This window comes from Pseudomonas sp. NPDC089752 (assembly GCF_044748725.1).
GTDB lineage: Bacteria > Pseudomonadota > Gammaproteobacteria > Pseudomonadales > Pseudomonadaceae > Aquipseudomonas.
The window spans coordinates 1-57,322 of record NZ_JBIVGP010000022.1; the positions used below are offsets into that span (position 1 = coordinate 1).

The window sequence follows — 57,322 nt, forward strand, 5'->3', positions numbered from 1 at the left end:
GAATGGTTTCGGATAAGAGCTTCGTTGGCGCATGGAAATCCTGGCGATAAGGGTGATCGCGTCCGCTTAAAAATACGCGGACACCATCGCCCTTAATGCTGGAGTTCGGAAGGTGAGTTCGCCGGACGCTTACCTTCCTTCTACATTTCAGGAAGGAGAGGAGAGGGCGCCTCGGCAGGAATTTCAGGCAAAAAAAAGCCCGCAAAGGCGGGCTTGATGGTGACCGGCTGGGACCAGGCATGGAGCCCGGCCGGTCAACTATTTGTGAAACCGTGCAGCTATTCTGTGAACCTACACCGGATCAGAAGTCCAGGTTCGATACCGACAGGGCATTGCTCTCGATGAACTCACGACGAGGTTCAACTGCATCACCCATCAGGGTGTTGAAGATCTGGTCGGCTGCAATCGCGTCCTCGATGGTGACCTTGAGCATGCGACGCACGGTCGGGTCCATGGTGGTTTCCCACAGCTGGTCCGGGTTCATCTCACCCAGCCCTTTGTATCGCTGGATGGTGTGACGCTTGGTGGTCTCATTCATCAGCCAGTCCAGGCCTTCCTTGAACTCGACGATCGCCTTGCGACGCTCCCCACGCTGCACATAGGCACCTTCGCCCAGCAGGCTGGACAGCTTGGCACCGATGTTTACCACTGTGCGGTAGTCGTTGCTGCCGAAGAAGTCGCGGTTGAAGGTGATGTAGCTGGCCAGGCCGTGGGAGGTGATTTCCACTTCCGGCAGCCAGACATTGCGCTCCTTGTCTTCGCGCAGGCTGGCCTTGTACACCAGGCCCGACTTCTGGCTGCTGTTCAGGCGTTCCTGGAACTTGCCCAACCAGCTTTCCATGACGGCGTGGTCGCCCAGTTGCTCAAGCGTGACTTCCGGCAGGTAGATGAAGTGCTCGGTCAGCTCTTCCGGGTACAGACGCGACAGGCGCTTGAGCGTCTTCATCACGCTGCGGAATTCGTTGACCAGGGCCTCCAGCTGTACACCGGAAACGGCTGGCGCCGATTCATCCAGGTGCAGGCTGGCATCTTCGAGGGCCGACTGGGTCATGTATTCTTCCATGGCCTCGTCGTCCTTGATGTACTGCTCCTGCTTGCCTTTCTTCACCTTGTACAGCGGCGGCTGGGCAATGTAGATGTAGCCACGCTCGACCAGCTCAGGCAACTGACGGAAGAAGAAGGTCAGCAGCAGGGTGCGGATGTGCGAACCGTCAACGTCAGCATCGGTCATGATGATGATGTTGTGATAACGCAGCTTGTCGATGTTGTACTCTTCGCGGCCAATGCCACAGCCCAGCGCGGTGATCAGCGTGCCAACTTCCTGGGACGAGATCATCTTGTCGAAGCGAGCTTTCTCGACGTTGAGGATCTTGCCCTTCAGCGGCAGGATCGCCTGGGTGCGACGGTTACGGCCTTGCTTGGCCGAACCGCCTGCGGAGTCACCCTCCACCAGGTACAGTTCGGAAAGGGCAGGGTCCTTCTCCTGGCAGTCCGCCAGTTTGCCCGGCAAGCCAGCGATGTCCAATGCGCCTTTACGGCGGGTCATCTCACGCGCCTTGCGCGCCGCTTCACGGGCACGGGCGGCGTCGATCATCTTGCCGACCACGGCCTTGGCTTCGTTGGGGTTCTCCAACAGGAAGTCGGCGAAGTACTTGTTCATCTCCTGTTCCACGGCAGTTTTCACTTCCGAGGAGACCAGCTTGTCCTTGGTCTGCGAGCTGAACTTGGGGTCTGGCACCTTGACCGAAATGATCGCGGTCAGGCCTTCACGGGCGTCGTCACCGGTGGTGGCGACCTTGTTCTTCTTGGCCAGGCCTTCCTGCTCGATGTAGCTGTTCAAGCTGCGGGTCAGCGAGGAACGGAAGCCGACCAGGTGAGTACCACCGTCGCGCTGCGGAATGTTGTTGGTGAAGCACAGCAGGTTTTCGTTGAAGCTGTCGTTCCACTGCAGGGCGACTTCGACACCTACGCCGTCGTCACGTTGCACGTTGAAGTGGAACACTTGCGAGTTGACTGGCGTCTTGTTGGTGTTCAGGTACTCAACGAACGCACGCAGGCCGCCTTCATACTTGAAGAACTCTTCCTTACCCGAGCGCTCGTCCTTCAGCAGGATGCCAACACCAGAGTTGAGGAACGATAGTTCGCGAATACGCTTGGCCAGGATGTCCCAGCTGAAGTGGATATTCTTGAAGGTCTCCGCCGAAGGCTTGAAGTGAATGTGAGTACCGGTGGTTTCACTTTCGCCCACAACAGCCATCGGCGCTTGTGGAACACCGTGTACGTAGGTCTGCTCCCAAATCTTGCCGCTACGGCGAACGGTGAGTACCAGCTTTTCGGACAGGGCGTTAACTACGGAAACACCTACACCGTGCAGACCACCGGAAACTTTGTAGGAGTTGTCGTCGAACTTACCGCCGGCGTGCAGCACGGTCATGATGACCTCGGCTGCGGAAACGCCTTCTTCTTTATGCACGTCGACCGGAATGCCGCGACCGTTGTCGCGCACACTGATGGATTCGTCCGTGTGGATGATGACGGTGATGTCATCGCAATGCCCGGCGAGGGCTTCGTCGATCGAGTTGTCGACCACTTCGAAGACCATGTGGTGCAGGCCGCTACCGTCATCGGTGTCGCCAATGTACATGCCGGGACGCTTGCGCACGGCATCCAAACCTTTCAGCACCTTGATACTGGAGGAATCGTACGTTTGATTTTCGCTCATGCCTTCACTCCCGATGGTCGTGGGTCTGGGTGATACAGCCCTGTTCCACGTGGAACAAAGCAACTGGCGTTTCCGTCTGCCAGCCTTCCCTCAGTAATTCTTGATCTACACAGGTGATAAATACCTGGCAGCGTAATTCTTCAAGCAAGCGGCACAGTGCGCGGCGATGCTTGTCGTCCAACTCGGACGGCAAGTCATCCACGAGATAAATACAGTGACCGCGGCGAGCCTGGTTAACGAGGTGACCTTGGGCAATGCGCAATGCGCAGACCACCAGCTTTTGCTGACCCCGCGACAAAATGTCGGCCGCGTTATTGGCAGCCAACCGTAGACGCAGATCAGCGCGTTGCGGGCCGGCCTGGGTGTGGCCCATTTGCTGGTCGCGAAGGAGAGATGAGGCGAGTACTTCGTTGAGTTCCCGGTCCTTGTCCCAGCCTCGATAGTAGCTAAGGGTCAACCCGTCCAGCTCGACCAGTTCGCTCAGGGTTTGCTCGAAGACGGGCTTCAAGGCCTTGATATAGTTGCGACGGTATTCATCTATTTCCGCGCTGGCCAGACACAATTCCCGGTCCCAGGCGGCTTGCGAAGCTGGGTCAAGTGTACCATGACGCAACCATGAGTTCCGCTGCCGCAACGCCTTCTGCAGCCGTTGCCAGGCTGGCATGAAGCGAGGTTCCACGTGGAACACTCCCCAATCCAGAAACTGTCGCCGTATCTTAGGAGCACCTTCCAACAGGCGGAAACTGTCTGGGTTGATCAGCTGCAGCGGTAACAGTTCCGCCAACTGCGCGGCGCTCTTGGCATTCTGGCCGTCGATGCGAATGGTGAAATCACCCGCCCGCTCACGGGAAACGCCGAGATTGCTGGTGCCACCTTCAGTCAATTGGACTTCGCCAAAAACCGTACATGCCGCTTGGTCGTATTGGATAACCGGATTCAGGCGAGTACTGCGAAATGATCTGGCCAGGCCAAGCAGATGCACGGCTTCAAGCAGGCTAGTCTTGCCGCTGCCGTTGGCGCCGTAAAGAATATTGATGCGGGGGGAGGGTGAAAGTGTCACCGGGTGCAGGTTGCGCACCGCGGTGACCATGATCCGTCGAAGGGACATTTGACCTGCTACGGTTACAAGCGCATCGGCATGACGACGTAGGACGAGTCGTCATTGCCGGCTTCCTGCAACAGCGCACTGCTGTTGGAGTCGGACAAGATCAGACGCACCTGCTCCGTGGTCATCACGCCCAGCACGTCGAGCAGGTAGCTGACGTTGAAGCCAATCTCCAGCGATGTGCCTTCGTAATCGACGCTAATCTCTTCTTCCGCTTCTTCCTGCTCGGGGTTGTTCGCCTGAATTTTCAACTGACCAGCAGCCAGTTGCAGGCGAATACCGCGATACTTCTCGTTGGACAAGATCGCAGTGCGGCTGAACGCTTCCCGCAATGCCTGACGATCACCGATCACCAGCTTGTCGCCCCCTTTCGGCAGCACGCGCTCGTAGTCCGGGAATTTGCCATCGACCAGTTTGGACGTGAAGGTGAACTCGCCAGTAGTCGCACGGATGTGGTGCTGGCCCAGAACGATGCTGACCATGCCTTCCGGGTCGGTCAGCAGGCGCGCCAGTTCGAGAATACCTTTACGTGGCACGATGACCTGATGACGCTCATCCTGCTCAATGGCCGCACTCATGGAACACATGGCGAGGCGGTGGCCATCGGTGGAAACCGCACGCAGCGTATTGCGCGACACTTCCAGCAGCATGCCGTTGAGGTAGTAACGCACGTCCTGCTGGGCCATGGCGAAGCTGGTGCGTTCGATCAAGCGACGCAGTTTGCTCTGCTCCAGGTTGCAGGTCAGCGAACCCGGGCCTTCCTCCACAGTAGGGAAGTCGTTGGCAGGCAGGGTCGACAGGGTGAAACGGCTACGGCCAGCCTTGACCAACAGCTTCTGCTCATCGACTTTGATATCGATCAGGACGTCGTTCGGCAGGCTCTTGCAGATATCCATCAGCTTGCGCGCAGGAACAGTAATCTCGCCCGGCTCAGCCGGCTCTTCCAACTGCACGCGGCCTACCAGCTCGACTTCCAGGTCGGTACCGGTCAACGACAGCTGCTGGCCTTGCACGACCAGCAGTACGTTGGACAGGACCGGCAAGGTCTGGCGGCGCTCGACGACACCGGCGACCAGTTGCAGGGGTTTCAACAGGGCTTCGCGTTGAATGGTGAAATGCATGGTCTAGTCCCTTGCCTTCAATTAACTGCGCTGGCGGCCATCAGGTGGTCAGTGTCCGCAGCAGGTTCTTGTAGTCCTCGCGGATGTCCGCGTCGGATTCCTTCAATTCGTTGATCTTGCGGCAGGCGTGCAGCACGGTGGTGTGGTCACGGCCACCAAACATGTCGCCGATCTCCGGCAAGCTGTGGTTGGTCAGCTCTTTGGACAAAGCCATGGCTACCTGGCGCGGACGCGCAACGGAACGCGAACGACGCTTGGACAAAAGATCGGAGATCTTGATCTTGTAGTACTCGGCGACCGTGCGCTGAATGTTATCCACACTTACCAGCTTGTCTTGCAGCGCCAGCAGGTCTTTCAGCGATTCGCGAATCAGCTCGATGGTGATGTCGCGGCCCATGAAGTGCGAGTGGGCGATGACCCGCTTCAATGCACCTTCGAGCTCACGCACGTTGGAGCGAATCCGCTGGGCGATGAAGAACGCGGCATCGTGCGGCAGTTCGACCTTGGCCTGGTCGGCCTTTTTCATCAGGATCGCTACGCGGGTTTCCAGCTCTGGCGGCTCCACGGCCACCGTCAAGCCCCAGCCGAAGCGCGACTTCAGGCGCTCTTCCAGGCCCTCGATCTCTTTCGGGTAGCGGTCGCTGGTAAGAATTACCTGTTGCCCACCTTCAAGCAAGGCGTTGAAGGTGTGGAAAAACTCTTCCTGCGAACGCTCCTTGCGGGCGAAGAACTGGATGTCATCGATCAGCAAAGCGTCGACCGAACGGTAGAAGCGCTTGAATTCGTTGATGGCGTTGAGCTGCAGCGCCTTGACCATGTCCGCGACGAAACGCTCGGAATGCAGGTAAACAACCTTGGCATTCGGGTTCTTCTTCAGCAGGTGGTTACCCACAGCATGCATCAAGTGGGTCTTGCCCAGGCCCACGCCCCCATACAGGAAAAGCGGGTTGTAGCCATGCTTGGGATTGTCGGCCACCTGCCAGGCAGCGGCCCGGGCCAATTGGTTAGACTTACCTTCAACGAACGTTTCAAAGGTAAATGTGCGGTTCAGGTAGCTGGTGTGCTTGAGCGCGCCCTCTACCTGCACGTTGCGCTGTTCGTTACGACCAGGAGCCACCGGGGCCGGTGCGCTATCTGCCAGCGAATCGTAGCCGTCTTGCGAGGAGGCTTGAGCCATCTCATTGGCCTGCACCGGCTCTGCAACCGACGAGACGACAGGATCTACGACCGCCGAAACCTGCACAGCGGCTGGCTGCGCATGATTTTGAGCGAGGGAAGCGGCGACCGCTGCGCTGACCGGCGCATTGGGTGCAGCCCGCGGCGCGGAGCTGCGACGGCTGCCTATTAATAAGGAAAGGGCAGGCGCAATGCCGCTGCCGTGCTCACCCAACAGTTCGAGCAGACGGCCAAGGTACTTTTCATTTACCCAATCGAGAACGAATCGGTTAGGCGCATACACGCGCAACTCGTCGCCTTCGGCTTCGACCTGTAGCGGACGGATCCAGGTGTTGAATTGCTGGGCAGGCAGTTCATCGCGCAGAAGCTCCACGCACTGCTGCCAAAGTTCCACTGACACGGATATCCCCTGAGTTTGAAAGCCGGATGAGGCAAAAACAAACCGCCATTGTACCGGTCGAGCGATCAGTTATCCACATGTGGAAACATTTCGTCCCATGCCAAAACAGCCATTTAGCGACCAAAAAGCCCCTCAGGTGGTGTGAATAAGCTCTGTGGATAACCGCACATAAGGGCTATGCACAACCCTGGGTTCAGCCCTGTTGATAACCCCCCTGTGGATAATATGCCCTTTAATCCACAGGCTATGTTCACGAACGACACAAGCGCAGCACCGCTTGTGGACAAGGTTTCTGATCGCTGTACACACCGTGGATAAAGGGCTGTGCGATGTTATCCACAGAAGGTTATCCACTTAAGAGTTATAAGTTCTTCAGAAAAGCTTTTTATATGTCTCTTCTTTTTTTTCATTTTGTCGTCCGTATGCCTGCACCCTCAAGCTCCGTCCATTCGAACGCCAATGCACCTCCACTGGGATGCCATCCATAAGGAAAGGCTGGTTGGAAATTGACCTATCGGCTTGCTTTCTCTAGAATCGCCGATCTCTTAAAAAGGGGGCCATTCCGGCCCGTTGTCGACAAACCCAGGTAACAACGCCATGAAACGTACTTTCCAACCAAGCACCATCAAGCGCGCTCGCACCCACGGCTTCCGTGCCCGTATGGCTACCAAGAACGGCCGCGCTGTTCTGTCGCGTCGTCGTGCCAAAGGCCGTAAGCGTCTGGCCATTTGATTTTTCGGCACAGGTGGTGAGTCAGGACTTCAGTCGGGAAAAGCGACTGCTTACACCCCGGCACTTCAAAGCGGTCTTCGACTCCCCAACCGGCAAGGTTCCAGGGAAAAACCTGCTGATCCTTGCTCGCGAGAACGGACTCGACCATCCACGCCTCGGCTTGGTGATCGGCAAGAAGAGCGTCAAGCTCGCCGTTCAACGCAATCGCCTCAAGCGCTTGATGCGCGATTCCTTCCGTCTGCACCAGCAAATGCTCGCTGGCCTGGACATAGTGATCGTCGCGCGCAAGGGATTGGGTGAGATAGAAAACCCGGAATTGCACCAACATTTTGGCAAGCTCTGGAAACGCCTGGCGCGCAGCCGGCCCACCCCAGTGGCAAACGCCGATTCCGCAGGGGTAGACAGTCAAAATGCGTAAACTGGCCCTCGTTCCGATCCAGTTTTACCGTTACGCCATCAGTCCCCTGATGGCCAACCACTGTCGTTTCTACCCCAGTTGCTCCTGTTATGCGTTGGAAGCCATCGAAACACATGGCCTCTTGCGTGGCGGGTGGCTAACCGTTCGTCGCCTGGGGCGTTGTCATCCGTGGAACGACGGCGGTTTCGATCCCGTTCCCCCCACGCCTTCCTCCCGAACTTCTTCGATAGCCGAGTAATCATGGATATTAAACGCACGATCCTGATCGCCGCGCTGGCAATCGTGTCCTACGTCATGGTCCTGAAGTGGAACGATGACTACGGCCAGGCTGCCCTGCCGACTCAGAATACTGCTGCCAGCACCGTTGCTCCGGGCCTGCCCGATGGCGTACCGGCCGCGAACAACGGCGCCAGCGCCGATGTACCTAGCGCCAACGCCGAGTCGAACGCTGCCGAACTGGCACCCGTTGCACTCAGCAAGGATCTGATCCGGGTCAAGACCGATGTCCTGGAACTGGCTATCGACCCTGTCGGTGGTGACATCGTCCAGTTGAACCTGCCGAAGTACCCACGCCGTCAGGACCACCCGGACATTCCGTTCCAGCTGTTCGACAATGGCGGTGAGCGCGTTTACCTGGCCCAGAGCGGCCTGACCGGCGCCAACGGCCCGGATGCACGTTCCACCGGCCGCCCGCTGTACGCCGCCGAGCAGAAGTCCTACCAGCTGGCCGATGGCCAGGAACAACTGGTCGTCGACCTGAAGTTCAGCGACAACGGTGTCAACTACATCAAGCGCTTCAGCTTCAAGCGCGGTGAGTACGACCTGACCGTCAGCTACCTGATCGACAACCAGAGCGCACAAGCCTGGAGCGGCAACATGTTTGCCCAGCTCAAGCGTGACGCCAGCGGCGATCCATCCTCGAGCACGGCTACCGGCACCGCCACTTACCTGGGCGCAGCCCTGTGGACAGCTGGCGAGCCGTACAAGAAAGTGTCGATGAAGGACATCGACAAGGGTAGTTTGAAAGAAAATGTGTCCGGTGGCTGGGTTGCCTGGCTGCAGCATTACTTCGTGACCGCCTGGATCCCTGCAAAATCGGACAACAACGTCGTCCAGACCCGCAAGGACAGCCAGGGTAACTACATCATCGGCTACACCGGCCCAGCCATCAGCGTGCCTGCTGGCGGCAAGGTCGAAACCAGCGCGATGCTTTACGCCGGTCCGAAAATTCAGTCCAAGCTCAAAGAGTTGTCCCCAGGCCTGGAACTGACGGTCGACTACGGCTTCCTGTGGTTCATTGCCCAGCCGATCTTCTGGCTGCTGCAACATATCCACAGCCTGCTGGGTAACTGGGGCTGGTCGATCATCGTCCTGACCATGCTCATCAAAGGCCTGTTCTTCCCGCTGTCGGCCGCCAGCTACCGCTCGATGGCGCGTATGCGTGCCGTTGCGCCGAAGCTTGCCGCACTGAAGGAACGCTTCGGTGACGATCGCCAGAAGATGTCCCAGGCGATGATGGAGCTGTACAAGAAAGAGAAGATCAACCCGCTGGGTGGCTGCCTGCCGATCCTGGTGCAGATGCCGGTGTTCCTGGCCCTGTACTGGGTACTGCTGGAAAGCGTGGAAATGCGCCAGGCCCCATGGATGCTGTGGATCACCGACCTGTCGATCAAGGATCCGTTCTTCATCCTGCCGATCATCATGGGCGCCACCATGTTCATCCAGCAGCGCCTGAACCCGACGCCACCGGATCCGATGCAGGCCAAGGTGATGAAAATGATGCCGATCATCTTCACCTTCTTCTTCCTGTGGTTCCCGGCTGGTCTGGTGCTGTACTGGGTTGTGAACAACTGCCTGTCGATTTCGCAGCAGTGGTACATCACCCGCCGCATCGAAGCAGCGACCAAAAAAGCTGCTGCTTGACGGGCTAGTGCGCTAGCCTGTGAATAAAAACGCCCCCTCGGGGGCGTTTTTGCTATCTGTCGTTTTTGTCGTAGAGGCTTTCGAGCATGAACACTGTGCGTGAAACCATTGCCGCCATCGCCACCGCCCAAGGCCGCGGCGGCGTCGGCATCGTCAGGCTGTCCGGGCCATTGGCGGCCGAGGCTGGCCAGCTCATCACCGGCCGCACGCTGACGCCGCGCCATGCCCATTACGGCCCGTTCCGCGACCAGGAAGGGCTGGTGCTGGATGAAGGCATCGCGCTGTTCTTCCCTGGGCCGAACTCGTTCACCGGCGAAGATGTGCTCGAGCTGCAGGGGCATGGCGGCCCGGTGGTGCTGGACATGCTGCTGCAGCGCTGCGTGCAGGTCGGCTGTCGCCTGGCACGCCCGGGCGAATTCAGCGAGCGGGCATTCCTCAATGACAAGCTCGACCTGGCCCAGGCCGAAGCCATCGCCGACCTGATCGAGGCCAGCTCCAGCCAGGCCGCGCGTAACGCCTTGCGTTCGTTGCAGGGCGAATTCTCCAAACGTGTGCACTTCCTCACCGAAGCGTTGATTGCATTACGCATTTTCGTCGAGGCAGCCATCGACTTCCCGGAGGAAGAGATCGACTTCCTCAACGATGGCCATGTGTTGTCGATGCTCGATACTGTTCGTGCCGAGTTAGCCAATGTGCAGCGCGAAGCCGGTCAGGGTGCATTGCTGCGCGACGGTATGACAGTGGTAATCGCCGGCAGACCGAATGCTGGTAAATCAAGCCTGCTGAATACGCTGGCCGGGCGTGAAGCAGCCATCGTTACCGATATCGCCGGCACCACGCGGGACATCTTGCGTGAACATATCCACATCGATGGCATGCCGCTGCATGTGGTCGATACGGCCGGTTTGCGCGATACCGACGACCATGTGGAAAAGATCGGCGTAGAACGCGCGCTCAAGGCCATTGGCGAAGCCGACCGGGTATTGCTGGTGGTCGACTCCACGGCGCCGGAGGCAAGCGACCCATTCGCCCTCTGGCCCGAGTTTCTCGACCAACGGCCGGACGCGGCCAAGGTCACGCTGATTCGCAACAAAGCCGATCTCAGTGGCGAGCAAGTTGCGCTGGAGCAGTGTGATGACGGCCATGTGACGATCACCCTGAGCGCCAAGGGCGACGATCAGGGCCTGCAGCTGCTGCGCGATCATCTCAAGGCCTGCATGGGCTATGAACAGACCGCCGAGAGTGGTTTCAGCGCCCGCAGACGCCATCTGGATGCGCTGCGCCAGGCCAGCACGCACCTGGAACACGGGCGCGCGCAACTGACCATGGCAGGCGCCGGCGAGCTGTTGGCCGAGGACCTGCGCCAGGCGCAGCAGGCATTGGGTGAGATCACCGGGGCCTTCAGCTCTGATGACCTGCTGGGGCGAATCTTCTCCAGTTTCTGCATCGGCAAGTAGCTTAACGGTAAACCATCCACAGCCGCTCCCTTTGGGGGCGGCTTTTTTTTGCCTGAAATTTGAGTGGCCTGCGTAAATCTGCACTCAGGAGTCCTGTGGAAAACTCACCCTAGGCTCCGTTGATAACCGTGCTTTTTTTCTGAGGAAAAACCGGCCTGTGGGTAAACAGGCATTTCATCCACAGGCTAAATCACGTTATCCAGAGCCCTCATGGTACTCCAGACACAGGGTTTAATTTTTCTCTACGCAGCGCCAATAGCGGGATACAGAACCTTATCCACAGAAGAAGTTGTGCATAAGAATAAACATAAAAACAAAGCTTTTTTAAATTTCTTCTCTCTGATTTCTGTTGTCAGCCACTCATCCACAGCCTGGTCAAAATTTGCGCAAAAGGTTTCTTTAGAGGGGGTGAAGTCCCTATACTTATCGGCTTACCTTCTCTATTCGCAAAAACAGGCACGAGGTGCGTGGTGGATTTCCCTTCCCGTTTTGAAGTGATCGTCATCGGCGGCGGCCATGCCGGTACCGAGGCTGCGCTTGCGTCTGCACGCATGGGTGTGAAAACCCTGCTGCTGACCCACAACGTGGAAACCCTCGGTCACATGAGTTGCAACCCCGCCATCGGCGGCATCGGCAAAAGCCATCTGGTCAAAGAGATCGATGCGCTCGGCGGTGCGATGGCACTGGCCACCGACAAGAGCGGCATCCAGTTCCGCGTGTTGAACAACCGCAAGGGCCCGGCCGTGCGCGCCACCCGTGCGCAGGCAGACCGCGCCATCTACAAGGCGGTGGTGCGCGAAATCCTGGAAAACCAGCCCAACCTGTGGATATTCCAGCAGTCCTGCGACGACCTGATCGTCGAGCAGGACCAGGTCAAAGGCGTGGTTACGCAAATGGGTCTGCGCTTTTTCGCCGATTCCGTGGTGCTGACCACCGGCACGTTCCTCGGTGGCCTTATCCACATTGGTCTGCAGAATCATTCCGGCGGTCGCGCCGGCGATCCGCCATCGATTGCCCTGGCCCACCGCATGCGTGAACTGCCGCTGCGCGTCGGCCGCCTGAAAACCGGTACTCCGCCACGGATCGACGGGCGCTCGGTGGACTTCTCGGTGATGACCGAACAACCAGGCGACACGCCGATCCCGGTGATGTCGTTCATGGGCAACGCGGCAATGCATCCGCGTCAGGTCAGCTGCTGGATCACCCACACCAACGCGCGCACCCACGAAATCATTGCCTCCAACCTCGACCGCTCGCCGATGTACTCAGGCGTGATCGAAGGTGTCGGCCCGCGCTATTGCCCGTCGATCGAAGACAAGATCCATCGTTTCGCCGACAAGGAAAGCCACCAGGTGTTCATCGAGCCGGAAGGCCTGAATACCCACGAGCTGTACCCCAACGGCATTTCCACTTCGCTGCCGTTCGATGTGCAGCTGGAACTGGTTCGCTCGATCCGCGGCATGGAAAACGCCCACATCGTGCGCCCGGGCTATGCCATCGAGTACGACTACTTCGACCCGCGTGACCTCAAGTACAGCCTCGAGACCAAAGTCATCGGCGGCCTGTTCTTCGCTGGCCAGATCAACGGCACCACCGGCTACGAAGAAGCCGGCGCCCAGGGCCTGCTGGCCGGGACCAACGCCGCGCTGCGCGCGCAGGGCCGCGAAAGCTGGTGCCCGCGCCGCGATGAGGCGTATATCGGCGTACTGGTCGACGACCTGATTACCCTGGGTACCCAGGAGCCGTACCGCATGTTCACCTCGCGCGCCGAATACCGTTTGATCCTGCGCGAAGACAACGCCGACCTGCGCCTGACCGAAAAAGGCCGCGAGCTAGGCTTGATCGACGATGAGCGCTGGGCAGCGTTCTGCGCCAAGCGCGACGGTATCGAGCGTGAAGAACAACGCCTGAAGTCGACCTGGGTTCGCCCGAACACTCCGCAAGGCCAAGCCGTTGTGGATAAGTTTGGTACCCCGCTGAGCCACGAATACAGCCTGCTTAACCTGCTGGCACGCCCGGAAATCGATTATGCCGGGCTGATCGAGGCGACAGGCGGGGAAGAAATCGATCCACAGGTCGCCGAGCAGGTCGAAATCAAGACCAAGTACGCCGGTTACATCGACCGCCAGCAGGATGAGATCGCTCGCCTGCGTGCCAGCGAAGACACTCGCCTGCCTGTGGATATCGACTACACGACGATTTCCGGCCTGTCCAAGGAGATCCAGGGCAAGCTCGGCCAGACCCGCCCGGAAACCTTGGGCCAGGCTTCGCGCATCCCAGGCGTGACGCCAGCGGCGATTTCCCTGTTGCTGATTCATCTGAAAAAACGCGGCGCTGGCCGCGAATTGGAGCAAAGCGCTTGAGTTCCCTGGTCACCCCGCAACACGCAGAAGAGTTGTCCACAGGTGCGCGTCAGCTCGGTGTCGAGCTAACCGCCGAGCAGCACGAACGGCTGCTGGGTTACCTGGCCCTGTTGATCAAATGGAACAAAGCCTACAACCTGACCGCCGTGCGCGATCCGGACGAGATGGTTTCGCGCCATCTGCTCGACAGCCTCAGCGTCATGGAATTTATCCACAGCGAGCGTGACAGCTGGCTGGATGTCGGCAGCGGTGGTGGCATGCCAGGCGTTCCCTTGGCTATCCTGCATCCGCACAAGCAGGTGACAGTGCTGGACGCCAACGGCAAGAAGACGCGCTTCCTGACACAGGTGAAGATGGAGCTGAAACTGGACAACCTCACGGTTATCCACAGCCGGGTCGAAGCCTTCCAGCCAGCGCAGCCGTTCAGCGGCATCATCTCCCGCGCCTTCAGCAGCATGGAGAACTTCACCAACTGGACCCGCCACTTGGGCGACACCGGGACGCAATGGCTTGCAATGAAGGGGCTGCATCCTGCCGATGAACTGGTAGCATTGCCCGCAGACTTCACAGTGGAAAGCGAGCAGGCCCTGACCGTTCCGGGTTGCCAGGGCCAGCGCCATCTGCTGATACTGCGCCGCAAGGCATGACTGGGAACACACGCAACAATGGCTAAGGTATTCGCAATCGCGAACCAGAAAGGTGGCGTGGGTAAAACCACCACCTGTATCAATCTCGCCGCATCGCTGGCTGCGACCAAGCGTCGTGTGCTGCTGATCGACCTCGATCCGCAGGGCAACGCCACCATGGGCAGCGGTGTCGACAAACATGAACTCGAGCACTCGGTCTACGACCTGCTGATCGGCGAATGCGACCTTGCCCAGGCCATGCACTACTCCGAGCACGGTGGCTTCCAGCTGCTGCCGGCCAACCGCGACCTGACCGCTGCGGAAGTGGTGCTGCTGGAAATGCAGGTCAAGGAGAGCCGCCTGCGCAATGCCCTGGCGCCGATCCGCGACAACTACGACTACATCCTCATCGACTGCCCACCGTCGCTGTCGATGCTGACGCTCAACGCGCTGGTTGCCTCCGATGGCGTGATCATCCCGATGCAGTGCGAGTACTACGCGCTGGAAGGTCTCAGTGACCTTGTGGATAACATCAAGCGGATTGCCGCTCGTCTGAATCCCGAGTTGAAGATCGAAGGCCTGCTGCGGACCATGTACGACCCGCGCCTGAGCCTGAACAACGATGTTTCGGCGCAGCTCAAGGAACATTTCGGCGAGCAGCTGTACGACACGGTGATTCCACGCAACATCCGCCTGGCCGAGGCGCCGAGCTTCGGCATGCCGGCGCTGGCGTACGACAAGCAATCGCGTGGCGCGCTCGCCTACCTGGCCCTGGCCGGGGAACTGGTGCGCCGTCAGCGCCGTCCATCACGCACTGCACAAACAACTTAAGGAATCCGTATGGCCGTCAAGAAACGGGGTCTCGGACGTGGGTTGGATGCACTGCTCAGTGGTCCTTCCGTCAGCGCGCTCGAAGAGCAGGCTGTGAAGATCGACCAGAAAGAACTGCAACACCTGCCGGTCGAGCTGATCCAGCGTGGTAAATACCAACCACGCCGCGACATGGATCCGGAAGCCCTGGAAGAACTCGCGCACTCGATCCGCACCCATGGCGTGATGCAACCGATCGTGGTCCGCCCGATCGATGGCAACCGCTACGAGATCATCGCCGGTGAGCGCCGCTGGCGCGCCACTCAGCAGGCTGGCCTGGACACTGTACCGGCGATGGTCCGCGAAGTGCCGGACGAAGCCGCCATCGCCATGGCGCTGATCGAAAACATCCAGCGCGAGGACCTCAACCCGCTGGAAGAGGCCCTGGCCCTGCAGCGCCTGCAGCAGGAGTTCGAGCTGACCCAGCAACAGGTGGCCGACGCCGTGGGCAAGTCGCGGGTGACCGTGGCCAATTTGCTGCGCCTGATCTCGCTGCCTGAAGCGATCAAGACCATGCTCGCCCACGGCGATCTGGAAATGGGCCACGCCCGTGCTTTGCTCGGCCTGGAAGAAAATCGTCAGGAAGAGGGGGCGCGTCATGTTGTCGCACGCGGCCTCACCGTGCGCCAAACCGAGGCACTGGTACGTCAGTGGCTCAGTGGCAAACCTGAGCCGGTCGAACCGAGCAAACCTGATCCGGATATCGAGCGCCTTGAACAGCGGCTCGCAGAGCGCCTGGGCTCCCCGGTGCAGATCCGCCACGGCAACAAGGGAAAAGGCCAGTTGGTTATTCGCTACAACTCGCTCGATGAGTTGCAAGGCGTGCTTGCTCACATCCGCTGAAACAATTCCCGTTGTAGCGCGCAGTCGGAAATCACTACCGAAGAGTTGAATAGGGGTTAATCCACCCCTATACTCTGCGCGCATTTTGTCGGCACAAATTATGCCAAGTCGATACTGACTTGTTGGTCGACTTCCGAGGAGCAGTTTTGATGGAAATCCGCACGCCAAACCGCCTGCCTTTCCATCGCTGGGCAGTTTTTCCGGTACTGTTGGCTCAATTTGTCGTACTGCTGCTGGCAACATTGGTGTTGTGGCAGTGGAAAGGTGCGGTCAGTGGATATTCAGGTCTCTGCGGAGGTTTGATTGCCTGGCTGCCCAATATGTATTTCGCCTGGAAGGCTTTTCGCTTCAGCGGAGCCCGGGCGGCGCAAGCCATCGTCAAGTCGTTCTACGCAGGCGAGGCTGGCAAGATGATTTTGACGGCAGTGCTGTTTGCACTGACCTTTGCAGGAGTGAAGCCATTGGCGCCGTTGGCAGTATTCGGCGTCTTCGTGCTGACCCTTATGGTCAGCTGGTTTGCGCCCCTGCTGATGAATAAAAGACATTCGAGACCTTAGGGCGTTTGAGGCAACCATGGCAGAAGAAACCGCTTCGGGTTATATCCAGCACCACTTGCAGAACCTGACCTATGGTCAATTACCAGACGGCAGCTGGGGCTTTGCCCATTCGGCTGCAGAAGCCAAGGCAATGGGCTTCTGGGCGTTCCACGTGGACACCCTGGGTTGGTCCGTCGCGCTGGGTCTGATCTTCCTGTTGATCTTCCGCATGGCGGCGAAGAAGGCGACTTCCGGCCAGCCTGGCGGCCTGCAGAACTTCGTCGAAGTGATGGTCGATTTCGTCAACGGCAGCGTGAAGGACTCCTTCCACGGCCGCAGCCCGGTGATCGCTCCGCTGGCGCTGACCATCTTCGTCTGGGTCTTCCTGATGAACGCCGTCGACCTGGTACCGGTCGACTGGATTCCTCAGCTGGCCATCCTGATCTCCGGTGACCCGCACATTCCGTTCCGCGCCGTGTCGACCACCGACCCGAACGCGACCCTGGCCATGGCCTTCTGCGTGTTCGCCCTGATCATCTTCTACAGCATCAAGGTCAAGGGCCTGGGCGGCTTCATCGGTGAGCTGACCCTGCACCCGTTCGGCAGCAAGAACATCTTCGTGCAGATCCTGCTGATCCCGGTGAACTTCCTGCTGGAATTCGTCACCCTGATCGCCAAGCCGATCTCGCTGGCACTGCGTCTGTTCGGCAACATGTACGCCGGCGAGCTGGTGTTCATCCTGATCGCCGTCATGTTCGGCTCCGGCCTGCTGTGGCTCAGCGGCCTGGGTGTGGTGCTGCAATGGGCGTGGGCTGTGTTCCACATCCTGATCATCACCCTGCAAGCTTTCATCTTCATGATGCTGACCATCGTCTACCTGTCGATGGCTCACGAAGATAACCATTAAGACCGCCTGGCGTGTCTGATAGCCTTCCCCGCTCGTTTGGGGGGAGGGCTTAAAAAGTCCGCAAGGGCAGCTGTTCCAAACGATTTGTTTTACCGCTTCAAACTAAAAACCTAACCAATACGACGTAAAAGTCGGGAGGAAAGATGGAAACTGTAGTTGGTCTGACCGCTATCGCTGTTGCTCTGCTGATCGGCCTGGGTGCTCTGGGTACCGCCATTGGTTTCGGCCTGCTGGGCGGCAAATTCCTGGAAGGTGCTGCTCGTCAGCCTGAGATGGTTCCAATGCTGCAGGTGAAAATGTTCATCGTTGCCGGTCTGCTCGACGCCGTAACCATGATCGGTGTTGGTATCGCTCTGTTCTTCACCTTCGCGAATCCGTTCGTTGGTCAGATCGCCGGCTAATCACTCGTCACCACGAGTTGATGGCTGTATGAATTAAGACCGAGCGAGGTGTTGGCGTGAACATTAATGCAACCCTGATTGGCCAATCCGTTGCTTTTCTGATTTTTGTACTCTTCTGCATGAAGTACGTATGGCCTCCGGTCATCACTGCTCTGCAAGAGCGTCAAAAGAAGATTGCCGACGGCTTGGACGCTGCCAACCGCGCAGCTCGCGACCTGGAGCTGGCCCAAGAGAAAGCGGGTCAGCAACTGCGTGAAGCTAAAGCACAGGCAGCCGAAATCATTGAGCAAAGCAAGAAACGCGCTGCTCAGCTTGTCGACGAAGCCCGTGAACAGGCCCGCGTCGAAGCTGACCGTGTGAAGGCTCAGGCTCTGGCCGAGATCGAACAGGAACTGAACAGCGCTAAAGACGCCCTGCGTGCCCAAGTGGGTGCCCTGGCCGTTGGCGGTGCTGAAAAGATCCTTGGCGCCACAATCGATCAAAACGCGCATGCGGAGCTGGTTAACAAACTGGCCGCTGAAATTTAAGCGAGGGCGATCATGGCAGAACTGACCACGTTGGCCCGACCTTACGCTAAGGCTGCCTTCGAGCATGCCCAGGCCCATCAGCAACTGGCCAATTGGTCAGCCATGCTCGGCCTGGCTGCTGCGGTGTCGCAAGACGACACCATGCAGCGCCTGCTCAAGGCCCCGCGACTGACGAGCGCAGAAAAGGCCGCCACGTTCATTGACGTGTGCGGTGACAAGTTCAATGCACAGGCACAGAATTTCATTCATGTTGCCGCGGAAAACGACCGTCTCCTGCTGTTGCCGGAGATCGCCGCTCTGTTCGACCTGTACAAGGCCGAGCAAGAGAAATCCGTGGACGTGGAAGTCACCAGTGCTTTTGCGTTGAACCAAGAACAGCAAGACAAACTCGCCAAGGTTCTCAGTGCACGGTTAGGCCAGGAAGTGCGCCTGCACGCGTCGGAGGATGCCAGCCTGATTGGCGGCGTCGTCATCCGCGCAGGTGACCTGGTTATCGATGGCTCTGTTCGCGGCAAAATCGCGAAACTGGCCGAAGCATTGAAATCTTGAGTTTGAAGGGGCAGCAGAGCAATGCAGCAACTCAATCCTTCCGAAATTAGTGAAATCATCAAGGGCCGCATCGACAACCTCGATGTGAGCTCCCAAGCCCGTAACGAAGGTACCGTTGTTTCGGTATCCGACGGTATCGTGCGGATCCACGGTCTGGCCGACGTCATGTACGGCGAAATGATCGAGTTCCCAGGCGGCGTCTACGGCATGGCCCTGAACCTGGAGCAAGACTCCGTAGGTGCAGTGATTCTGGGTGCCTATGACACCCTCGCCGAAGGCATGAGCGCCAAGTGCACCGGCCGCATCCTGGAGGTTCCGGTTGGTAAGGAACTGCTGGGCCGCGTCGTCGACGCGCTGGGCAACCCGATCGACGGCAAAGGTCCTCTGGGCAACACCCAGACCGACGCGGTCGAGAAAGTAGCTCCAGGCGTGATCTGGCGTAAGTCGGTAGACCAGCCTGTACAGACTGGCTACAAGTCCGTCGACGCCATGATCCCTGTCGGCCGTGGCCAGCGTGAGCTGATCATCGGTGACCGTCAGATCGGCAAGACCGCCATGGCCATCGACGCCATCATCAACCAGAAAGACTCCGGTATTTTCTGTGTTTATGTTGCTGTCGGCCAGAAGCGTTCGACCGTTGCCAACATCGTTCGCAAGCTGGAAGAAAACGGCGCCCTGGCCAACACCATCGTGGTGGTTGCCAGTGCTTCGGAATCCGCCGCACTGCAATTCCTGGCGCCATACGCCGGTTGCACCATGGGCGAGTTCTTCCGTGACCGCGGTGAAGACGCACTGATCGTTTACGATGACCTGTCCAAGCAGGCCGTTGCCTACCGTCAGATCTCCCTGCTGCTGCGCCGTCCACCAGGACGTGAAGCGTACCCAGGCGACGTGTTCTATCTCCACTCCCGTCTGCTGGAGCGTGCATCGCGCGTTTCCGAAGAGTACGTCGAGAAGTTCACCAACGGTGCTGTAACTGGCAAAACCGGTTCCCTGACCGCGCTGCCGATCATCGAAACCCAGGCTGGCGACGTTTCCGCGTTCGTTCCGACCAACGTGATCTCGATCACCGACGGTCAGATCTTCCTGGAATCGGCCATGTTCAACTCGGGCATCCGCCCTGCAGTGAACGCCGGTGTTTCGGTATCCCGCGTAGGTGGTGCCGCTCAGACCAAGATCATCAAGAAGCTGTCCGGTGGTATTCGTACCGCTCTGGCTCAGTACCGTGAACTGGCTGCATTCGCCCAGTTCGCTTCCGATCTGGACGAAGCGACCCGCAAGCAGCTGGAGCATGGTCAGCGCGTAACCGAGCTGATGAAGCAGAAGCAGTACGCGCCGATGTCCATCGCGGACATGGCTCTGTCGCTGTACGCCGCTGAGCGTGGTTTCCTGACTGACGTGGAAGTCTCCAAGGTCGGCAGCTTCGAACAAGCGCTGATCGCCTACTTCAACCGTGATCACGCCGAATTGCTGGCGAAGATCAACGTGAAGGGTGACTTCAACGACGAAATCGACGCAGGCCTGAAAGCCGGTATCGAGAAGTTCAAGGCCACCCAGACCTGGTAAGCCGCAGCGGGGGCCCTGGCCCCCGCTTGCTAACCTGATAGGTGATACATGGCAGGCGCAAAAGAGATTCGCAGTAAGATTGCGAGCATCAAAAGCACGCAAAAAATTACCAGCGCCATGGAGAAAGTGGCGGTCAGCAAGATGCGCAGAGCACAAATGCGCATGGCTGCTAGCCGTCCTTACGCGGAGCGTATCCGCCAGGTGATCGGTCATCTGGCCAACGCCAACCCGGAATACCGCCACCCGTTCATGATCGAGCGCCCTGTAAAGCGCGCCGGTTATATCGTGGTGAGCAGTGACCGTGGTCTGTGCGGTGGCTTGAATACCAACCTGTTCAAGGCCCTGGTCAAGGACATGAGCGCAAACCGCGAACAGGGCGTGGAAATCGACCTGTGCGTGATCGGCAGCAAGGGTGCGACTTTCTTCCGCATCTTTGGCGGCAACGTCGTAGCCGCGATCAGCCACTTGGGCGAAGAGCCATCGATCAACGATCTGATCGGCTCCGTCAAAGTGATGCTGGACGCCTACCTGGACGGCCGTATCGATCGCCTTTCGGTGGTTTCGAACAAGTTCATCAACACCATGACCCAACAACCGACGGTCGAGCAATTGGTACCGTTGGTGGCAACCCCGGATCAGGATCTCAAGCATCACTGGGACTACCTGTACGAACCCGACGCAAAAGAGCTGCTGGACGGCTTGATGGTGCGTTACGTGGAGTCGCAGGTATACCAGGCGGTGGTCGAGAACAACGCTGCTGAACAAGCGGCCCGGATGATCGCCATGAAGAACGCCACAGACAACGCCGGTGATTTGATCAAAGAGCTTCAGTTGATCTACAACAAGGCGCGTCAGGCTGCGATCACCCAGGAGATCTCGGAAATCGTCGGCGGCGCTGCCGCGGTTTAACGGTTCAAAAATTCAGAGGATCCAGCTATGAGTAGCGGACGTATCGTTCAAATCATCGGCGCCGTCATCGACGTGGAATTCCCACGTGACGTCGTGCCGAGTGTATACAACGCGCTGAAAGTACAAGGCGCGGAAACCACTCTGGAAGTTCAGCAGCAGCTGGGCGACGGCGTGGTTCGTACCATTGCGATGGGCTCGACCGAAGGCCTGAAGCGCGGTCTGGATGTTGTCGACACCGGTGCTGCCATTTCCGTTCCTGTTGGTAAGGCCACTCTGGGCCGTATCATGGACGTACTGGGCAACCCGATCGACGAAGCCGGCCCGATCGGTGAAGAAGAGCGTCGCGGTATCCACCAGCCAGCGCCTTCGTTCGCTGACCAGGCAGGCGGCAACGACCTGCTGGAAACCGGCATCAAGGTTATCGACCTGGTTTGCCCGTTCGCCAAGGGTGGTAAGGTTGGTCTGTTCGGTGGTGCCGGTGTCGGCAAGACCGTTAACATGATGGAACTGATCCGTAACATCGCCATGGAACACAGCGGTTACTCCGTGTTCGCTGGTGTGGGTGAGCGTACTCGTGAGGGTAACGACTTCTACCACGAGATGAAGGACTCCAACGTTCTCGACAAAGTAGCGCTGGTCTACGGTCAGATGAACGAGCCACCAGGAAACCGTCTGCGCGTAGCGCTGACCGGCCTGACCATGGCTGAGAAGTTCCGTGACGAAGGTAACGACGTTCTGCTGTTCGTCGACAACATCTATCGTTACACCCTGGCCGGTACCGAAGTATCCGCACTGCTGGGCCGTATGCCTTCGGCAGTAGGTTACCAGCCGACCCTGGCTGAAGAGATGGGCGTTCTGCAAGAGCGCATCACCTCCACCAAGGAAGGTTCGATCACCTCCGTTCAGGCCGTATACGTACCTGCGGACGACTTGACCGACCCGTCGCCAGCGACCACCTTCGCCCACTTGGACGCCACCGTCGTTCTGTCCCGTGACATCGCCTCCCTGGGTATCTACCCAGCGGTCGACCCACTGGACTCGACTTCGCGCCAGCTGGACCCGAACGTGATCGGCAACGAGCACTACGAGACTGCTCGTGGCGTTCAGTATGTTCTGCAGCGCTACAAAGAGCTGAAGGACATCATCGCGATTCTGGGTATGGACGAACTGTCCGAAAGCGACAAGCAACTGGTAGCCCGCGCTCGTAAGATCCAGCGCTTCCTGTCGCAGCCGTTCTTCGTGGCCGAAGTCTTCACCGGTTCGCCAGGCAAGTACGTTTCCCTGAAAGACACCATCGCTGGCTTCAGCGGCATCCTCAAAGGTGACTACGACCACCTGCCAGAACAAGCGTTCTACATGGTCGGCAGCATCGACGAAGCGATCGAGAAAGCCAAGAAACTGTAATTCCTGCGCCCCGCAAGGGGCGCTATCAGGTTGAGGCAAGCAGATGGCTATGACAGTCCATTGCGATATCGTCAGCGCGGAAGGAGAAATTTTCTCCGGTCTGGTCGAGATGGTGGTTGCGCACGGTAACCTGGGTGATCTTGGTATCGCTCCAGGCCACGCGCCGCTGATCACCAATCTGAAGCCAGGTCCGATCACGCTGACCAAGCAGGGTGGCGCACAAGAGGTGTTCTACATCTCTGGTGGTTTCCTCGAGGTTCAGCCGAACATGGTCAAGGTGCTTGCCGATACCGTGCAACGTGCTGCAGACCTGGATGAAGCGCAAGCTCAGGAAGCCCTCAAGGCTGCTGAGAACGCCCTGAATCTGAAAGGCGCGGACTTCGATTACGGCGCCGCCGCCGCACGTCTGGCCGAGGCCGCAGCTCAGCTGCGTACCGTCCAGCAAATGCGCAAAGGCAAGTAATCGGCCCGGCTGATCACTGCTGTTGCGATTGAGAAAAAGGGTAGCCTCGGCTACCCTTTTTCTTTTTCAAAATTCCCCTCGGTCATCTCACTGACCGCTCAGGATTGGTAGCCAGTCAATGTCGCTCGATATCGTAATTCTCGCCGCCGGCCAAGGTACGCGCATGCGCTCGGCGCTGCCCAAGGTGCTGCACCCGGTTGCCGGCAATTCCATGCTTGGCCATGTTATCCACAGCGCGCGCCAGCTCCAGCCGCAAGGGATCCATGTGGTGATCGGGCATGGCGCGGAGCAGGTGCGTGAGCGCCTGGCGGCCGACGACCTGAATTTCGTGATGCAGGATAAGCAACTCGGTACCGGTCATGCGGTTGCCCAGGCGCTGCCGGCCATTACCGGCGACACCGTGCTGGTACTGTATGGCGATGTTCCGTTGATCGAAGTGCAAACCCTGCAGCGTCTGCTGACCAAGGTCAGCGAACGGCAACTTGGCCTGCTTACCGTTAACCTGCAAGACCCAACCGGCTACGGCCGCATCGTGCGTGACGCCGAGGGCCAGGTGACCGCGATCGTCGAGCATAAGGATGCCAGTGAAGCGCAGAAGGCCATCAAGGAAGGCAATACCGGAATTTTGGCCCTGCCGGCCGCACGCCTGGCCGACTGGATGGGCCGGTTGTCGAACAACAACGCCCAAGGCGAGTATTACCTGACCGACGTCATCGCCATGGCTGTGGCCGATGGCCTGGTGGTTGCCACCGAGCAACCGCACGATCCGATGGAAGTGCAGGGCGCCAACGACCGTCGCCAGCTGTCTGAACTCGAACGCCACTACCAGCTGCGCGAAGGCCGTCGTCTGATGGCCCTGGGCGTGACGCTGCGTGACCCGGCGCGCTTCGACGTGCGCGGCGAGGTGACCGTTGGTCGCGATGTGCTGATCGATATCAACGTGGTCCTCGAAGGCAAGGTGGTTATCGAAGACGACGTGCAGATCGGCCCTAACTGCGTGATCAAGGACAGTACCCTGCGCAAGGGCGTTGTGATCAAGGCCAACAGCCATATCGAAGGCGCGGTGATGGGCGAGGGTAGCGATGCCGGCCCATTTGCTCGCTTGCGCCCGGGCAGCGTGCTCGACGCCAAGGCCCATGTGGGTAACTTCGTCGAACTGAAGAACGCCCACCTGGGCGAAGGCGCCAAGGCCGGTCACCTGACCTACCTGGGTGACGCCGAGATCGGCGCCCGCAGCAACATCGGTGCTGGCACCATCACCTGCAACTACGATGGCGCCAACAAGTTCAAGACCGTGATGGGCGAGGACGTATTCATCGGCTCGAACAACTCGCTGGTCGCGCCTGTGGAAATCAAGGCCGGTGCCACGACGGCTGCTGGTTCTACCATTACCCAAGTGGTCGATGCGGGTGATCTGGCCGTGGCTCGAGCCCGCCAACGCAATATTTCGGGCTGGAAGAGGCCTGAGAAAATCAAGAAGAGCTGAGTTATACACAGCTGTCGCAGCCGAAGCCGACTTGTGTGAATAAGTCGGCTTTTTTGTGGTTATGAATTATCCACAGGCCAATTTTCCGATTTGCGATCTTGACGCAATGTCCATCTTAGGTTTTGATTGCAATCATTATCTTTCGAATCGAAACTTATAAGCTCATGTCGAAACGTAACACGCCTCAACGTCGCCACAATATCCTGGCTTTGCTTAGCGAGCAGGGTGAAGTGAGTGTGGACGCCCTGGCCAAACGCTTCGAGACATCGGAAGTCACCATTCGCAAAGACCTTGCCGCACTTGAGGCCAATGGCCTGTTGTTGCGTCGCTACGGTGGTGCGGTGCCGGTGCCGCAGGAGATGTTGGGTGAACCTGCGGTACTGGTTTCCTCTTACAAGAAAGCCATCGCCCGCGCAGCGGTAGGCCGCATTCGCGAGCACGCCCGGATCATCATCGACAGCGGCAGCACCACTGCGGCCATGATCCCCGAGCTGGGCCGACAGCCGGGGCTGGTGGTGATGACCAATTCGCTGAATGTGGCCCGCGCCATCAGTGAGCTGGAGCATGAGCCGGTGCTGTTGATGACGGGTGGTACCTGGGATCCGCACTCCGAATCGTTCCAGGGCCAGGTGGCCGAGCAGGTACTACGCTCATACGATTTCGACCAGCTGTTCATTGGCGCAGATGGCATCGACCTCGACCGCGGCACCACCACCTTCAATGAATTGCTGGGCCTGAGCCGGGTCATGGCCGAGGTGGCCCGCGAAGTGATCGTGATGGTCGAGTCCGACAAGGTCGGGCGCAAGATCCCCAATCTTGAGCTGCCCTGGGGCAGTGTCACCACCCTTATTACCGACGAACGCCTGCCCAAGGCGGCACGCGAACATATTCAAGCCCGCGGCATCAATCTGATCTGTGCCGCGATCAGCCAGGAGCAATAACCATGTGTGGAATCGTAGGCGCCGTCGCCGAGCGCAACATCACCGCCATCCTGATCGAAGGCCTTAAACGTCTTGAGTACCGCGGCTACGACAGTGCAGGCCTGGCTGTTTACACCCAGCAGGGTGAACTGCAGCGCCGCCGCCGTATCGGCAAGGTTGCCGAACTGGAAGCCGCCAATGCCGCCGACCCGCTGGTCGGCCAACTGGGTATTGCCCACACCCGCTGGGCTACCCATGGCGCACCGACCGAAGGCAATGCACACCCGCATTTCTCCGGCAACGAAGTGGCAGTGGTGCACAACGGCATCATCGAAAACCACGAAGCGCTGCGTGACGAACTCAAAGGTCTGGGTTACGTGTTTGCCTCGCAGACCGACACCGAAGTCATCGTCCACCTGATCCACCACACCCTCAAGACCCTCCCGGATCTGGCCGAAGCCCTCAAGGCTGCGGTCAAGCGCCTGCACGGCGCCTATGGCCTGGCGCTGATCAGCGTGAAACAGCCGGATCGCCTGGTTGCCGCGCGCAGTGGCAGCCCGCTGGTGATCGGCCTTGGCCATGGCGAAAACTTCCTGGCGTCCGATCAATTGGCACTGCGCCAGGTCACCGACCGCTTCATGTACCTGGAGGAGGGCGACATCGCCGAAATCCGCCGGGACCAGGTGAAGATCTGGGACCAGGCCGGCAACCCTGTTCAGCGCGAGACCGTGCAGTACCACGAAGGTGCCGAGGCGGCTGACAAGGGCAACTATCGCCACTTCATGCTCAAGGAGATCCATGAGCAACCGTCGGTAGTGCAGCGCACCCTGGAAGGTCGTCTGGGCAAGGACCATGTGCTGGTGCAGGCTTTCGGCCCACAGGCCGCCGACCTGTTCGCCAAAGTCCGTAATGTGCAGATCGTCGCGTGCGGAACCAGCTACCACGCCGGCATGGTCGCCCGTTACTGGCTGGAGAGCCTGGCCGGCATCCCATGCCAGGTCGAAGTAGCCAGCGAGTTCCGCTACCGCAAGGTGGTGGTGCAGCCGGACACCTTGTTCGTCTCGATCTCCCAGTCCGGCGAGACCGCCGATACCCTGGCGGCCCTGCGCAACGCCAAGGAGCTGGGCTTCCTTGGCAGCCTGGCGATCTGCAACGTGGGTATCAGCTCGCTGGTGCGCGAGTCCGACCTGACCCTGTTGACCCTGGCCGGTCCGGAAATCGGCGTGGCCTCGACCAAGGCGTTCACCACCCAGCTGGTGTCGCTGATGCTGCTGACCCTGGCGCTGGGCCAGGTACGCGGCACCCTCGAGGCGGGCGTGGAAGCGGAGCTGGTCGAAGAGCTGCGCCGCCTGCCGGCTCGCCTAGGTGAAGCGCTGGCCATGGACCGTACCGTCGAGAAGGTCGCCGAGCTGTTCGCCGACAAGCACCACACCCTGTTCCTCGGCCGCGGCGCGCAGTACCCGGTGGCAATGGAAGGTGCGCTCAAGCTCAAGGAGATTTCCTACATCCACGCCGAAGCCTACCCGGCAGGTGAGCTCAAGCATGGCCCGCTGGCGCTTGTGGATAACGACATGCCAGTGGTGACCGTGGCGCCGAACAATGAGCTGCTGGAAAAGCTCAAGTCCAACCTGCAGGAAGTCCGCGCCCGTGGTGGTGAGTTGGTGGTGTTCGCCGATGAGCATGCCGGCATGAGCAACGGCGAAGGCACGCATGTGATCAAAGTGCCGCATATCGCCGATGCGCTGGCGCCGATTCTGTACACCGTTCCGCTGCAGTTGCTGTCGTATTACGTGGCAGTGCTCAAAGGTACGGATGTTGATCAGCCGCGTAACCTGGCGAAGTCGGTGACTGTGGAATAAAACACCGGCGTGTGCGGTTAACTATGGTTTCTGAGAATTAAAACTGTCGCACCGTGATAAAAACTTTCGCTGACGAAGGGAGCCTCAATCGGCTCCCTTCGTCATTGCGTTCCTCTTTCAGCTTGTTGCGCCCACTGCAACCCAGCGTCGACCCTCATTCATGCCTCTTCAAATTCAAACCGATGAATCGCTCGCCTCGTATGTCAGACGTAACCTGCACCTCAACTGGCCTGCGAGTAACATGGGGATCTTCGAGAGGCTTGCGACCCGTCACGTGCTCAAAACGATTGAGCTAAAGGGCATCGCTAAGGCGCTTGGGTGGCCTGGCTGCTACGGCTTCAACCGGCTGCTTCAAGGCCATACGATGATGGCCGCGACGCATGTCTTCAAAGGCTCTTGGGACCACTCATACTCGGGTAGGCAATATGTCTCTGAGACCTTTTGCGTTCGCGCATTGAATTCCTGAAATGCCCTCTCGAACTCAGTGATCACATCAGCGTGCGGACGCTTTGCCAGGGTCGCCTGGGTGGCGCGCATGTGCCTACCTACAGCAAATCATGACCGATTGGAAGCCTTATTCATCGAGGGCGTTTCACAATGCGTTTGGCTCATATTTAGACACCGTTTAACTTTGTTGCATCAAGATGTCATTGTTAGATTACGCCACTGAGGCAGTGTCCAAGGCGTATGCGGATGAGTTTCTTCTCGATGATTTAGCATGAGAAATTATTCGGTACCTACCGAGTCGAACCGAAAAAGGAGATTTTTACTCAAGTATGGATGCTCTATGTCGAGTTTCACCCCTAACTCAACGTGACAGGTTGCGCCTGTATGCGTGTTGCTTCCTGGTGCTCGTTTTCGACGGGATTGATGTTGCAGTTGTGCCATTTCTGGCACCGTGGATGAAAAGTGACAGCGGCTTCGACAATAGCCTGCTGACACAGGTATTCCTAGCGACAACAGTAGGCTTCGCTTTGGGGGGCATCTGCATTGGTCATTTGGCCGACAGATACGGGAGGCGGCCCGCCTTGATCGGCTCCGTAGCAATTTTTGCCGTGGGCTCGTTACTTAGTCCATTGTCGTCTGCACCTGACCAGTTTGCTGCTTTACGCCTGCTCGTAGGCGTCGGACTGGGCGGAGCCCTGCCTGTTTGCATTGCCTGGTGTACAAGCGCTTATAGCGGATGCAACCGGATATTGCTCACCACGTTAACGTATTGCGGTTTTACCTTAGGCATGGCATTAGGTGCCGCGCTGGCCAAGCCATTGCTCGGCCTTATGACTTGGGCGCAGGTGATTGCCGTGCTCGGTGGTGCGCCTCTTTTGGCCATTCCGCTGATGATGGCCTGGTTGCCTAAGCACTCGCCCATCATGCAGGGTTTCGAAAACGCATGCGTCACGCCAACACTGCAGCGCCAGACATATACGTTGCGCCTATGGTTGGCATTTTGCTTGTCATTGATGACGTTTTACTTGATCAGCTACTGGTTGCCAGTGATCAATACAGGATTGGGCCTGTCTCCGTCATTGGTGATTCTCCTTCCTGTGGGCGGGACGCTGGGAGCGGTGGTGTTCGCCCTGTTGATGCAGTACTACGCGGCGCATAATGTTTTGTTCGCCGGCTACCTTGCCGGCGCACTGGTCACCGCAAGCGCCTGGCTGATATTGCCTCACGGCGTACATTTGCCTTGGTTCATTTTCTTGACCGGGTTCTTCATCGCCGGGTGTCAGAACGGTCTGAACATTCATGCCGCATTAGCGTATCCCGAGCACGCGCGTACCCGCTTCACGGGCATCGTCATGAGCGGTGGGCGTGTCGGTGCAATTGCAGGGGTAGGTGTTGGCGGGCTGATGTTGGATTCGGCATTGCCTGTCGAATTGTGGATTTCAGTCCTGAGCGGAGGTTTGCTGATAGTGGGTATCTGTCTGAAAACCGTAGTGGTGGGCCAAGAAATCGAGGGTGGTGCATGAGAGATCCTTCACTGCGTAAACGGTTCCGACGACTGTTTAGTAATTTGCGGGCAGGGTACTTCGACAGGATTCGTGAGGAAGCGCACTCGACCCTTGTTGAGCGCCTAACAGACGATGTCTTGCAACCGTTACAGGCTTTGGTGACAGTGGCAGTGCCTCGCTCATTGCGCGAACGGCCAGGTGGACGCATTGAGTGTCTGATACGCGTAGGTGGCACCAGCGTGCGTTTTAGCGCGCGTATCACTGACAGCATCATCGGACTGGCTGCCGTTCCCTTTTACAGGCTTGCCAGGGGGCGCCGTTTCACAGAGCAACGGTTGCATCATCCGGATACCCAGCAACTATTAGGCTTACTGTGCCTGCCTCGACGTCGGTACCGCATTATGCCTGTCGTAGTATTACTTCCAGGGTCAGGTCCTCAGAATGCCGACTACACTATCGGACCCAGTCACATTTTTTCTGAGTTGGCCTGGGAGCTGGCGGGGCGGGGCATCGGCTCGGTGCGCTTTGACAAAAGGATGCCAGCTAATGCGGTGATTAGCGGCACAGTCCAAGAAGAGTACGTCCTGCCCGTCCTGGCGATCCTCCGCGCCTTGGCTCTCAAACTACCCGACAGCCCTGTTTTTCTCCTGGGTCATAGTTTGGGTGGCTATGTCGCGCCACTTATTGCTTCGCGGCAGACACAAATAGGAGCACCACTTGCCGGCGTCGTTGCTATGGCAGCACCCTGGCGTACCTTGGAAGATCTTATCGCGGCACAAGCCAACGAACTGATGCCCTTGATGAACGACAGCGAGGCGCAGGATCTGCAGCAGGATCTTGAATGCTTGCGTTCAGTAGCCAAGGCAGCGCCTGGATCAGAAAAGCTTGCTTTTGGCATGTCTTCGGCTTACTTGCACAGCTTAAGCGAGCATCATCCTGTCCATTGGTTCAACATCGACACCCAGACGCCGCTGCTGCTGCTCCAGGGGCTGGCTGACGAGCAGATCTCTGCACGGCTCGACTTTGAGCAATGGGTGAGCGCCACCGGCCAGCGCTCTGCTTGCCAATGGCGAGCTTATGAGGGCCTGGACCATCTGTTCAAACGTAGCCAGTCGGGGCTTCCCGGACAGGATTACGCCCGCCGCAGGCCCATCGCAGGTGCTGTCATTCGCGACTTGGCTCGCTGGCTCCATGCGCCGCAAGTCGCGCTGACAGCAAAGCCAGCCAATCGCGGATGGAGCATTGACGGTAAAGGTCGGCATAACCGAGATCAAATCCCTGATCGTTGAAATGGTCTATCAGCTTGAGCATCTCCATAGAAGTCAGTCCATGGGCCATCAGGTGGTCGGTAGACGTCAGGCGCTCAACATCTAGAGCGCTGCGGGAAGTCAATACTGCCCGCAGCCATTTTTCACTGACCATCAGCAGCGCTCCTTTTGCATAAGAGATAAACGCAGTAGCCTGCGGATTTCATTGCGGTCGACCTTGCCGACGGCGGTCAAGGGTAACGAATCAATTAGTCTGACCTCATCGGGCAATTTGAAATTGGCCAGGCTGGTCATGAGGAATTCGCGCGCCTGCACCAGCGTGAGCGGCTGAGTGGCGATGGCAAAGAGCACCAGACGCAGCGTGCCATCGGTTGCAGTCAGCCCCACCAGAACGGCATCAACCACTGCTGGATGCTTCATCATCACGTTTTCAACTTCGTGGGGGTCAATCTTTTCTCCATTGCGGTTGAGGGTTTCAACGCTACGGCCAATTACTTCCAAATAACCGTCATGAGCACGCCGTACCAGGTCCCCGCTGCGGTAGAACCCTCGCAGGTCGAATGCCTGTCGATCGGCATGCGGGTCATTGAAATAGCCTGGAATCATGTAAGGACCGCGGGCACAGAGTTCTCCAGCAGTATCGGTTTGGCCCCGCAGCTCGACCTCATCCAGCTCGGACATGGGAGTACCCTGGGTGGACGCCACGACTTCCGTCGGGTCGTTTGGAGCGGTGTAACAGACCAGCCCCTCAGCCATGCCGAAAACTTGCTGAAGCCGGATGCTGCCACTGGCAATCGCTTTGTGGGCCAGTTCGCGATGCAGCTTGGCGCCGCCCACTTGCACAAGAACGTTGCGACCCTGCAGGCGATCAGGCATACCCCAGTCGACCCAACGCGCTAGCAGCGCCGGTACCATCGTTACCATGTTCACGTACTGTTGGTCGATCAGCGACAACACGCGCGCGCTGCCAAGTTCCTGGCTAAGAATGACTTGACCCCGCGCCAGAAGGACGCCGAGAAAACCCGGTGAGCTCATGGCGAAATTGTGTGCCAGCGGAATCAGCGAGAGGTAGCGGGTTTCGGAACTCAACTCACAAATCTCTACGCTGCGCCGTACCGAGTAGAGGTAGTCATCATGCCGTCGTGGAATGATCTTCGGGATACCGGTGGTGCCGCCTGACAGTTGGAACAGCGCCAGGTCCCTGGCACCACTTGGACGCGCATCATGCGCCTCGGCGACAGTGGCGAGCAACGTTGCAAAAGCAGTCTCATGTTGCCTGGAGCTACGTGCGACTGTAATCACGCGATCAATCAAGCCCTGCTGCATGAGTTGCAGGCCCAACCCGTTGTCATCGTCATGCAGCAGGAGGGTGCGAGCACCGATCCGTTCACAGTATGCATGAAGTTCTACGTGACGATGGGCTGGCAGCGCGAACAACGGAACAATGCCTTGGGAAATACAGCCAAACAGAGTGACCACCAGTTCGATGCAGTTGGGCAACTGCACAACGAGGCAATCTCCAAAATTCAGGCCTTGAGCACGCAGACCCAGCCCCAGGCTCAGCGCCTTTTGATGAAGGTTAGTGTAATTGAGTATGCGATCGCCCTCCCGCAGCGCAACGCTACGCGGGGTTTCGCGCGCTGCGTCGGCAACCATCTGAAACAGGTTCTCCCCACGCCAGCAACCACTGGTCTGGTATTTGGCTATTGCCTGCGCCGGCCAATCCGGCGTTAGCGACAGCAGTCGCTCCATGTTGCTGCGCTCTACCATTTTTTACAGCTCCTTGATGCAATCAATCGGGTTGGCGCAGGCTGCGCGGTGAGCCGGGTAGCTGCCGAACACAGAGGTCAACATCAGTACCAGCCCAGCGCTTATGCCCAGGGTAGAACCGGATACGGTCAGCGGCGTGCCCCAGTAGGAGGCCATCTGCATGATCAGCATGCTGCAGAGCAGTCCTGCCACCCCGCCGACCGCGGCAATCAAAAAGGCTTCCAGAAGAAACTGGCGGAAGATGGCTGTGTAGGTCGCGCCCAAGGCCATGCGAATGCCGATTTCGCGCCGCCGCTCCTGAATGCTGATCAGCATGATGTTCATGACGCCCACGCCTGCCACGAAAAGGGACAAGGAGGCTACGCCGAGTAACATGAAGCGGGTTTGCTCGGTGGTCTGGCTGACCACCTCCAGCAGCGCACGTGTGCTGCGTACCTCGACCATCTCACCAATGTTGGCCTGCTGGAACACCGACTCGAGCTGCGCTTGCATGGACTCGGTCGATGCCGCATTGCCCGCTTGGATTACCCAACCACCTTGCGTAGCACTCGGCAACAGGCGCGCCCGCATCGAACTCAGTGGAATTAGCAAGGCCTTGTCCATGTTGCCGCCAATCACGTCGCCGCGGGCCTGGAGTATTCCGATAACGCGATACGCCAAGCCATTGATGAGTACTCGGGTGCCTAGTGGTTCGACTTTTGCCTGCCGCAACTCAGACGCCAGGGCCGCCCCCATCACAACCACCGCCTGCGCAGCGGCCAGGTCTCCCACACTAAGGTTACGGCCCATTTCCAGCGGCAAGTTGCGAATCGCGCTGTAGCCAGTTTCCACTCCATAGATGCGTATGTGTTGCAACTGGCTGATGAGGGTGACTGGCAGGTCCGCTTCGTCAAAACGGCTGAATCCTGTTAAACCCGGCAATGCGCGAATCTGGCGGACCATTGCCTGTTCGCTCAGCGCCTTCGGCCGAACGCTCATGCCATCAAGTTTCAACCGCACTGACAGGACATTGCTACCCAACCCGGAAACCGCTAGGCGAACCTGAGCTTCTGTTAGTTCGCCGATGGCTTGGATAACTACTACGGCACATACGCCAATGGCGATGCTGATTAAGGTCAAGATCGAGCGCATGCGAGCGGCTGACAAAGCCATAATGCAAATGCCAAGCTCTTTGAGCATGCTATACGGCATGCATCGGAACCATTACGTCACAACGCTCGGGGCGACCGTCAACCATCTTCAATTGTTGCTCGGCATGCGCCGCCATTTGCGGGTCATGCGTGACCATGATGATGCCGGTGCCGTTCTGGTGCAGGCGTTTGAACAGTGCCATGACGGTCGCGCCAGCTTCTTGATCCAGCGCTCCGGTGGGTTCGTCGGCGAGCAGGAATGCGGGGCGGTTCATCAACGCCCGTGCAATGGCTACGCGCTGCTGTTCTCCGCCTGAGAGATGGCGAACCGGTTTTCCCAGCAGACGGTCCAGCCCTAGGTTTTCTACCGCGTCATCAAAAGCCGACGCAGCAGCAGCCGGCGAGACCGCTGCGTAGCGCAAGGGCAGGCAAATGTTGTCCTTTACGGAATAATGTTCCAGCAAATTGTAAGCCTGAAAAACAAACCCGAAGTGACTGGCCCGCACCCGGCAGAGCGCCGCACGGCTGGCGTGCTCGAACGGTACCCCATCGATACGGTATTGACCGTGAGTGGGGCGGTCGAGGCAGCCCAACAAATTGAGCAACGTGCTTTTACCAGAACCCGAACGGCCCAGAATTGCCAGGAATGAACCTCTGGCGACGGTCAGGTCGACTTGGTGCAGAACCGGCCGAGCGCATCCGGCATCCGCATAGACCTTGCCTACCTGTGTCATCTGCAGCATGGTGACTGTTTCCTCACTGTGCGACCAGCGCGTGCAGGACCTGGCTTTCGCGCAGGCCTTCAAGTATGACCGCCTGATCTTCGAAGGTATGGTCTAGTACCAGCTTGTGTCGGTACACGGTGCCATCCTGCAGGGCCCTGATCGATACCAGGGTCCGCTTGTTATCGAGAGGCCGCTGTCGGTAGCTGGCAAGTGCAGCCAATGGCAGCACCAGTCGGGACTCTTCGGGGCGCGTAATGATGCTGACGTCTGCATTCATACCCGCTTTCAGAAAGCCGTCGAGGTTGTCTGCTTCGATAGTCGCCACGTAATGCACCGCTGGCTGCGAAAGATCAGGGGAGGGGGCTATGGTGATCACCGCCCCACCCCATGTCCTGCCAGCTGAGCCATGGACGCTGAAGCGCGCAGTCATGCCAACCTTGATGTCGTTGATCTCAACCTCTGAAATGCGCGTGTGAACCGTCATTGCAGAGAGGTCGGCGATCTGCATGATCAAGGGTGTTTGCTGATTGATGTTCAGCGTCTGCCCTTCGGTGACTGCAACGGCCATGACCACCCCGTCGATTGGCGCGAGAATGCGCGTGTTGAGCAAATTGACTTGCTCGCTTTTCAGTATCTGCAGATTCTGTTGAATTTCGGCCTGCAGGCTGCGAACCCTTGCGTTACCTTTAAGCACCTCGAACTCGATGCTTTCAAGGCGTTCCTTGCTTTCCGCCTCCACCCGCACGAGCTCGCGCAACCTGTTCACCTGACGGTTTAAGAACTGGACTTCGAAGCGTTGTTCTTGGAGCTGCGCGTCAAGTTTCTCGATCAGTGCTTGGCTGGCACCCACTCTGGCCTTGTAGATGCGGTCATCGATCTGCGCAACGCAATCGCCACGTTTCACGGTGTCGCCTTGACGCACATGCAGTTTCAAGACCTGCCCTGATACCTGGCTGCCGACCTCGACAGCAAGCGATGGCTGGACCACACCTGCGGCTACTACACGCTGTTCCAGGGGTTGCATCCGCGCTTGCAGGGCAATGGTCTGCTCGTCCGCCCGGTCAGAGTCCTCACGGTTCAGCATCGCACCGGTCAGCAACAGACAGCCAACCAGGGTGGCAACCGTCAGCCATTGCTTGCGGCGGCTCATACTGTCACCTGTGCGGACGTTTGTGAGGCGGCCTCGCCTGGCAGCGGCCCTTCGATGTTCAGCCAATCACACGCGCAGTTCAGTAGGGCGGCATGCAGCGCTTGCACCATCGGTACCGCATAGAGGCTACTGTCATAGAGCCATTGCAGATGCTGGCGGCCGGCAATGCTGACCAACTCCAGCGCGATTTCACCCTTTGCCTGTATGCGCTCCGGCGGTTGCAGGCGTGCTTCGATACCTCGAAGGGCCAAGGCAGCGCCTGCATCAGGTTGGGAAACGAAGAAAAATCGCGGTTCAGGCAGCATTACCGCGAAATGTTCACGCAGATAACCGCGCAGCTCCGCGACCGACACGCCAGGATGGTCATGAAATTCCAGTAACTTGCGGCGTAGATGGCGCGCAAGGGCGGCGGCGTCATGGAACTCGGTCATTTCAAGAGCCAGCAAGGCGGTACAGGCGAAACTGCCCAATTGCTGCCAACTGCCGGCGCCGTTGCGATTGGCTGACGGCATGCCAATTATCAGGTTTTGCTCACCGACAGTGGACTCGAGCACCTGGCAGTAGAGAGTCAGTATCACCTGGTCTAGCGTCAGGTTGGCCCGTCGCTGAAGGGCGCTGAACAGCGCCAGGGCGTTTTCATCCAGCGCAAAGCTCAAACGACGACCATCGAACGCTCCGTCAATCGTGCTTTGAGCTGACTCGGCTATTCGCGTGCAGTGAGGTAACAGCGCCTCGGCCCAGTACGCCAGGGCTTCCGGACCTGCTGGTGGCTTATGGCCGGGATTGATGTGCTCTGCGGCCGGAGCCTGGGTCTCGCCATTGTACAAACGCGATAGCTGCGCGAGCAGCAAGCCGGCCGATACGCCATCACAGAAACCATGATGTACACACAACATCAGCTTGTACTGCTGCTCGCCATAGTCGACGACACACAGGCGTACCGGTAACTGCTCTGTCAGCTCGAACGTTTGTGTGATAAAGCACTCGACGGCCTTGTTCAGCGCGCGCTCTTGGCGCAGGGCCAGCGGTTCTCGAACTGACTGCACGCGCCAAGCGAGTGGGTAGAGATCGGCTGGAGCCGGACTTAAATGAAGCGTGCCCTGTTCAAGTCGGGCCACTTGGCATAGTGCAGGGCTTTGACTTAGTAATTGCAGGAAACAAGCCTCTAGACGAGCAATGTCCAGGCGTCCGCGCAGATCATGCACCAGGGCGAGGTTGTGACGGGCAGTGCCCTCGACCAAGCTCTCCATGATCCACATGAGTTGATCACTGGTGCCTGGCTCGATCCGTTCCGGTAACTGATCAGTCATACGGGAGTTCGCCTTGATTGCCCGCCACAAGCCCGCAGGTTTCGGGTCGGCATAGAAATGTTTCATCTTCAAATGAACGCCGAATGCTTCGGCGCAAAGGTTGACAATCATCAACGCCTGCAAAGAAGTGCCGCTCAGAGCATAGAAATCACTGCTCCAAGTAATGATGCCGACGCCATCACCCAGCACGCGCTGCCACACCTCGAGTAATAGGCCTGCCTCAGGCGGAATGTTGTCAGCAGTTGCGGCTGTGCCAGAGCTGAGGGATGGCGACAAGGAGTTGGGAAGGCTTACCACGAAAGGGGCCTTGAGCTTGGGGAACGTGCCCCGCAGGTAGTCCACCACGCGACTCTTGTCGGTATGGCAGGCGTCACCATGAAGCTGGATATCGATGAACTTGTGCCCGCGCTGGCTGGCAGACACCGACGCCTTGGCCAGGAAGGTACTGAAGCGCGAAGCGAGTAAGCGTTCCAGCATATGCAGATCGACCTGTTCGCTTTCGAACTTGGCCGTGGCATCCATGCGTCCGATGAAGAACAAGCGCCCGTGCTCATCCAGCAGGCCGCGGTCACCCGTTCGCCAGTATTGATGACCATCCTCCAAGGTCATCAGGCGGGAAGCATCTTCCACCTCGATGGCCAGGTAGCCTGGTGTCAATGATGGGCCGCGCAGACAAACTTCGCCTTCACGCCCAGCGGCGAGTATCTGGCCGCTGCCGGGGGCCTTGATCACCAGGTCGGTGTTCTCAAGCGGCGCGCCGACCAGATTGCCAGGCACGAAGTCTTGGTCTATGAGCATTGCTGTAGCAACAACGCAGGCTTCGGTCGGGCCGTAGGAGTTGATCAACCTAATGCCCTTGCCCACTTGATGCAGCCACTGCCTGATGGCACTGTCCTGCGCCAGGTCTCCTCCGATAATGGCCAGCCTGGCGCTGGGGCAACGTTGGCGGATCGGTGAGGAATGGAAGAACACCAACTGGTGCCAGTAATTTGTTGCAAAGTTGAATACAGAAACCTCGGCCTGGTGGCAGAACTCCAGCAGCAACGCATGGTCGAGCACCGTCTCGGCCGGAGCGATTGCCAAGCATCCCCCCAAATGCACCCAGCCGAAGACCTCTTCGATCCAGGCGTCGAAATTGCTTAGCGACAGGTTGAGCAGTACATCATCTTGGCGCAGTTCGTAACGACGGGTCATGGCCTGCAGATAGTGACCCAGCCCGTCACGACTGATGGGGATGAACTTGGGACGTCCCGTGGTGCCGGAACTACGGAAAATGTAAGCATCGCTGGCAGTCGTGTATCGGTTGCCACCTGGTAGGCGTCGATGTTCAAGAGACTCGAGGGTAATAACGCGCACTCTGGTACCACCGGGCAGACGGGCGACGCCGGGGACATCGGTGATTACTACCGCGATGTCAAGCGTATGCAGCAACTCTACGAGATCGTCCGTTGCCAAATTGACGTTCACCGGTACAAAGGTGGCACCAGCTTCGTGGACTGCGAGCGTGCTCAGCACGCCGTCCAGCCCCCGGGGCAAGAGGATGGCGAAGCGTTGATTGCTCGGCATGATGCACATCAGTTGCTGGGCAATTTTTGCAACTTTTTGCGTAAGGGTCTCATAGTTCATGGTCAGCAATGCGCAGTCCTGGCCGGGCACAGCCGCGTCTGGCTCGGCACGCCAACGAATGGCTGTGCGATCTTGCGGCTGAAGGGCCAAGAGCAGGCTGCTTGCGGGGGGCGTGGCGAATTGTGCGAAGTAGGCCTGCAAAGGCGCAGCGGGCTCAGCGCCTAACCAGTTGAAGGCGTCGGTGAAGCACTGCAGCAAAGCCTGTGCATCGGCAAGGTCGTACAGTTGTTCATGCACATCAACTTCGACAACTGGTTCGGCGCCGAAGCGGACGGTAATGTTGTAATTCTGCACCGCACCCGATGCGATGTAATGGCGCGACAGTTGCCAATCACCCAGGGTCCACTCGCTGTCCGTGTGCACCAGGTTGATCGCGGGCAGTCCCGCCAGCCATTTTCGACACTTACTGTCCATGGGCGAGTTGGCCAGGTCAACGGCGTAGTACGGGCTTTGCTCGTCGAGTTGCCAACACAGCCGCTGCAGATTCTGCCCAACACTTGCCTGGGGATTGATCGAGAACATCAAGGGCAACACGCTCATTGCCAGACCGTAAGCGACTTGTCCGTCTAAGTGACGGGTGCTGACTGGGAGGTTTACAGCCCCAGCGCTGCTTCCGAGCGCTCGGCACTCGATAAGCACCGCCGCGAGCATTGCCCGCAGATAGTCCTCCTGTCGTACACGCCAGCGTGGCTCGCCGCGCGGGGAGCGCAGGGCGCCGGCCACCTTCAACCCGCGCCCTGGGAGCTGCGCTCGTGTCGAGACGTCTGGCAGGTGATGGAGAAAGCCATCCATTCTTTGCAGCCAGTAGGTGTCGGCATCGGCTGTGGTCGCAAAGGTACGCCTTTCGGCCTGGGCAACACTCAGCGGGTCGCCGCGACACGCGCTCAGCACATCGTCGATGAATTGCTTGATGCCGAAATTATCGGTCGCCGCGTGGTGGGCAAGGATGCCCCAGAACAACCGCCCTCCTGGCAAGAGAGCCAGCCGATGGCGAACCGTATCACCCGCGAAGATGTCGAGTGCCTCCTGGGCATCCTGGCGAAACCACTCACGCGCTTGCGCCTCGGCATCTGCAACGCCCGCCAGATCGAATTCGACGATGTCGGGCTTACGGCGCACGATAAGACGAGACAGGTCTGCACCCTGGATGCGGTAGCGCTGGTTGCCGAGTTGGCTGACCCGGTGCACCTGGGTAATGCCTCGACGCAGTTGCATAAGGCTCATGGCTGAGCTTATGACGAGGTATTCCGCAATGTTGAAAACGGAAGGATCTTCGACGCTCAGGTGGCCTAGCACCAGGCTTCGTTCCACACCACCTAGGGATGAATGCTCAAGCTGCATGGGTGCGACCTCAGTGGACTGACCTGGGCCGGGCGGCAAGGATCTGTTCATGGGTCGAAGGGTCCAGACAAAGAGGTGGATGACCATCGATCTTCAAGCACCGTACCTGGTCGGAGCCAATGGCCAGTAGGTACTGGCGCTCACCACCGGGCCGTGAAAAGTAACCGGCAGCATAACTGTACACTCGCACACCGTTGTCCCTTTGAAAGTCTCTGAGCGAGTGTGTGCTCCACGGTGCATCGAGGATACTGGCGGGCCAGTTCTGCTGGTAGAAGCCTGCTCGCAGCGAGAACTGGTTTCCAGAGAAGGTGGCTCGATTCCAGCCAAGATGCCAGAACAGGACAACAGGAAGTAAAGCTACAAAAGCATAGGCAATCCACGCTGTCAGCGACGGTCTCGAGCTATTCCCGGTAGCACGTTCAATCATGACAATGCACAAGATAAACACAGCAGTACCTGCTGCGTTCATCAATATAATTTTCCAGCCGAGCACCACCGCAATTGTTTGGCTCATACGGTTGCTATTTCCAGCGCGAGCTGAGTGAACAGATCCACCAACTCTCGACGCTCTGCCTTTGCTGCCGGCAGGCGCAAATAGCCGCTCTTGTGCGCTGCAAACAGGCACGCAGTAATCTCTTGGCGGGCGTTAAAACGATGGATTTCATGAATCATCTCGACATTGCCAGAAACCCGCGCCAGGTGGATGCTTGCAGCACCGACAGATGCCGTGTCATCAGTGAAGCGCGGTGAGGGCGCCGAGCGGCAAGTACCGGAAATAGTCACGGCCATTTGGGTTGCTATTGAGATAGAGATGGCCAGGTTGACTGAAACTCCCACATTGACAGCTGCTAGAACACGGGTTACTACTCCAACATTGACTACCGCCACGAGTGGGGCGCCCGATTCCGAAACCAACTGCTCTGAGGAAAATGGCAGTGTCATACTGTTTTCCCCCAACAGTTCTTTGATTCGATTCATTGCCTGCTTCTTGACTGCCGGCAGGTTCTCTATATCGCCCGCAAGCTCCGAAGACTTCAGGATCTCTGCAAGCTCCTGTTTCTCGTAGAAGCGAATTCGTTCCCATAGGGTCGACCGGGTATCAGTGAATCCCCGAGCTTTTAGCTTGGCGAAAACGGCGTCATAGTCGTGATTGTTTACTGACTCCATCAAGTCTGAGTCGTAGGTGATCAGAAGTAGTTTTTCTTCCAAAGAACCAGCAGGAATGAGCGCTGGGTCCAATGGGCCTTCGCCACAATCACGCGCTTGGCAGAACGCGTGGTATACGGAGGGTTCCTCCCGGATCCGATCCCACAGTGAGTTGAAGCTCACGATGTCTTCCCATGCCGCAACTGGGACATTGGCCTTCGATAGCGTGAGGCGCAACTGATTCTGTGTCACTGCATCCGAGGCGATCAGCGAGCCAGGAGTGCCAAAACTGCGCTGGCTGTTGGCTTGCGCGTTCAATGCAGGTATAGCCGCGCCAGCAGTGACGGTGCCGACCATGGCCGCGGTTGACTGCAGAAATTTCCTTCTCTTCACGTTATTGCTTCCTTGCTCAAGATGGATGTTAGCACTTGTAAATAAGGTCGAGCGTAGCCAGTGCATTGAATCGTTTGCTTACCGGGACCACGACGTCGACAAACTTATTGCTCAGTTCTTGGCGCAACTGAGAATCGGTATGTATGTGGGCGCAGGCTTGGCATGGGTGGACAATATTCTTGAGGTCCAGTGCATGCCCTTCAGGCAGTATCTGTTCAAGAATCGAATATGGGCCTTCAGTGCGTAGCCAGACTTTCATGAAATCATCGTGCTGCGCGGTATAGTCTGCGAACAGTGAGCCTGTCTCATAGCGACCTAGCTTCATTTCCGGAATATGTTCAAATGTTAAGCCACAGCATGCGGAAATTTCGTGATGAGGAGTAAGCACGACATTTTCGAATACCTGGTCGCAGCCTGTACGGAGTTGCCTGTCACGGTGTTCAATGGTCTTACGCTCTTCGCTAGTGTCATAGAAGGGCATCCATGAGTTGAACTGCACCTGAAGCTTTTCTTTCTTCCGTAGATTCGCGACAACAGGGTTTTCCAATAGCTGAGCGGCAATCGTTGACTCATCACTGTCTTGCTCAACGGTAATCAACACAGGGATATCTGCATCGGCCAACGCGCTCGCTGCACCGATAACCGATGTGAGAGGGACCCATTCGACATGATCTTTGCCGGTGCTGAAGTTCATCTCGCTGATACCGGCTTTGCGCAATTTATCTGCGTTAGTCGCCGCCTGTTTGGACGTCTTTCCCCAGTAACCGTTACTTACGCAACGGGTTTGCAAACCTAGCGCAGAAGCATGGGAGATAGCTTTGAATAAGTCGTCGCCAAGCAAGAAGCATTCGCCACCACTGAAGACGATCAGCCGTAATCCATTGAAGCGCTTATATGCTTCATCGATGAACCGGGTCATATCGCTCAGTGACAGCCGGTTTGAAAGGCTAGGATTGCACTCGAAGCAGCATTCTTTACATGCCGCGTTGCATTTATAGGTCGTAATTATTGTAGCGGTATGTGGATACTTATCCCAATAACCGGCTGGAAAACAGGACATGCTTCAAATCCTTTCGCTGATGGGGGCCGCTCCAATGGCTGTGCAAAATAAACATGTCGGAAGTGAAGAAAACAAACCGTAAAGTATTTCAGGACGTTTCATTCTTAAAAGGCCGGGCCTGAATTTATGGGTGCAGGTAGGCAATCCCGCTGAGTTGCTGTACCCGTAATTTTGAAAGGGCAAAGTGTAAATTTTGTAAGCTTCAGGGGACCAGCCAACTGGGCTGAATGGCCCCTGCGTTAGCACGGGGCGCTACACAGAACGAAACGCGTTAGCTTTCGCGATCGGCGGAGGCGTAATTTCTCAAGCGTTTGCATTGCTTGTTGAAAGCGGCTTGCCGCTGGTACACCGGCTGTTTGGTTTCGGGGGCTCTGGCCCGGTACGCTTCGCTATCTGGTGAAGCGAAAGCTTGTCGCGGAAGTACATCCGCCGAATTTTTCCCATCATTTCCATGATGATCACCTGGTGTTCTCCTGCTCGGAAAGTGAGCAGAAGCAGTTGAACACCTGTGTCAGTTTTCAGTCGGCATCGCAAAATTTGCCCTGACCACAGCCGATGAGCGAGAGACTTTCATGCATGGGACGGTTTTTCTGGGGGATAGCGAGCGGACTATGCTGTGAGCCGATGCTTCCGCCGATTGCTGCCTGATGCGGTTAGACGCACGCAACTTCCGTCACGCGCGTTACACGATCAAAAACAGCAGAAAGCTTCTTGGTCATCCCCAAGCGGCCATCGCCTCAATCTCTACCAGCATTCCATCCAGCGGCAGCCGAGCCTTCACGCGCCGTCCCGAGGGCAGTTCGAGTAACTATCGAAAGCAGTTTTCTTCAATGTGATGTAAAGGGGGCCGCAGGCACTGGTAGAACAGCCAAAGTGACGTTGTGATAGTCATCGACACGTGCGTTCAACGATGCGTTGGTTCCACGGAACTCAACTGTATCGGGCCAACATTTCAATGTATGTGTCTGGCCGAATTCTTCCGTACATGACCGGCAGCTCTGGGTCGGTAGCGGCCGCTGGCGAGTGACAGCTTCCGACCCTTTGCGGACGTTCGCCATGACATCGTCTGCGCCTATGAGATCGAGCGCCGCCCGCGCGGCGCATCGCGGATAAAATCCGCTCCTACGTTTGTTTCTGGCCAATTATGTCAGTGAGATTTGCGCGCGGCCGCCTGGGTGCCTGACGCGATACCGAGTCGTACGAACAAGGCGTTCGCGCGCGTCTGTCACTGACGTTACTGGCCAGAAACAAACGTAGGAGCGGATGTTATCCGCGATGCGCCGCGCGGGCGGCGCTCGATCTCATTGGCGCTGAACATTTCAAGGCGAACACATCCGAACACCGCACTGACCCCAAAGCATGCACCGTCCGCAAAGGGTCGAAAGCGGCCTGCCAACGTGCCTCAAAAAGGATCGAGCCGTGCGTCGATGCCAGCCTGCTTTGCCAGCGCAATCCGCCCAAGAAAATGGAGGAGTTTCAGATTGCGCTTGAGCACGTAGGAATGATTGGCGGGCTTATGTGCGCTGCCGCGCTAACCGTTTGACTGATGGCTGCCGCCGCTCTTAGTCTGAAAGCCGCGTCCTTTGTGGCTGCGACAGTTTTAATTCTCTAGCGCATCGAGCCGAACCAAATGTTTGGCCGGTTGCGACAGTTTTGCCCTTTCTCAACCTGACGCTGGAGCCCGCGGATTTCGGGCCCCGCTGCGACAGTTTTAATTATCAAAATCCAACTATTGTTTCGCCTGGAATTCCTCGGAATTCCAGGCGATTTCACTCATTTGTCCCACCAAACTCACCGTAAGCTTCCTACAGGTCCCTGCGACCATCCTGCTTTGGCGCCCCCCCATCCATTATCAGAATGTTCCCCACTTCTTCCGTAGTCGTGGAGTCTGAACATAATGCAAATACGCAAACGTACTGCTGTGTACCTGCTTGCCGCCTCTGCCATGCAAACCTCGATTGCAATGGCCTCCTCGGCCGAGGAGGAGGGTTACTATGGGGCGGCCAGGCTCATCAATGTTGAACATAAAGCCCGCAACATGGACTCGAGTGCACGCCCGGGCATCGGTGCTTTCGTCTCCGGCGACGACCGTCATCAAGAGATCACGGGTAGCTTCGCAGTTGGCTATCGATTTGGTAATGGCTGGCGCTTGGAAGGTGAATTATCCCTGCCACAAAAGAATAAGTTCACCAGTGGATCGAGCGCATTTCCAACCAGCCTGAATGAACACCAGATTGAGTCAAGGCGTGTGATGTTCAACATTTATCGGGACCAGAAACTTACTCAGGCCTTGTCGATCTATGCTTCTGCTGGCCTGGGCCTTGCCCAGCTCGAGTCAGCGGGGTGGCAGGGTAACGAGTCTCGACAGTACGGTACTGCTACCCAAACCAATCTGGCCTGGTCGCTCGGCGCGGGGCTGGCCTATGAGGTGACTGAGCGCATGACACTCGACCTCGGCTATCGCTATGTGGATATGGGCAATACCGAGAGCGGATGGAACAACTTCCAGAATGTCCGTGGCTTACAGGACGAGAAGATGCGCGCCAATCTTGTCTCCAGCGAGCTGCATTTGGGTATGCGCTGGGCGTTCTAGGAACGGCGCGACGGTTGCTTGCCCTATAGCTGGCCCTGGCATACAAAAACATCCTCCATGCAGGGGGATGTTTTTGTCTGTTGAAATCAGATCTGCATCGCCATCCCTTCCACATTCATCGCCGCCTGGCGCAAGGCCTCGGAACGGGTTGGGTGTGGGTGGCAGGTGAGGGCGATGTCTTCAGCCGAGGCCGAGAACTCCATGGCAACGCAGAATTCGCCAATCATCTCGCTGACACTCGGCCCAACCAGGTGCACACCCAGCACTTCATCCGTATTGGCATCGGCGATGACCTTGGCGAAGCCTTCAGTCTCGTGGTTGATCTTGGCCCGGCTGTTGGCGGTGAAGGGGAACTTGCCGACTTTGTAGGCACGGCCTTCGGCCTTGAGCTGTTCTTCGGTCTTACCGACGCTGGCCAGTTCGGGACGGGTGTAGATCACCCCAGGGATGAGGTTGTAGTTGACCTCATGGGGCTTGCCAGCGATGCGCTCGATGCAGGCCACCGCTTCGTCTTCGGCCTTGTGCGCGAGCATCGGGCCGGAAGTGACGTCACCAATCACCCAGACACCCGGCACCGAGGTGCGGTGATGTTCGTTGGCGAGCATGCCGCGCTTGTCAGTTTGCAGACCGACGCTTTCGAGGTTCAGGCCCTGGGTGTAAGGGCGGCGGCCGATGGCGACCAGCACGTAATCGGCTTGCAGGGTCTCTGCGGTGCCGCCGGCGGCGGGTTCCAGGGTCAGGCTCACGCTATCGCCCGAGGCGCTGGCCTGAGTTACCTTGCTGCCGAGCTTGAACGCCATGCCTTGCTTGGCCAGAGCCTTTTGCAGGGTCTTGGCAGTTTCCTCATCGGTGCCTGGGCAGATGCGGTCGAGGTACTCGATGACGGTGACTTGGCTGCCAAGACGGCGCCATACAGAGCCTAGCTCCAGGCCGATGACACCGGCGCCGATCACGATCAGGTGCTTGGGCACCTGAGGCAGGGCCAGGGCGCCGGTGGAGTCGATGATGCGCTGGTTATCGATGGTCACACCGGGCAGAGGCGTGGGCTCGGAGCCGGTAGCGATGACGATGTCCTTGGCCTGCAGCGGGGTTTCGCTGCCATCTTCGGCTTTGACGATGACCTTGCCGACACCGTCCAGGCGGCCCCAGCCCTTGATCCAGTCGACCTTGTTCTTGCGGAACAGGTATTCGATGCCCTTGGTCAGGCCGGTCACGCTCTCGTCCTTCTGCTTCATCATCTGGCCGAGGTTCAGGGTTGGTTTCACCGCGATGCCAAGGTGGGCGAATTCTTCGCCGCTGGCGGCTTCGTAAAGTTCGGAAGCATGCAGCAAGGCCTTGGACGGCATGCAGCCGACATTCAGGCAGGTGCCGCCCAGGGTCGAACGGCCTTCCACACAGGCAACGCTCAAACCAAGTTGGCCGGCTCGAATCGCCGCGTTATAGCCGCCAGGGCCGCCGCCGATGATCACCACGTCATAGGATTTCATGGGTTTCTACTCCAGATGAAGAAGCGCGAGAGGGGCATAAGGTTAAGCGCAGAACGTGGAATTGTATACAATCCAGCGCGCCTATAAGATCAGTTGGTTCTAGACCTTGGTCCCGCTTAGCGGAAACTTCGCACGGATGAACTACCCTGATTCGGTGGTGTTCGAAATTTCATGCATCGAGCCCAGAAGGAGGGTCGTCCATGCTTGCGCAACTTCCGCCGGCACTGCAGAGCCTGCACTTGCCACTTCGCCTGAAATTATGGGATGGCAACCAGTTCGATCTTGGGCCAAGCCCGCAGATCACCATTTTGGTCAAGGAGCCGCAGCTGATCCGCCAGCTGACGCATCCGAGCCTGAATGAGCTGGGCACTGCGTTCGTCGAAGGCAAGCTGGAACTGGAAGGTGATATCGGCGAAGCCGTTCGTGTGTGTGACGAGCTGAGCGAAGCATTGCTGACTGACGACGACGAAACGCCTCCGCAGCGTCTGGCCCACGACAAACAGACTGACGCCACGTCCATCTCGTACCACTACGATGTTTCCAACGACTTCTATCAGCTGTGGCTCGACCAGGACATGGTGTATTCCTGCGCCTACTTCCGTGAGCCCGACAATACCCTCGATCAGGCCCAGCAGGACAAGTTCGACCACCTGTGCCGCAAGCTGCGCCTGCAAGCGGGTGACTATCTGCTCGACGTAGGTTGCGGCTGGGGTGGGTTGTCTCGGTTCGCCGCACGCGAATACGGCGCCAAGGTGTTTGGCATTACGTTGAGCAAAGAACAGCTCAAGCTGGGTCGTCAGCGGGTGAAGGATGAGGGCCTGGCCAAACAGGTCGACCTGCAGATCCTCGACTATCGCGACCTTCCGCAGGACGGGCGCTTCGACAAGGTGGTCAGTGTCGGCATGTTCGAACACGTTGGGCATGCGAACCTGGCGTTGTATTGCCAGAAGCTGTTCGGCGCCGTGCGCGAGGGCGGGCTGGTGATGAATCACGGTATCACCGCCAAGCATATCGACGGCCGCCCGGTCGGGCGCGGAGCTGGCGAGTTCATCGACCGCTATGTATTCCCCAATGGGGAGTTGCCGCACCTGTCGATGATCAGTGCGAGCATCTGCGAGGCCGGGTTGGAGGTCGTGGACGTGGAGAGCCTTCGACTGCATTACGCCAAGACGTTGCACCACTGGAGCGAGAATCTGGAGCACCAGCTACACCGGGCAGCGGCCTTGGTGCCGGAGAAAACCTTGCGCATCTGGCGCCTGTACCTGGCGGGATGTGCCTATGCGTTCCAGAAGGGCTGGATCAATCTGCACCAGATTCTGGCTGTGAAACCCTATGCCGATGGGCATCACGATCTACCCTGGACCCGCGAAGACCTCTACCGCTGACAACTCCACCGGGGCCGCAACTGCGGCCCCGCTCACGTTCAGAGGATCGGCGAAATCAACCGCGCAATGCGCATGCCCAACTGCTGGATACGGTGAGTATCCCGGCTGTCCTCGGCGGTTATTTCCTTGGCTTGGTCGAAGTCATCGATCAACATCGCCTCGACCTGGTCGGCAAACGCTCGATCGACCGTCAGCAGGGTGATTTCGAAGTTGAGCCGGAACGATCGGTTGTCCAGGTTGGCACTGCCAACGGCGCTGACCTCGTCATCCACCAGCACCACCTTCTGATGCAGAAAGCCTGGCTGGTAGCGGAACATGCGTATGCCTGCACGCACCGCCTCGAAGGCGAACAGGCTGGAAGCGGCGTAGACGATGCGATGGTCTGGCCGCGAGGGGATGAGGATGCGCACGTCCACGCCTCGCAACACCGCCAACCGCAAAGCGGCGAACACGGCCTCGTCGGGGATGAAGTAGGGGCTGGTGATCCACACCCGGTGGGTGGCGGAGTGGATGGCTTCGATGAAGAACAGCGAGCAGGTTTCCTGGGAGTCTGCCGGGCCGCTGGCCAGCGCCTGGCACAACACGCCGTTGTCTGGGTAGGTGTCGGGCAGGATCAGCGGAGGCAGCTGGCGCGTTGCCCAGTACCAGTCCTCGGCGAACGACTCCTGCAGGCAGGCCAGCACCGGCCCGCTGATCTGCACGTGGGTGTCACGCCAGGGCGAAAGACGAGGGTGCTCGCCGAGGTACTCGTCACCAACGTTGTGCCCGCCGATGAACCCGGCCACACCATCGACCACTACGATCTTGCGGTGGTTGCGGAAGTTCACCTGGAAGCGATTGAACCAGCCTCTGCGGGTAGCGAAGGCATGGATCTGCACGCCACCGTCGCGCAAGGCCTGACTGTAGCTGGCGGGTAACGCGTGGCTGCCGACCCGGTCGTAAAGCACGAACACCTGCACCCCCTCGCTGGCTTTGCGCAGCAGCAATTGTTGCAGTGCCTTGCCGAGGGTATCGTCGTGAATGATGAAGAACTGCACCAGCACCACTTCCCGGGCTCGCTCGATGGCGGCGAAGATGGCATCGAATGTCGCCTTGCCATTGATCAGCAGCTTCACCTGGTTGTTGGCAAGACAGGGCATTCGTCCGAGCTTTGGCATGGCCCGTAACGCGGCGTAGCTGTCTGATTCTCGGGCAGTCAGCGCTTCCTCAACCCAGGGCCTCCAGTTGAGGTTGGCCATGGCCACGTGCATTTCCTGGTTGGCCTGGCGCCGTGCCTGGATGTAGGCATAGAAGGAGCGGGCACCGAAAACCAGGTAAGGGATGAGTGTGAAGTAGGGAATGAAGAACAGTGACATGGCCCAGGCAATTGCACCTTGGGCGGTGCGTACGGTGAACACCGCATGCAGTGCGGCGATGATGCCTAGCAGATGAATGACGCCGAGCACATAGCCGAAGAAGTAGGGGCTGTGGTAATCCATACGCATCCTGCTTGCCGAATACACAGCGGATAACAGAACACGTTCCAGGCCCGCGTTGCAACCAGAATGCGGATTTGGCGTCTAAGCCTGAGCCCGGCCACTTGGCCGGTTATTTCGAGGAGCGTTCGTCCATGAAGATTCGTCTGCCACTGTTGGCTCTGGCCCTTGGCCTGGGCAGCCCGCTGGTGCATGCACAGATGCTGCAGCCCGGGTTGTGGGAGCTGACCACCAGCAACATGCAGGTCGATGGCAAACCGTTGCCGGATATGCAGTTCATGCTCGGCCAGCTGAAGAACTTGCCACCGGAGCAACGGGCAATGATGGAAGGGGTGTTGGCCAAGCAGGGCGTTACCATCGGCGGTAATGGTGTACGTTCATGTCTGACACCTGAGCAAGTGCAGACCAATGACATCCCTCTGCAGGACCCCAAGTCCGGTTGCACGCAAAAAATCACCGACCGCACCGGCAATGTCTGGAAGTTCCAATTCAGTTGCCCCAAGGCACAAGGTACCGGTCAGGCAACCTTCCTTAGCGACAAGGAATTCACAACCCAGGTAAACGGCACGTTCAACGCATCGGGTGTGCAGCAGCAGGGCAGCATGAACACTCGTGCTGTCTGGTTAGGCAACGACTGTGGAACGGTCAAACCACGAACTTGAAATTCACCTAGGCCATTATCTGCTAATGAGCATGCAGGCTTTCTGCATGCTCACGACGGCGAAAGCAGACCATGCTCAACAATAGTTCCACGTGGAACATTTCATTTTGGTCTTGGCCGCGACAGCCATCACCCTGCATTGGCCGGGTCAGCGGCATCCTCCGACCAGGCTGCAATGCAGGTTGAAACGTTGACCGCTTGAGCTGGAAACGCGGTTGTACGTGGTCCAGCCAACGCGTCGGCTATAGCCAACCCAGGCTTCACCATCGCTCGCGAGGCCTGTGAAAAACGTCAGCGTACCGTAGCGGCTGTTGGTTTGAGCCCAGAGGCGACGCGATGTAGTGTCGAAACCGCGGAGGTAAAGATGGCTGCCTTCTGTCCGCACACTGTAATAACTGCCGTTGCCGTCCTTGCAAGCAAGCAGCGTGGCGCTACGCGTGCACAGTGCCAAGCTGTTGCTCAGCGGCACCGCCTGCGACGCAAAAGGCGCAGTGACCAGCAACCATAGGGCAGCGCGTAGCAGGTTCATTCCATCCCTCAAGAAAAATCTTCCGACGAGTACGGCTTGGCGAAATTGTAATGTTACTTTATAACATTGTGCAATGCATCGCTTCGAATGCGCCCGCCTGAAGAGGTTTCACCATGTCTCACCGTCTTCCCGTCACCGTGCTATCCGGCTTCCTTGGCGCTGGCAAAAGTACTCTCCTCAACCATGTACTGCGTAATCGCGACAACCTGCGGGTCGCCGTGATCGTCAATGACATGAGTGAAATCAACATCGATGCCAGTGAGGTTCAGCGCAACGTCAGCCTCAATCGCGCTGAAGAAAAACTGGTGGAGATGAGCAACGGCTGTATCTGCTGCACCCTGCGCGAAGATCTGCTGGAGGAGGTGGCGCGTCTGGCCGAGGAAGGCCGCTTCGATTATCTGCTGATCGAGTCCACTGGCATCTCCGAGCCGTTGCCGGTCGCCGAGACCTTTACCTTCCGCGACGAGCAGGGCCGCAGCCTGTCCGACATGGCCCGGCTGGACACCATGGTTACAGTAGTCGACGGCCTGAACTTCATGCGCGATTACCAGGCGGCCGACAGCCTGGCGAGCCGCGGTGAAACCCTTGGCGAGGAAGACGAGCGTTCGATCAGTGACCTGTTGATCGAACAGGTCGAGTTCGCCGATGTGCTGTTGCTGAGCAAGATCGACCTGATCAGCCAGCATGAGCGCGAAGAGCTCATCGCCATCTTGCGCAGCCTCAATGCCCGGGCGCAGATCGTGCCGATGGTCATGGGCCAGGTGCCGCTGGCACGGATACTCGACACCGGCCTGTTCGACTTCGAGCAGGCCGCGCAGGCGCCGGGCTGGTTGCAGGAATTGCGCGGGGAACATGTCCCGGAAACCGAGGAGTACGGCATTGCCGCATTCACGTGGGAAGCGCGCAGGCCGCTGCACCCGCAGCGGTTCTTCGACTTTATCCACAAGCCATGGAGCAATGGCCGCCTGCTGCGCTCAAAAGGTTTCTTCTGGCTGGCCAGCAAATACCAGGAGGCCGGCAGTTGGTCGCAGGCAGGCGGCATGATGCGTCACGGCCTGGCCGGGCGCTGGTGGCGGTTCGTGCCGCGTGAGCACTGGCCACAGGATGAGCAGAGCATACAGGACATTCTCAAGTATTGGCTGGCCGAAAGCGGAGACTGCCGTCAGGAACTGGTGTTCATCGGTCAGAACATAGACTTCGCCAAGTTATCCACAGCGCTGGATGACTGCTTGCTGACCGATGATGAGATGGCGCTGGGGCATGTGGAGTGGCTTCGCCTGCCAGATCCCTTCGGGCCTTGGCATGCTGAGGAAGCTGCGTGATGCCGGCGTTGCAGGCTGTGGATATCCGTCAGGTGCATGCCGACTCACCACAGGTATTGACCGACATTTTTCAGGATGGCGTCAATATGGCGGTCTGGCAGCGCCGTCTCCCAGCTCAGGTGGAAGACTTCGCGGCGCTGCTGGTTGGCCTCGGCGAACCCTTGGAGGACCTGCGGGTGCTCGATGTGAACGAACATGAAACGCCATCGCTGTCGCAGCTGTTGGCCGAGGCAGCCGATCTGCAAGGCTACGAGAGCTTTGTCGCAGACGTGCGCTGGCTGGTATCCGCATTCACCTGCTTGCTTGGTGCGCGGCGTGTTGGCCTGCGGCTGCGAGTTTTGCAGGGCGCCATGTGTCCTCGCTTCCATGTGGATAACGTCCCCTTGCGGCTGCTGACCAGCTATGTGGGCCCAGGCAGCGAATGGCTGGAAGAAGGGGCGATCGAGCGACGTGGACTGCATCTGGCCCCCGCGCCTGTGGATAACATCAGGAGGCTGCAATCTGGGGATGTTGCTGTGCTCAAGGGCGAGAAATGGCTGGGCAACGAAGGGGCCGGCCTGATCCATCGCTCACCGCCTGGCCAGGAGCGGCGTCTGCTGCTCAGCCTTGACTGGCTGGCTTGACGGGGCATAGTGGGGGAAATTCCGTACCGAAGTGATCGCATGCTGCAGAACATCCCTACTCATGTCGTCGCCGGGCCATTGGGTGCCGGCAAGACCAGCGTCATTCGCCAGTTGATGGCCCAGCGCCCGGCGGGTGAGCGCTGGGCCGTGCTGGTCAATGAATTCGGTCAGGTCGGCCTGGATGCAGCCTTGCTCAGTCGTGATGAAGACGGTGTTGCCATCGCCGAAGTGGCAGGAGGATGCCTGTGCTGCGTGAATGGCGCCCCTTTCCAGGTGGGGCTCGGGCGCCTGTTGCGCAAGGCGCGCCCCGACAGACTGTTCATCGAGCCTTCGGGCCTTGGCCATCCTGTGCAGCTGTTGAACCAGCTGCGCCAAGCTCCCTGGTTTGGGGTGCTGGCGGTGCAGCCGCTGGTGATGGTTTTGGATGCTCAATCGCTGGCGCGGGGGGAGCGTTTACCTGAGGTACAACGAGAGGCGCTGGAAGCCGCTTCGTTATTGATATTCAACAAAAGCGAAGCTGTTGATGAAAAACATAGGTTGTTGATAAATAAGGATTTTCCAGCAATAGCTAGTGTATGGACGCAGCAGGGGCTGTTAGCAATCTCCTGCCTCCCGATTTCATCCACAGGGGATTTTTCGCAGTTTTTTGTGGATAAATCATTCATGGATAAACCGTCCACAGCCCCTGTCACCCTGTGGACAGATACTCGCCAGTCCATTTGTCACGTTAACGAAGGTGACGCAGGTTGGAGCATCGGTTGGCGCTGGCACCCGAGCCAAAAATTCAATCCGCAAGCGCTGCGTGAACTGCTTGAAACGTACGCGTGGCGTCGGGCCAAGGGTGTTATCCACAGCAGCGAAGGGTGGCAGTCCTTCAACGGCCTCGATCGCAACATGCCTGATTGGCAGCCAAGCGCCTGGCGCAAGGACACGCGTATCGAACTGATCTTCGATCGACCGCAGCTTCGGCAGAGGTTGCAGGCCGCACTGGATGAGTGCCGCGTGAGATGATCAGTTACGCCAGCGATTGTGCTCCTGGCGCCACTGCTGCATCTCGATGACGTTGCCGGTGCGTGGCGGCGTATTGATCTCGAACGGGTAGGGCGCCAGTTCGATCTGCATGCTGTGGGCACCGAACTGGGTCACGGTACCTGGATGGCGCTGTTCGCCGGTCACGGTGAACTCGAAGGCATAAACCCGTGCCAGCCGCTTCCTGCCATTGGCATCACGGATAAAGCCGATGCGCTTGAGCGCGACGGCATCGTCGAGCAGCTCCAGGTCGAGTTTGGCGCAGTGCTGTTTGACCCGTGCCAGGGCTTTCTCGCGCAGCCCATGGTTGTGCCATAACCAACCGCCCGCCGTGGCCAACAACATCAGGACGAAGAGATTCTCCAGGGTCAACATTTGCATATGCTCCAAACAGGTCGATCCAGCTTAACTGCGTCCCTGGTCTGTCGTACAGGTGGCAATCGAGTTCATACTGCGCGACGCACAATCTCGAAACAGCTTTGGAAAACTGCCCGCATGAAACGTACCCCGCACCTGCTCGCCATTCAGTCCCACGTGGTGTTCGGCCACGCCGGCAACAGCGCTGCGGTGTTTCCCATGCAGCGGATCGGGGTCAATGTCTGGCCGCTCAACACCGTGCAGTTCTCCAATCACACTCAGTATGGTCAGTGGGCGGGCGAAGTGCTTGCTCCAGCGCAAATTCCTGCGTTGGTGGAAGGTATTTCCAACATCGGCGAACTGGGCAACTGCGATGCCGTGCTGTCCGGCTATCTGGGTAGCGCCGAACAGGGCCGGGCGATCCTGGCAGGTGTCGAGCGTATCAAGGCAGTGAACCCGAAGGCGTTGTACCTGTGCGATCCGGTCATGGGCCACGCAGAGAAGGGCTGCATCGTGCCGCAAGAGGTCAGTGAATTCCTTCTGGAGGAAGCCGTTGCCCGGGCCGACATCCTGTGCCCAAACCAGCTGGAGCTGGACAGCTTTTGCGGCCGGCGGGCGCAGTCGCTGGAGGACTGTGTGGGCATGGCCCGTGGGCTGCTGGAGCGTGGCCCGCAGGTGGTGCTGGTAAAGCACTTGGCCTATCCGGGCCGAGCCGAAGACATGTTCGAGATGTTGCTGGTCACCCGTGACCAGAGCTGGCACCTGCGCCGTCCGCTGTTGGCATTCCCGCGTCAACCGGTCGGGGTGGGTGACTTGACCTCAGGGCTGTTCCTCGCCCGAGTGCTGCTGGGCGATAGCTGGTTGCAAGCCTTCGAGTACACCGCGGCAGCCGTGCATGAAGTGCTGCTGGAAACCCAGGCCTGCACCAGCTACGAGCTGCAGCTGGTGCGGGCGCAAGATCGCATCGCTCACCCGCGCGTGCGCTTCGAGGCGCAGCGCCTGGCATATTAAACGGTGTCGGTCTTCAGGTCCTGGTAGCGCTTTTCCATTTCCTGGCGTATCTGCCGACGCTGCTGGCCCTGCAGGAAGCGCCGCTTTTCTTCGCTGGACTGCGGCTGGCGCGGCGGCACCGCGACCGGGCGCCGGTTGTCGTCGACCGCGACCATGGTGAAAAAGCAGCTGTTGGAATGGCGCACCGAACGTTCGCGGATGTTCTCGGTGACCACTTTGATGCCCACCTCCATGGAGGTGTTGCCGGTGTAGTTGACCGAAGCCAGGAACGTCACCAGCTCGCCGACGTGCACCGGTTCGCGGAAGATCACCTGGTCGACCGAGAGGGTCACCACATAGCTGCCGGCATACCGGCTGGCGCACGCATAAGCCACTTCATCGAGGTACTTGAGCAAGGTGCCGCCATGTACGTTGCCAGAAAAGTTGGCCATGTCCGGGGTCATCAGGACGGTCATGCTCAGCTGGGCGTTTCCAGGTTCCATAGTGTGCTCACGGTGGGGTTGCGCTGACTCGGGGCGGGTATCTACTGACACTTCTGTTTCCCCTCTTGAAGTTTGCCTTCCTGATACGGGACGTTGGCTGACGCTCCGTCGTCACGCCGATCTTGCCATCGGCGGTGGTTGACCGGCCGATCTGTTTCTACATATTGCACCGCCTTTTTGCGGCGGGGTGCGATGTTAACCTGAGTACGCCCACGCAATAGGGGCTTTCCTGCATTCAATACAGTATGTGCTTGCTTCTTGCCCGGGTTTGCCTTGGCAGAGGAGCGGTTTGCCCGGGCATCGAAAAAGGAGTATCGCGCCATGCATGCCATCAGCTTCATCCAGGATCTGGCCGTGATCATGCTGGTCGCTGGGGTGGTGACGATTCTCTTTCATCGGCTCAAGCAGCCCGTGGTGCTCGGCTATATCGTCGCCGGGTTCATCATCGGCCCGCACACACCACCGTTCGGCCTGATTCACGACGAAGACACGATCAAGACCCTGGCTGAGCTTGGGGTGATCTTCCTGATGTTCTGCCTGGGGCTGGAGTTCAGCCTGCGCAAGCTGTTCAAGGTAGGGGCCACGGCGTTCATCGCGGCATTCCTGGAAATCGTCCTGATGATCTGGATCGGTTTCGAGATCGGCCGCTGGTTCGGCTGGAACACAATGGATTCGCTGTTCCTCGGCGCGATCCTGGCAATTTCCTCGACCACCATCATCGTCAAGGCGCTCAACGACCTGAAGATGAAGAACGAGCGTTTCGCACAGCTGATCTTTGGTGTGTTGATCGTCGAGGACATTCTCGGCATCGGCATCATCGCTTTGCTGTCCGGCATCGCGGTCAGCGGCTCGGTCAGCTCCGGCGAGGTGTTTTCCACGGTCGGCAAGCTGTCGTTGTTCATGATCGTGGCGCTGGTCATCGGCATTCTGCTGGTGCCGCGGCTGCTGGCCTATGTGGCGAAATTCGAGAGCAACGAGATGTTGCTGATCACCGTCCTGGGCTTGTGCTTCGGTTTCTGCCTGCTAGTGGTCAAGCTTGAATACAGCATGGTGCTGGGCGCCTTCCTGATCGGCGCGATCATGGCCGAATCGCGCCAGTTGCTGAAGATCGAGCGGCTGATCGAACCGGTACGCGACCTGTTCAGTGCCATCTTCTTCGTCGCCATCGGCTTGATGATCGACCCGCAGATCCTGGTCGACTATGCCTGGCCGATCGTGGTCATCACCCTGGCCGTGGTGCTGGGCAAAATGCTGTCCTGCGGCATGGGCGCTTTCATTGCCGGCAACGACGGGCGTACTTCGTTGCGGGTGGGCATGGGGCTTTCGCAGATCGGCGAGTTCTCGTTCATCATCGCGGCCCTGGGCATGACGCTGCAGGTGACCAGCGACTTCCTCTACCCGGTCGCGGTGGCGGTCTCGGCCATCACCACGTTGTTGACGCCGTACCTGATCCGCGCCGCCGACCCGTTGTCGCTGAAGCTGGGCAAGGTGATGCCAAGCCGGCTGTCGCGCGTGCTGTCGCTGTATGGCGAATGGTTACGCAGCATCCAGCCCCAAGGTGAAGGCGCGATGCTGGCGGCGATGATCCGGCGCATCCTGCTGCAGGTTGGGGTGAACCTGGCGCTGGTGATCGCGATCTTCTTCAGCGGTGGCTACTTCGCCGAGCGAATCGGCACCTGGCTCAGTGAGTGGGTCAGCGATGTCAGCCAGCAGAAGGCGGTAATCTGGGGCGCGGCGTTGTTGCTGTCGCTGCCGTTCCTCATCGCGGCGTATCGCAAGCTCAAGGCCCTGTCGATGCTGTTGGCCGAGATGGGCGTGAAGCCGGAAATGGCCGGGCGCCATACCCAGCGCGTGCGCCGTGTGGTGGCCGAGGTGATTCCGCTGCTGTCGCTGCTGGTGATTTTCCTGCTGCTGTCGGCGCTATCGGCGAGCATCCTGCCGACCAGCGAGCTGCTGCTGATCATTGCCGTGGTGGCGGCAGTGGTGGTGGCGGTACTGTGGCGCTGGTTCATCCGCGTGCACACGCGGATGCAGATCGCTTTGCTGGAGACGCTGGAGAACAGCCGAGAGAATTCGCACTAAAGCGGGCATGCTGAGTTTCTGAAGCTTGCGCAACCCTTGTAGATACCGTCTTGACCCTCACCCTGCAAGAGCGATTTTGGGGTCAAACGGTATCCCCGACTTCACCACCCCGTAAACCAGGTGCAGCAGCTT

Annotated in this window: 49 protein-coding genes and 1 pseudogene; 31 read left to right on the top strand and 19 right to left on the bottom strand. The window is 58.5% G+C overall.

Annotated elements, in window-relative coordinates:
* Positions 1 to 301: 301 nt before the first annotated feature.
* The 4 genes from gyrB to dnaA are packed head-to-tail and all read right to left on the bottom strand — an operon-like array spanning position 302 to position 6,524.
* Complete coding sequence (gyrB, locus tag ACIPZF_RS24610; protein ID WP_400804293.1) at positions 302 to 2,722, bottom strand: DNA topoisomerase (ATP-hydrolyzing) subunit B; 2,421 nt, start codon at positions 2,720 to 2,722, stop codon at positions 302 to 304.
* A 4-nt stretch (positions 2,723 to 2,726) separates the two neighbouring features.
* Positions 2,727 to 3,830, bottom strand: coding sequence for a DNA replication/repair protein RecF (gene recF / locus ACIPZF_RS24615; RefSeq protein ID WP_400804296.1), 1,104 nt, complete (start codon positions 3,828 to 3,830; stop codon positions 2,727 to 2,729).
* A gap of 14 nt (positions 3,831 to 3,844) precedes the next feature.
* Positions 3,845 to 4,948, bottom strand: a complete 1,104-nt coding sequence (gene dnaN / locus ACIPZF_RS24620) for a DNA polymerase III subunit beta (RefSeq protein WP_400804298.1) — start codon at positions 4,946 to 4,948, stop codon at positions 3,845 to 3,847.
* A gap of 40 nt (positions 4,949 to 4,988) precedes the next feature.
* Positions 4,989 to 6,524, bottom strand: a complete 1,536-nt coding sequence (gene dnaA / locus ACIPZF_RS24625) for a chromosomal replication initiator protein DnaA (protein WP_400804300.1) — start codon at positions 6,522 to 6,524, stop codon at positions 4,989 to 4,991.
* A 597-nt stretch (positions 6,525 to 7,121) separates the two neighbouring features.
* Between dnaA and rpmH the strand changes: the two genes are divergently transcribed.
* From rpmH to ACIPZF_RS24740, 23 genes are all read left to right on the top strand, one after another.
* Positions 7,122 to 7,256, top strand: a complete 135-nt coding sequence (rpmH, locus tag ACIPZF_RS24630) for a 50S ribosomal protein L34 (protein ID WP_003253163.1) — start codon at positions 7,122 to 7,124, stop codon at positions 7,254 to 7,256.
* A gap of 13 nt (positions 7,257 to 7,269) precedes the next feature.
* Complete coding sequence (rnpA, locus tag ACIPZF_RS24635; RefSeq protein ID WP_400804384.1) at positions 7,270 to 7,674, top strand: ribonuclease P protein component; 405 nt, start codon at positions 7,270 to 7,272, stop codon at positions 7,672 to 7,674.
* Complete coding sequence (yidD, locus tag ACIPZF_RS24640) at positions 7,667 to 7,912, top strand: membrane protein insertion efficiency factor YidD (protein WP_400804301.1); 246 nt, start codon at positions 7,667 to 7,669, stop codon at positions 7,910 to 7,912. The genes rnpA and yidD overlap by 8 nt, the downstream gene beginning before the upstream one ends.
* Positions 7,913 to 7,914: 2 nt before the next feature.
* Positions 7,915 to 9,597: a membrane protein insertase YidC gene (gene yidC / locus ACIPZF_RS24645; RefSeq protein WP_400804302.1), complete on the top strand. Its 1,683-nt coding sequence runs from the start codon at positions 7,915 to 7,917 to the stop codon at positions 9,595 to 9,597.
* Between the two features lie 86 nt (positions 9,598 to 9,683).
* Positions 9,684 to 11,054, top strand: coding sequence for a tRNA uridine-5-carboxymethylaminomethyl(34) synthesis GTPase MnmE (gene mnmE / locus ACIPZF_RS24650; RefSeq protein ID WP_400804305.1), 1,371 nt, complete (start codon positions 9,684 to 9,686; stop codon positions 11,052 to 11,054).
* A gap of 470 nt (positions 11,055 to 11,524) precedes the next feature.
* The gene (mnmG, locus tag ACIPZF_RS24655; RefSeq protein ID WP_400804306.1) at positions 11,525 to 13,417 is read left to right on the top strand and encodes a tRNA uridine-5-carboxymethylaminomethyl(34) synthesis enzyme MnmG; all 1,893 of its coding nucleotides are present in this window, start codon (positions 11,525 to 11,527) and stop codon (positions 13,415 to 13,417) included.
* On the top strand, positions 13,414 to 14,064 hold the full coding sequence (rsmG, locus tag ACIPZF_RS24660; protein ID WP_400804308.1) for a 16S rRNA (guanine(527)-N(7))-methyltransferase RsmG: 651 nt from the start codon (positions 13,414 to 13,416) through the stop codon (positions 14,062 to 14,064). The genes mnmG and rsmG overlap by 4 nt, the downstream gene beginning before the upstream one ends.
* 18 nt (positions 14,065 to 14,082) lie before the next feature.
* On the top strand, positions 14,083 to 14,874 hold the full coding sequence (locus tag ACIPZF_RS24665) for a ParA family protein (protein WP_400804311.1): 792 nt from the start codon (positions 14,083 to 14,085) through the stop codon (positions 14,872 to 14,874).
* Between the two features lie 9 nt (positions 14,875 to 14,883).
* A complete protein-coding gene (locus tag ACIPZF_RS24670; protein ID WP_400804313.1) occupies positions 14,884 to 15,756 on the top strand; it encodes a ParB/RepB/Spo0J family partition protein in 873 nt (290 codons plus the stop codon).
* 149 nt (positions 15,757 to 15,905) lie between these two features.
* Positions 15,906 to 16,313 (top strand): F0F1 ATP synthase subunit I, encoded by a 408-nt coding sequence (locus ACIPZF_RS24675; protein ID WP_400804314.1) that lies wholly within the window; start codon positions 15,906 to 15,908, stop codon positions 16,311 to 16,313.
* Positions 16,314 to 16,329: 16 nt separating this feature from the next.
* A complete protein-coding gene (atpB, locus tag ACIPZF_RS24680) occupies positions 16,330 to 17,199 on the top strand; it encodes a F0F1 ATP synthase subunit A (protein WP_400804317.1) in 870 nt (289 codons plus the stop codon).
* A 143-nt stretch (positions 17,200 to 17,342) separates the two neighbouring features.
* Positions 17,343 to 17,600 carry a F0F1 ATP synthase subunit C gene (gene atpE / locus ACIPZF_RS24685; RefSeq protein WP_003097235.1) on the top strand — a complete coding sequence of 86 codons (258 nt, stop codon included), beginning with the start codon at positions 17,343 to 17,345 and terminating at the stop codon, positions 17,598 to 17,600.
* Between the two features lie 56 nt (positions 17,601 to 17,656).
* Entirely contained in the window at positions 17,657 to 18,127 is a 471-nt protein-coding gene (locus ACIPZF_RS24690) for a F0F1 ATP synthase subunit B (RefSeq protein WP_010955888.1), read from the top strand.
* A gap of 12 nt (positions 18,128 to 18,139) precedes the next feature.
* Positions 18,140 to 18,676, top strand: a complete 537-nt coding sequence (locus tag ACIPZF_RS24695) for a F0F1 ATP synthase subunit delta (protein WP_003253191.1) — start codon at positions 18,140 to 18,142, stop codon at positions 18,674 to 18,676.
* Between the two features lie 21 nt (positions 18,677 to 18,697).
* On the top strand, positions 18,698 to 20,242 hold the full coding sequence (atpA, locus tag ACIPZF_RS24700) for a F0F1 ATP synthase subunit alpha (protein WP_400804319.1): 1,545 nt from the start codon (positions 18,698 to 18,700) through the stop codon (positions 20,240 to 20,242).
* 48 nt (positions 20,243 to 20,290) lie between these two features.
* Positions 20,291 to 21,151 (top strand): F0F1 ATP synthase subunit gamma, encoded by an 861-nt coding sequence (atpG, locus tag ACIPZF_RS24705; RefSeq protein WP_400804321.1) that lies wholly within the window; start codon positions 20,291 to 20,293, stop codon positions 21,149 to 21,151.
* Between the two features lie 27 nt (positions 21,152 to 21,178).
* Positions 21,179 to 22,555 carry a F0F1 ATP synthase subunit beta gene (gene atpD, locus ACIPZF_RS24710; protein ID WP_009684662.1) on the top strand — a complete coding sequence of 459 codons (1,377 nt, stop codon included), beginning with the start codon at positions 21,179 to 21,181 and terminating at the stop codon, positions 22,553 to 22,555.
* Positions 22,556 to 22,598: 43 nt separating this feature from the next.
* Positions 22,599 to 23,018: a F0F1 ATP synthase subunit epsilon gene (locus ACIPZF_RS24715; protein ID WP_016489909.1), complete on the top strand. Its 420-nt coding sequence runs from the start codon at positions 22,599 to 22,601 to the stop codon at positions 23,016 to 23,018.
* Positions 23,019 to 23,136: 118 nt separating this feature from the next.
* Complete coding sequence (gene glmU, locus ACIPZF_RS24720; protein WP_400804323.1) at positions 23,137 to 24,504, top strand: bifunctional UDP-N-acetylglucosamine diphosphorylase/glucosamine-1-phosphate N-acetyltransferase GlmU; 1,368 nt, start codon at positions 23,137 to 23,139, stop codon at positions 24,502 to 24,504.
* Between the two features lie 164 nt (positions 24,505 to 24,668).
* On the top strand, positions 24,669 to 25,445 hold the full coding sequence (locus tag ACIPZF_RS24725) for a DeoR/GlpR family DNA-binding transcription regulator (protein ID WP_400804324.1): 777 nt from the start codon (positions 24,669 to 24,671) through the stop codon (positions 25,443 to 25,445).
* A 2-nt stretch (positions 25,446 to 25,447) separates the two neighbouring features.
* Positions 25,448 to 27,283 carry a glutamine--fructose-6-phosphate transaminase (isomerizing) gene (glmS, locus tag ACIPZF_RS24730; RefSeq protein ID WP_400804327.1) on the top strand — a complete coding sequence of 612 codons (1,836 nt, stop codon included), beginning with the start codon at positions 25,448 to 25,450 and terminating at the stop codon, positions 27,281 to 27,283.
* A gap of 776 nt (positions 27,284 to 28,059) precedes the next feature.
* On the top strand, positions 28,060 to 29,253 hold the full coding sequence (locus ACIPZF_RS24735; protein ID WP_400804329.1) for an MFS transporter: 1,194 nt from the start codon (positions 28,060 to 28,062) through the stop codon (positions 29,251 to 29,253).
* Positions 29,254 to 29,636: 383 nt separating this feature from the next.
* Positions 29,637 to 30,524: an alpha/beta hydrolase gene (locus tag ACIPZF_RS24740; protein ID WP_400804332.1), complete on the top strand. Its 888-nt coding sequence runs from the start codon at positions 29,637 to 29,639 to the stop codon at positions 30,522 to 30,524.
* On the opposite strand, the pseudogene ACIPZF_RS24745 reads toward ACIPZF_RS24740, so the two are convergent.
* From ACIPZF_RS24745 to ACIPZF_RS24790, 10 genes and pseudogenes are all read right to left on the bottom strand, one after another.
* Positions 30,508 to 30,657, bottom strand: a pseudogene (locus ACIPZF_RS24745) (hypothetical protein); the annotation flags it as partial. The gene ACIPZF_RS24740 and the pseudogene ACIPZF_RS24745 overlap by 17 nt on opposite strands.
* The gene (locus ACIPZF_RS24750) at positions 30,657 to 32,273 is read right to left on the bottom strand and encodes an AMP-binding protein (RefSeq protein ID WP_400804335.1); all 1,617 of its coding nucleotides are present in this window, start codon (positions 32,271 to 32,273) and stop codon (positions 30,657 to 30,659) included. The pseudogene ACIPZF_RS24745 and the gene ACIPZF_RS24750, both read right to left, overlap by 1 nt.
* Positions 32,274 to 32,276: 3 nt before the next feature.
* The gene (locus ACIPZF_RS24755) at positions 32,277 to 33,464 is read right to left on the bottom strand and encodes an ABC transporter permease (RefSeq protein ID WP_400804338.1); all 1,188 of its coding nucleotides are present in this window, start codon (positions 33,462 to 33,464) and stop codon (positions 32,277 to 32,279) included.
* Entirely contained in the window at positions 33,454 to 34,146 is a 693-nt protein-coding gene (locus tag ACIPZF_RS24760) for an ABC transporter ATP-binding protein (protein WP_400804341.1), read from the bottom strand. Before ACIPZF_RS24760 ends, ACIPZF_RS24755 begins: the two co-directional genes overlap by 11 nt.
* 13 nt (positions 34,147 to 34,159) lie before the next feature.
* Positions 34,160 to 35,278 carry an efflux RND transporter periplasmic adaptor subunit gene (locus ACIPZF_RS24765; protein ID WP_400804343.1) on the bottom strand — a complete coding sequence of 373 codons (1,119 nt, stop codon included), beginning with the start codon at positions 35,276 to 35,278 and terminating at the stop codon, positions 34,160 to 34,162.
* Positions 35,275 to 39,555, bottom strand: coding sequence for an AMP-binding protein (locus ACIPZF_RS24770; RefSeq protein ID WP_400804345.1), 4,281 nt, complete (start codon positions 39,553 to 39,555; stop codon positions 35,275 to 35,277). Before ACIPZF_RS24770 ends, ACIPZF_RS24765 begins: the two co-directional genes overlap by 4 nt.
* Before the next feature lie 10 nt (positions 39,556 to 39,565).
* A complete protein-coding gene (locus ACIPZF_RS24775; protein WP_400804347.1) occupies positions 39,566 to 40,069 on the bottom strand; it encodes a hypothetical protein in 504 nt (167 codons plus the stop codon).
* The gene (locus ACIPZF_RS24780; protein ID WP_400804349.1) at positions 40,066 to 41,094 is read right to left on the bottom strand and encodes a hypothetical protein; all 1,029 of its coding nucleotides are present in this window, start codon (positions 41,092 to 41,094) and stop codon (positions 40,066 to 40,068) included. Before ACIPZF_RS24780 ends, ACIPZF_RS24775 begins: the two co-directional genes overlap by 4 nt.
* 28 nt (positions 41,095 to 41,122) lie before the next feature.
* Positions 41,123 to 42,013, bottom strand: coding sequence for a hypothetical protein (locus tag ACIPZF_RS24785; protein ID WP_400804352.1), 891 nt, complete (start codon positions 42,011 to 42,013; stop codon positions 41,123 to 41,125).
* Positions 42,014 to 42,457: 444 nt separating this feature from the next.
* Positions 42,458 to 42,616, bottom strand: coding sequence for a hypothetical protein (locus tag ACIPZF_RS24790; RefSeq protein WP_400804387.1), 159 nt, complete (start codon positions 42,614 to 42,616; stop codon positions 42,458 to 42,460).
* Positions 42,617 to 44,051: 1,435 nt separating this feature from the next.
* On the opposite strand from ACIPZF_RS24790, the gene ACIPZF_RS24795 reads away from it, so the two are divergent.
* The gene (locus ACIPZF_RS24795) at positions 44,052 to 44,747 is read left to right on the top strand and encodes an outer membrane protein (RefSeq protein ID WP_400804354.1); all 696 of its coding nucleotides are present in this window, start codon (positions 44,052 to 44,054) and stop codon (positions 44,745 to 44,747) included.
* Between the two features lie 86 nt (positions 44,748 to 44,833).
* Here ACIPZF_RS24795 and lpdA read toward each other — a convergent pair whose 3' ends face one another.
* Entirely contained in the window at positions 44,834 to 46,234 is a 1,401-nt protein-coding gene (gene lpdA, locus ACIPZF_RS24800; protein ID WP_400804357.1) for a dihydrolipoyl dehydrogenase, read from the bottom strand.
* A 200-nt stretch (positions 46,235 to 46,434) separates the two neighbouring features.
* On the opposite strand from lpdA, the gene cfaB reads away from it, so the two are divergent.
* Positions 46,435 to 47,619 carry a C17 cyclopropane fatty acid synthase CfaB gene (gene cfaB, locus ACIPZF_RS24805; protein WP_400804359.1) on the top strand — a complete coding sequence of 395 codons (1,185 nt, stop codon included), beginning with the start codon at positions 46,435 to 46,437 and terminating at the stop codon, positions 47,617 to 47,619.
* 38 nt (positions 47,620 to 47,657) lie between these two features.
* Here the strand turns inward: cfaB and cls are convergent, their stop codons facing one another.
* Positions 47,658 to 49,097, bottom strand: a complete 1,440-nt coding sequence (cls, locus tag ACIPZF_RS24810) for a cardiolipin synthase (protein ID WP_400804361.1) — start codon at positions 49,095 to 49,097, stop codon at positions 47,658 to 47,660.
* A 131-nt stretch (positions 49,098 to 49,228) separates the two neighbouring features.
* On the opposite strand from cls, the gene ACIPZF_RS24815 reads away from it, so the two are divergent.
* The gene (locus ACIPZF_RS24815) at positions 49,229 to 49,756 is read left to right on the top strand and encodes a DUF3617 domain-containing protein (RefSeq protein WP_400804364.1); all 528 of its coding nucleotides are present in this window, start codon (positions 49,229 to 49,231) and stop codon (positions 49,754 to 49,756) included.
* A 147-nt stretch (positions 49,757 to 49,903) separates the two neighbouring features.
* On the opposite strand, the gene ACIPZF_RS24820 is transcribed toward ACIPZF_RS24815, so the two are convergent.
* Positions 49,904 to 50,284 (bottom strand): glutamine synthetase, encoded by a 381-nt coding sequence (locus ACIPZF_RS24820; protein ID WP_400804366.1) that lies wholly within the window; start codon positions 50,282 to 50,284, stop codon positions 49,904 to 49,906.
* 113 nt (positions 50,285 to 50,397) lie between these two features.
* Between ACIPZF_RS24820 and zigA the strand changes: the two genes are divergently transcribed.
* Genes zigA through ACIPZF_RS24835 form a run of 3 tightly spaced genes read left to right on the top strand, consistent with a single transcriptional unit; the run spans position 50,398 to position 53,240 of the window.
* The gene (gene zigA / locus ACIPZF_RS24825; RefSeq protein WP_400804367.1) at positions 50,398 to 51,606 is read left to right on the top strand and encodes a zinc metallochaperone GTPase ZigA; all 1,209 of its coding nucleotides are present in this window, start codon (positions 50,398 to 50,400) and stop codon (positions 51,604 to 51,606) included.
* The gene (locus ACIPZF_RS24830; protein ID WP_400804370.1) at positions 51,606 to 52,229 is read left to right on the top strand and encodes a DUF1826 domain-containing protein; all 624 of its coding nucleotides are present in this window, start codon (positions 51,606 to 51,608) and stop codon (positions 52,227 to 52,229) included. The genes zigA and ACIPZF_RS24830 overlap by 1 nt, the downstream gene beginning before the upstream one ends.
* A gap of 39 nt (positions 52,230 to 52,268) precedes the next feature.
* On the top strand, positions 52,269 to 53,240 hold the full coding sequence (locus ACIPZF_RS24835; protein ID WP_400804373.1) for a CobW family GTP-binding protein: 972 nt from the start codon (positions 52,269 to 52,271) through the stop codon (positions 53,238 to 53,240).
* Here the strand turns inward: ACIPZF_RS24835 and ACIPZF_RS24840 are convergent, their stop codons facing one another.
* Complete coding sequence (locus tag ACIPZF_RS24840; RefSeq protein WP_400804376.1) at positions 53,241 to 53,633, bottom strand: DUF3301 domain-containing protein; 393 nt, start codon at positions 53,631 to 53,633, stop codon at positions 53,241 to 53,243.
* 120 nt (positions 53,634 to 53,753) lie between these two features.
* Between ACIPZF_RS24840 and pdxY the strand changes: the two genes are divergently transcribed.
* Positions 53,754 to 54,626, top strand: coding sequence for a pyridoxal kinase PdxY (gene pdxY, locus ACIPZF_RS24845; RefSeq protein ID WP_400804378.1), 873 nt, complete (start codon positions 53,754 to 53,756; stop codon positions 54,624 to 54,626).
* Here pdxY and ACIPZF_RS24850 read toward each other — a convergent pair.
* Positions 54,623 to 55,108 carry an acyl-CoA thioesterase gene (locus tag ACIPZF_RS24850; protein ID WP_400804381.1) on the bottom strand — a complete coding sequence of 162 codons (486 nt, stop codon included), beginning with the start codon at positions 55,106 to 55,108 and terminating at the stop codon, positions 54,623 to 54,625. The two genes, pdxY and ACIPZF_RS24850, sit on opposite strands and share 4 nt — an antisense overlap.
* A gap of 321 nt (positions 55,109 to 55,429) precedes the next feature.
* On the opposite strand from ACIPZF_RS24850, the gene ACIPZF_RS24855 reads away from it, so the two are divergent.
* Positions 55,430 to 57,190 (top strand): cation:proton antiporter, encoded by a 1,761-nt coding sequence (locus tag ACIPZF_RS24855; protein ID WP_400804382.1) that lies wholly within the window; start codon positions 55,430 to 55,432, stop codon positions 57,188 to 57,190.
* Positions 57,191 to 57,322: the final 132 nt, after the last annotated feature.

Coding starts and splice junctions, on each gene's coding strand:
- gyrB (WP_400804293.1), bottom strand. CDS start 2,722: ATGAGCGAAAATCAAACGTACGATTCCTCCAGTATCAAGGTGCTGAAA.
- recF (WP_400804296.1), bottom strand. CDS start 3,830: ATGTCCCTTCGACGGATCATGGTCACCGCGGTGCGCAACCTGCACCCG.
- dnaN (WP_400804298.1), bottom strand. CDS start 4,948: ATGCATTTCACCATTCAACGCGAAGCCCTGTTGAAACCCCTGCAACTG.
- rpmH (WP_003253163.1), top strand. CDS start 7,122: ATGAAACGTACTTTCCAACCAAGCACCATCAAGCGCGCTCGCACCCAC.
- yidD (WP_400804301.1), top strand. CDS start 7,667: ATGCGTAAACTGGCCCTCGTTCCGATCCAGTTTTACCGTTACGCCATC.
- yidC (WP_400804302.1), top strand. CDS start 7,915: ATGGATATTAAACGCACGATCCTGATCGCCGCGCTGGCAATCGTGTCC.
- mnmE (WP_400804305.1), top strand. CDS start 9,684: ATGAACACTGTGCGTGAAACCATTGCCGCCATCGCCACCGCCCAAGGC.
- ACIPZF_RS24665 (WP_400804311.1), top strand. CDS start 14,083: ATGGCTAAGGTATTCGCAATCGCGAACCAGAAAGGTGGCGTGGGTAAA.
- ACIPZF_RS24670 (WP_400804313.1), top strand. CDS start 14,884: ATGGCCGTCAAGAAACGGGGTCTCGGACGTGGGTTGGATGCACTGCTC.
- ACIPZF_RS24675 (WP_400804314.1), top strand. CDS start 15,906: ATGGAAATCCGCACGCCAAACCGCCTGCCTTTCCATCGCTGGGCAGTT.
- atpB (WP_400804317.1), top strand. CDS start 16,330: ATGGCAGAAGAAACCGCTTCGGGTTATATCCAGCACCACTTGCAGAAC.
- atpE (WP_003097235.1), top strand. CDS start 17,343: ATGGAAACTGTAGTTGGTCTGACCGCTATCGCTGTTGCTCTGCTGATC.
- ACIPZF_RS24695 (WP_003253191.1), top strand. CDS start 18,140: ATGGCAGAACTGACCACGTTGGCCCGACCTTACGCTAAGGCTGCCTTC.
- atpA (WP_400804319.1), top strand. CDS start 18,698: ATGCAGCAACTCAATCCTTCCGAAATTAGTGAAATCATCAAGGGCCGC.
- atpG (WP_400804321.1), top strand. CDS start 20,291: ATGGCAGGCGCAAAAGAGATTCGCAGTAAGATTGCGAGCATCAAAAGC.
- atpD (WP_009684662.1), top strand. CDS start 21,179: ATGAGTAGCGGACGTATCGTTCAAATCATCGGCGCCGTCATCGACGTG.
- ACIPZF_RS24715 (WP_016489909.1), top strand. CDS start 22,599: ATGGCTATGACAGTCCATTGCGATATCGTCAGCGCGGAAGGAGAAATT.
- glmU (WP_400804323.1), top strand. CDS start 23,137: ATGTCGCTCGATATCGTAATTCTCGCCGCCGGCCAAGGTACGCGCATG.
- ACIPZF_RS24725 (WP_400804324.1), top strand. CDS start 24,669: ATGTCGAAACGTAACACGCCTCAACGTCGCCACAATATCCTGGCTTTG.
- glmS (WP_400804327.1), top strand. CDS start 25,448: ATGTGTGGAATCGTAGGCGCCGTCGCCGAGCGCAACATCACCGCCATC.
- ACIPZF_RS24735 (WP_400804329.1), top strand. CDS start 28,060: ATGGATGCTCTATGTCGAGTTTCACCCCTAACTCAACGTGACAGGTTG.
- ACIPZF_RS24740 (WP_400804332.1), top strand. CDS start 29,637: ATGCCTGTCGTAGTATTACTTCCAGGGTCAGGTCCTCAGAATGCCGAC.
- ACIPZF_RS24750 (WP_400804335.1), bottom strand. CDS start 32,273: ATGGTAGAGCGCAGCAACATGGAGCGACTGCTGTCGCTAACGCCGGAT.
- ACIPZF_RS24755 (WP_400804338.1), bottom strand. CDS start 33,464: ATGCCGTATAGCATGCTCAAAGAGCTTGGCATTTGCATTATGGCTTTG.
- ACIPZF_RS24760 (WP_400804341.1), bottom strand. CDS start 34,146: ATGCTGCAGATGACACAGGTAGGCAAGGTCTATGCGGATGCCGGATGC.
- ACIPZF_RS24765 (WP_400804343.1), bottom strand. CDS start 35,278: ATGAGCCGCCGCAAGCAATGGCTGACGGTTGCCACCCTGGTTGGCTGT.
- ACIPZF_RS24770 (WP_400804345.1), bottom strand. CDS start 39,555: ATGCAGCTTGAGCATTCATCCCTAGGTGGTGTGGAACGAAGCCTGGTG.
- ACIPZF_RS24775 (WP_400804347.1), bottom strand. CDS start 40,069: ATGAGCCAAACAATTGCGGTGGTGCTCGGCTGGAAAATTATATTGATG.
- ACIPZF_RS24785 (WP_400804352.1), bottom strand. CDS start 42,013: ATGACCCGGTTCATCGATGAAGCATATAAGCGCTTCAATGGATTACGG.
- ACIPZF_RS24795 (WP_400804354.1), top strand. CDS start 44,052: ATGCAAATACGCAAACGTACTGCTGTGTACCTGCTTGCCGCCTCTGCC.
- lpdA (WP_400804357.1), bottom strand. CDS start 46,234: ATGAAATCCTATGACGTGGTGATCATCGGCGGCGGCCCTGGCGGCTAT.
- cfaB (WP_400804359.1), top strand. CDS start 46,435: ATGCTTGCGCAACTTCCGCCGGCACTGCAGAGCCTGCACTTGCCACTT.
- cls (WP_400804361.1), bottom strand. CDS start 49,097: ATGGATTACCACAGCCCCTACTTCTTCGGCTATGTGCTCGGCGTCATT.
- ACIPZF_RS24815 (WP_400804364.1), top strand. CDS start 49,229: ATGAAGATTCGTCTGCCACTGTTGGCTCTGGCCCTTGGCCTGGGCAGC.
- ACIPZF_RS24820 (WP_400804366.1), bottom strand. CDS start 50,284: ATGAACCTGCTACGCGCTGCCCTATGGTTGCTGGTCACTGCGCCTTTT.
- zigA (WP_400804367.1), top strand. CDS start 50,398: ATGTCTCACCGTCTTCCCGTCACCGTGCTATCCGGCTTCCTTGGCGCT.
- ACIPZF_RS24830 (WP_400804370.1), top strand. CDS start 51,606: ATGCCGGCGTTGCAGGCTGTGGATATCCGTCAGGTGCATGCCGACTCA.
- ACIPZF_RS24835 (WP_400804373.1), top strand. CDS start 52,269: ATGCTGCAGAACATCCCTACTCATGTCGTCGCCGGGCCATTGGGTGCC.
- ACIPZF_RS24840 (WP_400804376.1), bottom strand. CDS start 53,633: ATGTTGACCCTGGAGAATCTCTTCGTCCTGATGTTGTTGGCCACGGCG.
- pdxY (WP_400804378.1), top strand. CDS start 53,754: ATGAAACGTACCCCGCACCTGCTCGCCATTCAGTCCCACGTGGTGTTC.
- ACIPZF_RS24850 (WP_400804381.1), bottom strand. CDS start 55,108: ATGGAACCTGGAAACGCCCAGCTGAGCATGACCGTCCTGATGACCCCG.
- ACIPZF_RS24855 (WP_400804382.1), top strand. CDS start 55,430: ATGCATGCCATCAGCTTCATCCAGGATCTGGCCGTGATCATGCTGGTC.